Origin of the sequence: Bradyrhizobium hereditatis (assembly GCF_020329435.1) — a bacterium.
GTDB lineage: Bacteria > Pseudomonadota > Alphaproteobacteria > Rhizobiales > Xanthobacteraceae > Bradyrhizobium > Bradyrhizobium hereditatis.
In genome coordinates, this window is the sequence record NZ_JAGKJK010000008.1 from 276,100 (window position 1) to 331,299 (window position 55,200).

The window sequence follows — 55,200 nt, forward strand, 5'->3', positions numbered from 1 at the left end:
AAGGCCGCCGCCCGTGCGGCCGGCGCCGCGGCGCTGGTTATCGAGGCCGACCCCGGCGCGGCCGAATTTTACCGCCGCATGGGGGCAATCGACGATGGGCTTGTTCCATCGGCTCGATCCCGGGCAGGCTCATTCCGAGGCTTAATCTGCCGCTTTGAGGGGCAGGTTGGTTGGTGCTATCCATGACCCAGACGTTCCGCCCCATTAGCCCCTGCCAAAGAAGGTAATCATGAAGCTCACCGCCCAGGCCGCAGGCACCTTTGCGATCGCGCCGACACCGTTCCACGATGACGGTCGTATCGACGAGAAATCGATCGACCGGCTGACCGACTTCTACGCCGAGGTCGGCTGCGACGGCGTCACCGTGCTCGGCATTTTGGGCGAGGCGCCGAAGCTCGATGCTGATGAAGCCGAGCAGGTGGCGATCCGCTTCGTCAAGCGCGCCAGGAACATGCAGATCATCGTCGGCGTCTCGGCGCCGGGTTTTGCCTCGATGCGCTCGCTGGCGAAAGCATCCATGGATGCCGGCGCTGCCGGCGTGATGATTGCGCCGCCTCCGCACCTGCGCACCGACGACCAGATTACCGGCTACTTCAAGCAGGCGCAGGAGGCGATCGGCGACGAGATTCCCTGGGTGCTGCAGGATTATCCGCTGACTCTGAACGTCGTCTTCACGCCCGCCGTGATCCGCAAGATCGTGATGGACTCGCCGTCCTGCGTGATGCTCAAGCACGAGGATTGGCCGGGCCTGGAGAAGATCACGACGCTGCGCAACTTCCAGAAAGACGGCTCGCTGCGGCCGCTGTCCATTCTGGTCGGCAATGGCGGGCTGTTCCTCGATTTCGAAATGGAGCGCGGCGCCGATGGCGCCATGACCGGCTATGCATTCCCGGAATTGTTGATCGACGTCGTCAAACTATCGAAAGCCGGCAAGCGCGATGCGGCGCATGATCTGTTCGACGCGCATCTGCCGCTGATCCGCTACGAGCAGCAGCCCGGCGCGGGGCTTTCCGTGCGCAAATACGTGCTGCAGAAGCGCGGCATCATTTCCTCAAGTGCGCAGCGCAAGCCGGGCGCGACCATTACGGCCACCGCGAGGGCGGAAGTTGACTACCTGCTGTCGCGGGTCGCGCGCGTCGACCGCCGCGCCAATCTGCAACCGCAATCGAGCGCGGCGGGTTAGTCCTATGGCCGAAACCGTCGCCCCGCGTCCCGCGTCCACCATCCTTCTGCTGCGCGACAGCGCTGAGCGAAAGGAGATCGAGGTCTTCATGATGGTTCGCCATTATGAGATCGACTTCAATTCCGGCGCGCTGGTGTTTCCCGGCGGTAGCGTCGACAAGGGCGATAAGGAGATCATCGCTAGCCCCGAGCTCTATTCGGGCGGCGAGGGGCTCGATGACGCCACACTCAGCTTCCGCATCGCCGCGATCCGCGAAACCTTCGAGGAAAGCGGCATCCTCCTGGCGCGACCTAAGGGCTCGAAGACGCTGGTCGATGCCAAGCGCGCCAGCGAGATCGAGGCGGCGCATCGGGCCGACCTCTGCGATGGCAAGATCACCTTCCTGAAGGTGCTGACCGACAACGGCATGGTGCTGGCGCTCGACGAACTCGTGCCCTATGCGCACTGGATCACGCCGGAGGGCATGCCCAAGCGGTTCGACACCTGGTTCTTCCTCGCCGCAGCCCCGCCCGAACAGGTCGGCGCCCATGATGGTAAGGAGTCCACGGACTCGATCTGGGTGTCGCCGCGCGAGGCGCTGGAAGGCGGCGAGAGCGGCCGCTTCAAGCTGCCGTTCCCGACCACGCGCAACCTGATCAAGCTCGGCAAGCAGGCCAGTGTGAACGCAGCGCTCGACGATAGCCGCGGCAAATCCATCGTCACCGTGACGCCGGTCATGACCAAGACCAATAACGGCCGCCAGCTACGTATTCCGATCGAGGCGGGCTACGACGGCGACGTGTTCGAGGTCGGCTCGGTCGGCTGAGCACGAGCCGGCGGTTTATGAAAGGAATGTATCGACCAGCCCCTGATCCTGGTCGTAGACCCAGCATTCCCTAAGTAATCCGTCGCGCACGGCATAGATCAGCAGGCGCTCGAATTCGGCCGTCCTGCCGTCGCGCTCAAAGCGCTCGCGGACCAGCAGCGCGCCGCGTTGGGGCCCGGCCATGACGTCGGTAATGGCAAGCAGCCGGCGATTGGTACGGCGGGTAACCTCGGCCAGGATGAGGAGCGCGGCGGCCTTGCCCTTATGTTGGCCGGCCAGCGGGTTACGGCCGAAATAGTGCAGCGTGAAGTCGTCGTGATAGCAGGCGGCAAGCGCCGGGCGATCGCCCGCGAGCCATGCCGCAGCGTAGCGGCCGACAGCCTGTCGGGTAAGCTCGGTGGCCGCTTGGTTATCGATGTCGGATCGGTTATTTGCCATCGTTGCCCATCTCGCAGGTCGTTGTCATCTGCAATGACTAGACCTGCCGGCGCATCGGGGCTTTCAAGAACTGGCTATGGGCGAGATCGCGCCAGCGAAACTGATCGGATGGGGGGCGCGCGTGCTGTATCTGGGCCCGGCCTTTGGCCTAACTCCGCACCGGAACGCCACCGCAGTCCTTGCTGTCGGGCTCGACGGTTCGCTGGAAGTAGCCGACGATCCGGCTGATACCTCAACCCGCTATCGCTCGGCCCGCAGCGTGCTGATCCTGCCCAACACCCTGCATCACCTGCGCATCGAACGGGGACGGATGGCCTTCCTCTATGTCGACCCGTTCGGACGCGACCTCAAGGCGCTGATCTGCCGGATGACGATCGTACTCCCGCGCGCGGCGTTCGATCTTCGGGAAGAGGCCGCCGCTATCGCGGTCCTGACGGACCTGGCGGAGAACCGCATCGCCGCGCAAGAAGGCCGCGTATCCCTTGGTGAACTCCTAGGCATCGGGAGGCAGGCCAAATCCAACGGGCGGATTGCTCCGGCGCTGCGGCACATGCGGGACGAGCCGCACCGGGCCAACCGGCTGACGACACTCGCGGCGCGTGCGGGCCTATCCCCGTCACGCTTCCTTCATGTGTTCAAGGCGGAGACTGGGGTGCCGTTGCGGCGATACCGCATCTGGAACCGGATGGGCGCCGCGATGCGCGCCTGTGGTGAGGGCGCATCCCTGACGGATGCGGCTCATGCCGCCGGCTTCGCGAGCTCGGCACATTTTTCCAGCGCATTTCGCGACATGTTCGGGATGATGCCTTCCGATCTGGCGAAGGCGCTGAGGGGAGTGCCGATCCAGGCATGAGCGGCCAATCCGGCTCATATACGGCCATTAACCATCGACCGGCATGTTCCCCATGGCCCGAAAGTCATCGTATATTGCGCCCCGACTGGAGCCCGGCCCCGACCACCATGACCGCTGAAACGCCGCCGATTTCGACGCCACCGCGATCGTTCTCGCTTTCGATCGGCCAACTGACATTCGGCAGTTTCATGCTGGTGCTGGCGGTGATCATCATCACCTCGACGGCCAGCGTCATCGCCATCCGCCATATCGATTCGACCTTTGCCGAGCTGCAGCGGCTGCAGAGCGTCGGCGATCTGGCCGAGGATATCGACCGCCGCATGAACGAATTGCGGCTGGCGGCGCGGGATTTCGTCACCGACCGCGGCAATCAATCGGTTCAGGTCGGCGAGGCCGCGACCGCGCTCGGCGAGGTGCTGAAGAAGACCCGGCTGGAGCTCGCTCCCGAGCAGCAGGACATGATCGATGGCGTATCCGAGCGCCTTGCGACCTACCGCACCGGCATCGAGCGGATCTCCGCGCTGATCAACCGCCGCGCCGAAATGATCGTCGCGTTGCCGCCTTTGCGCGAAAAATTCGATACTGCGATCGCTGAAGCGTCCGATCCCCAGATGGCGATGGCCCTATTGCAGACCCAGAGCCGCATTGCCTCGGCGTTGCTGGCGCATAATCCTTCGGCTGCCGAACAGGCTGCGGAAAGCATGCGCTCGATGGCGATTGCGGACCCGAAGTTGCGCGCGATTGTTGACGATTATGCGCTGGCAATCGTGAACATATCGATCCGCGAACGGCAGATATCCGATATCGACAGGGAAGTGCTGGGCGCCGAGGGCCGCCTGATCCAGCGCGTGACGGAATTGCTGCGCGATGTCAGCGAGCGGCGAGGGCGCGTGCTCTCCCGCGATTTTGCCAGAACGCTGGCCGAAGCGAAGTGGCAGAGCATCGTCCTCGGCACCGCCGGTGTCCTGATCGGGTTGTTCGCCTCGCTGCTGGTGGTTCGCCGCACGGTGCGTCCGCTCGCCGCAATCGCAGCCTCGATCCGGACGGTGGCCCGCGGCGAGAAGAGCGCCTCGATCCCGGCGACCGACGTCGACAACGAGATCGGCGACATCGCGCGCGCTGCGGAAGTCTTCCGCCAGACGCTGGTTGATGCCGATAGCGCGCGCGAGGCGGCGGTACGCGCGCTCGCAGAGCAGCGGCTTGCCGAAGAAAGCTACCGTAAGCTGTTCGAGTCCTCGGTCGACGGAATTTATGTCACGACGCCTGGCGGCACGCTGCTGAACGCCAACCCGGCACTGGCGCGGATGATGGGCTATGCCACGCCGCAGGATCTGATCAACGGTATCGGCGACATCGCAGATACCGTCTATGTCCGTCCCGAGGCGAGGGCGGAATATGAGCGGCTGATGCAGCGCGACGGCATGGTGCGCGAATACGAATACCAGGTTCGCACGCGCACCGGGTCGGTGCTGTGGCTCTCCGACAGCGCAAGCGCCGTGCACAACGAGGCCGGCGTCATCATTCGCTATGAGGGAACGGTGCGCGACATCACCGATCAGAAGCGCGCCGAGGATGCGATCGCCGAAGGGCGCCGCTTGCTGCAAATGGTGATCGATACCGTGCCTGCCGTCATCAACGTCAAGGATAAGCATCTGCGCTATGTCCTGATGAACCGCTATATGGCCGGTATTTTCGGGGTCGAACCGGGCGATGCGATCGGCCGCACCACGGCCGAGCTGATGTCGCGCTACGGGGCTGAAAAGACCGATGAGCCCGATAAGCGGGTGCTGGCGGTTGGCAAGGAGCTCGGATTCTACGAGGAGGAATACCGGGATGCGTCCGGCCAGATGCGGCAATGGCTGGTCAACAAGCTGCCGATCCTGGATCCAGCCGGCGAGATCGAGAACATCGTGACGGTTGCGCTCGACATCGGCGAACGAAAGCGCGTCGAATTCGAGATGCGCAAGGCCAAGGACGCAGCGGAAGCAGCGCTGCGAAACCTGCGGGAGACGCAGAATTCGCTGATCGAGGCGGAAAAGCTGGCCGCGCTGGGACGGCTGGTGGCGGGCGTCGCCCACGAGGTCAACAATCCCGTCGGTATCAGCCTGACGGTCGCCTCCGCGCTGGAACGCAAGACGTCGAACTTTGCAGCAGAGGTCGCTCGCGGCGAGCTGCGGCGCTCCAGCCTGAACGATTTTCTCGATACAAGCCGCACCGCATCGTCACAGCTCGTCGCCAACCTCAATCGCGCCGCCGAGCTGATCCAGTCGTTCAAGCAGGTGGCTGCCGACCGCAATTATTCGGACCAGCGCACCTTCGACCTCGGCGATCTCACCGAGCAGGTGGTGATGAGCCTGCGGCCGGGCCTGCGCAAACACAATCTGACGCTCAATGTCGAGTGTCAGCCTAATCTGATGATGAACAGCTATCCCGGTCCCTACGGACAGGTGCTCACCAACCTGTTCCTCAATTCGGTGGCGCACGCGTTCCCGGACGGCAAGCCCGGCACGGTCGATATCCAGGTGCGGGAATCCGGCAAGGACAATGTCGAGATCATTTTCTCAGACAATGGATGCGGCATGAGCCTCGACGTCCGCCGCCGCGCCTTCGATCCGTTCTTCACCACGCGCCGCGATCAGGGCGGCACCGGGCTCGGGCTGCACATCGTCTACAGCATCGTGACGACGCGGCTCGGCGGGCGGCTCGATCTTGATTCCGAGCCGGGTGGCGGCACGCGCATCCAGATGATTCTGCCGCGCGTCGCTCCGCTGGAGCAGGCGGCGGAGTAGGCAGCGCAGAATGGCCGCAGGCGTTCAATGCAAGGGTGTGTCGCGCCGGCCCGTGCTGTTGGGTCGCGCTAGTTGATGTCAGCCAGCTTGCGCAGCGTCGCGCCGAAGATCTGGCTGGCTTTGCCGACGAGCGCGGTTCCATTCATGGTGGCGCGGGTGTCGGTGAAGGTTCCGGATACGCCGATGCCGACCGGGCTTGGGCCGCCGAACAGCGGGTTGTCGTTGTCGCGCGGAGTAGTGTGACGCTGGACCAGGACCTCGCCCTTGAAGGTGTCGCCCTTCACGGTGTAGCTGCCGGTGTAGAATAGGTAGGCATCGCCGCCGAGGATCTGGCCGTCCCGGAACAGAATGACGCCACTGCCCTTGCCGATGCGCCCATCCAGCAGGGTGACGTGGATCGAATACAGTCCGTTCTTCATGACGTCCCAAATGCCGGCCGCCGCGCCCACGGAGGCCGGTCAAATAGTTATGCCAAAGCGTAGCACGCACCGTCAACGCGTCAGGTTGCCTGCCGATTCCCTTGCTCCAAACAAACCCCATACATGCCATCGCGCCGGACGCGGGAATAACTGCGGCGGGCTCAGCCAACTTGGCCCGCGAAATGCATGGCTCAGTTTGGCACCGGCCGGCGGGTGCTGGAGCACGAGAAACAGGTGACCAACTGGATAAGTTCCGGCGGCCACGTGCCGTCCTCACGCGAAGAGAATTGCAACCATCAAACCACCGCCCGCCGTCGCGCGAGTCGCTGGAAAAAGCTGCTGATCGTTGGCGGAGTGGTGCTGATGTCGCCGCTGGCCTTCGCCCCAGGCGAAGCCCGCGATCCCGACGGCCGGTATGCCAATTCACCGCTGAAACAGTGGTTCGACAGCTTGAAGAGCGGGAAGGGACCATGCTGTTCCGACGCTGATGGCAGCGCCGTCAGCGACGTGGATTGGGAATCAAAAAACGGGCACTACCGCGTTCGCATCGACGGCGAGTGGTATGACGTGCCTGATGATGCCGTCATCACTGAGCCTAATCGCGTCGGGCGAACCATGGTCTGGCCGATTCGCGGCTATCAAGGATTGACCATCCGCTGCTTCATGCCGGGCAGCATGACGTAAGCGAGTTTCAGCTCGCGTCCTAAGGAGCCGCGCCAGCGGCGTCTCAAAGGATGTGGGCTTGCCTGCAGCCTCATGGTCGGCGACGCGCGTGCCGCGCGGTGCTCACGCGTATTTATTGTCGCGCTCGAGCAACTCGATTGAAATGCCCTGCGGGCCGCGGATGAAGCAGATGCGGACGCCAGGCCGGATGGTGGTTGGCTCCTTCGTGAACTCGACGCCCTTGGCCTTGATCTCTGCGGCGACCGCGTCGATGTCCTTCACCGTCAGTCCGAAATGATCCAACCCCTGATAGGGCGTCACGGGTGGGTTGTTGACGCCATCGCCCGCGGTGACGGGAGCGATGAATATGTTGGCGCCGCCGAGCTTAACGTCGACGCGCCCCGGGCCACGGATGATCTCGCCTCCCAGAACGTCTTCCAGCCATGCGGCCGTCGCCTCGGGATCGGGACTGCGCAAATGGACATGGTCCCAGGTAACGGTCGGCATATTGGTCTCCTCATTATTGTTGTTGCGGCGTGAAGGCCGGTAGCAGCCAGCCAACCGAGCCGTCGGGCACCCACAATTCCATTCTGCAAGCCTTGCCCTGCCGCCGCAATATTGTCGAGGTGCCATGAAACCATTTACTCGCTGGATGATTGTTGGTGCGCGGCGGGATCCGTACAACGGCGGTCGTACAAAAGCCGTATGGGAAAACGCTCGTATGGCTTTTTTCGTGCGCGGCACGGCGTCGCCGGGGCTGACGGATGAGGGCGCGGCTATGAGAATCGCCGGGTGGTCGTTTGGAAAGCCGGAGGCACGGCTCGCCTTGCTGCCGGCTATCGCTATCGTCGGGTGCACCACATGGCTGATGCTGCCGCAAGCCAGCGATGCCGAGAGCCGCTCCACGGTGACACCACCCGAAGTTGCCCACCTCTCGCAAGATGCATCCCGCGCGGATGATACGGCCGCGACCCAGGCGACGCTGTCAAAGCCGGCACCGTCGGCAGCCCCCACCGATGCCAATCCGGCGACCATCGCCGTTGCGCCTCCCGACGTCGCGCCGCCGGAAACGACGGCACCTCCCAGATCGCCACTCGACGGCCTGAAAATCGTCTCGCAATCGTGGCGCAGGGGAGGGCTCGGCTCGAAAGCACTGGTGACTTTCACGCTTCGCAATACCAACGATTATGCGGTGAAGGACATCGAGATCGCCTGCACTTTCACCCGTAGGGACGGCAGCCGTCTCACCGATCGCAGGCGCGTCATTCCCGATACCGTGAACATGAAGAGCCGGAAGCGATATGCCGGCGTATTGGTCGGGTTCGTCAACGTCAACGCAAATAAGGCGAAATGTTCGCTGGTGACGGCCAGCCGCATTTAACCTTCTGCGCGCAAATCCGTCTCATCACGGAAAATGTGATCCGCGCTTTTGAACCTTGCCGGTTGGCCGGGAACTAATGGCTATATCGCCCGTTGGGCGAATGAAACGCGCGTCGCTCGCGCGGGGAGAGCGAGACCAATGCCCGTAGCCCGTTATTTCCTGTTTGTCGGCGGCGTGTTGCTCGCCTTGTTGTTGGCGATCGATGCGTTCATGCCGCAGCCGGCGCTCGTGGCCAGCCAGGCCGCTCCTTCGGTCGACAAAACCGTGGTGCGTATTCGCTCGGACCAGAAGCTGCCGGAGCGGGTGGTGTACGACACCAGTCTTCCAACCATTGTTCCGCCCGTGGTGGCAGCCCAGGCTGTAGCTCCGCCCGCGCCCCCTGCCGCGGCTGACATGCCGCGGGAGACGTTTGCTCAGTATGTCCCGGAAGCAAAGAAGCCCGAGCCGCAGGTCCAGCGCAAGCGCAAGGTGGCCAAGACCCGTCCGGCGCCGCCGATGCAGTTCGGGCAGCCGCCGCAAATGCGCGTCGCGCAGCAGTCGCCCTACGGCTTCTTCGGCGGTCCCAGCTTCCGGCCTACCTGGACTTGGTAGGGCGCGCCGCGTGATTTAGCGGGGCAGCTTCGGAATCTTGTCCGCAAAACCGTTGAAGCAGGTCAGCCGCTCGTCTTCCTCCTTGACGTAGCGGCACTCACTGACGCTTTTCGCTGCCGCGGTCTTTGCCTTCGGCTGTGGCGCGTAAATGGCATCGTAGCAATTCAGGCGCTCCTTGGTCCCATCGTCGATATCCTGGCAGGCCTGTAACTTCTGGGCGGGCGACAGGGGCTTAGCTTCCTTTTTGGCCGCGGGCTTCGTCGATCCGACTTGAACCAGGGGCTTGCCGCCGACCGTGGGAGGATCAGCGGGGGCAGGCGTCGATGTTTGTGCAAAGGCTGCGGCCGGATACAGCACCGCCAGCGCCAGTATGATCTTTCTCATTTGGAAATGTCCGAATAGCCGTTAGCGACGGGCGCGCCTGGAGACCATAACTCCCGACCTTCGGAATCGAAATCCCGCTCGGCGCCAGCGATCTCTAGCACCATCCCAGAGCGTCTGTCTAACCCCTTGATTTAATGGCCATTCGAATCCTGCCGCGGTGGACGGGGGCGGAAGCTACCGCCCGAGACGCACAAAACCGGCTGCTGGCGCGGCCGCCGCACGCAACCTATCGGAGCGGCCGTGAGTGGCGCGTCAATTCCAGCCGCTTCCCGATCGCGAAGACGACTACGGACGTGATCCTCGATCTCGATTCTTGCCTGAACGCGACGTGTTCATCGCAGCGAAGGTTGGGTCTTGGGAGGGTGCGCCGTGCGCTCTGCATAAGGTCGGCTGATCCCGTGGGGATCAGCCGGGTCAGCGCGGCGCCAGGGCAAATCTAGCGCAGCCGATAGGCATCAAATGCGTGCGCCAGGAATATGCCGATGCTGACGAACACCAGGAGTGCCGTTATGACTTCAGTCATAGCCTTCCTCCCTGCATTGTCATGCCGACAAGGGCACGCTTGAGGAATTCGCGGTAGATGAGGTTGAGGACCGATACCAACATGATCTAACCCCTCTGTTCGATCGGCCCGACCGTACCGGCTCTCTGTTTCCGGAGCGTTTCGCGGCGCGGGAGAATGGTTTCATCGCGCGTGCGCGCGATCACGGAATCGCGAAGGAACCGGAACCATCGATGGTGCGAGCAATCTGGCCATCGCTCGCCCTTTTCTCGCCATCCTAATTCAGGAGACGTGCGAGCTGGGTGCTACGGGCAATGTTCCCAAAGGTCCTACGTGATCGTCCGACATTTGCTGCAACACGAGACTTCTGCGTCCCGCCGCACGTTCCTGCGCGGCATTGCGTCGTCGGCGAGCGTGCTAGCGCTCGGCGGCTGTACCAGCATGGCCGCGACGGGCGCGCGTTACGACGCTTCGTCGCTATCGGCAGAGCCGACATTGCTCGTTGCCACCACGCGCAAGCCGGCGAACGGCGGGCGGGCGAAACCTTGGTTCGGGCCGGAGCGCGCTTCAAGGATGACGGTTGCCCGGGCGAAACTCGTGCCGCCAGGCGAGAGCCGTTTCTCGCTCGCCGCGGCCGGCCTCGGCGATTGGCGCCTCGATGCGGTCGAACCTGTTGGGGGCGAGGTCAGCGATGTTCTGGTTGGCGGCGAAGTCCTGATCTACGTGCACGGTTTTAAGCAGACCTTCGAAACGGCGGCGCTCGATGCCGCACATCTCGCCGACGGCATCAGATTCCGCGGCCAGACGATGGTGTTCTCTTGGCCGTCAAAGGCCGGACTGTTCGACTATGCCTATGATCGCGACAGTGCGATGTGGTCCCGTGACGATTTCGAGCGCGTGCTCAATGCTGTCGTCACGAGCCCGAGCGCAGGACGTGCTCACATCGTCGCTCACAGCATGGGCACGATGCTGACGCTCGAAAGCCTGCGCCAGCTCTATGCACGACATGGCGACACTGTTTCAGACAAGATCGGAGCCGTAGTGTTCGCCTCGCCTGACATCGACATGGACGTATTCTCGTCGTCGATTACCCGCATGGGTCCGCTCGGCCGCAAGATCACCGTCGTCACCGCAACCAACGACCGCGCGCTGGCGCTGTCGGGGCGATTGGCCGGCGGCATGACACGGGTCGGCGCCGCCGAGAAGGCCACCATCGAGCGGCTCGGGGTGCGTGTTATCGATGCGTCGGACGCAGGCTGGGGCGTCATCAACCACGACCTCTTCCTGTCCAATGCAGAGGTGCGAAAAGTGATACGCCGCTCGATTGATACGTCGGCCGCGTAAGTCTGCGCTTGAGTGTCCTCTGTTGTAGCTCGACAAGATCAAGGTTCGGCCGCAACCGAAGCAAAAGGCAACATGATCGTGACAGCCTGTTGCCATCGAGCGGCCGTTACGTTGTCACGGCGTCGTCACCCTTAATCTCGCCAAATTGAAAGAACATTTGTTCGTCGTCGGCACGATGGTGCCCAGTCTCGCCTCGAACCGCTCAACGCTCGAACTACACAATGTCCACAACGCCGACCGGTTGTCGGCGCGCGATGCTGTGCGCGTTCGATCGCGGCGATACGGGCGCCGACCGGCGATCCAAATTATGTTGTTACAGGGGAGTTAGAATAATGCGTCAAACAACATCGAAGGCAGGCTCGAGCGCTCATCGCCGGTCACTCGCGGCAGCTATTGCAGGCGTCGCACTGCTCGCGGGCGTCACCGCCGCCAACGCGCAGAGCACGGGTATTGCCTCCTGCGACGAATTCCTGACCAAGTATGATGCCTGCGTGGGCTCCAAGGTCCCCGAGGCGCAGCGAGCGATGTACAAGACGCAGATTGACCAGACGCGCAAGGCGTGGGTCGATATGGCCAAGAACCCGTCGACCAAGGCGACCATGGAAGCGACCTGCAAGCAGACCATGGATGCGACGAAGGCCTCGCTCACGGCTTACGGCTGCTCGTTCTGATTGGCGCATGCGCCGCTGAAGGGAAGGGTGCCGAGCGGTGCCCTTCCTTGACGGTGAGCGCAACGGGAGGCGCCGCCGACAATGGCAACTTGTGCGCTCCCGAAGCTCCGATCGAAACGGCACGTCCAGCGCTCCCGCGCACGGTCCGTGATGAGGCGCGCGTCCTCAAGACGCCGTCGACGAAACTCCCGGCATTAACCTGTTGTTAACCATAACGCCCCAGCATTGCCTCTCCATAGAGAGTCGCCACGGACGGTAGTCCTAAGGCGCGATTGATCGTTCATCTTGGGGGCGGGCAAAAGCTCGCGGGGCTCCAAGGAGCAACGTCATGTCGTCATCTGGCGTACGACACCACATAAGCCTGCTTTCCGAATTCGTCCCGGCGATTTTCGGCGCGCTTGGTTTGGGTGTTCCGATTGCAATTGCGATTATTTGGATTTGTTCCTGATCGTTAAGTAGCTTGTCCGATCAGACCGGAAAGGGCACACCACGGCGGACTAAGATGGGCACCATCGCTTCGCCGTGGTGCTACGATGATGTGCTCGATTCACGCCACTGCGCGTAATCCTGCGCCGGGATGGGCTGGACCCGGCGTAGATTGGCGCGCTCGGAAGGATTCGAACCTCCGACCCTCGGAATCGAAATCCGATGCTCTATCCAGCTGAGCTACGAGCGCCTGCGCTGGCTCGTATCAGACTTGGCCTGATAGAGCCAGCGGCGTGATCCTAGTAGCAGGGATGCCGGCGGCGGTCCTGGCCGATATAGGCGGCCGCGCCCTGGCGACAGAGCACGGTCGAGGGACCATCGTAATAAGCGAACGTGCCTGGCTGTAGGCCGGGCCCGTAATTGTGCAGGAAGCTGATCGGATAGGGCAAGCCCCAGCTGCGGTGATGCCGATTGTGGCGGGCGTCCGCCAGGCTCGGGGCCAGCACCGCTATGGAGAGGAGGGCTGTGGCGACGAAAAGCTTCGGTTTGGTCATTTCGATTCTCCGGAAGTCTGAAACGGTAGCGATTCGAGCAGAGCGGATGGCCTTCGGTTTGAAAAGCACGTCGAAACAATAAGATAGAAGCCGATTCTCTGGTTCGATCGGAACTTGTATCCCCTGGCATTTGCCTCACGCGGTTTCCCATTCTAGGCGAAACCGGCTGAAAAGCTGCGAAAATCCACCCTAATCCGCCCATTTTTGGCCCCAAGGGATGCTTAACGAATTCCCAACACAGTCCGGCCAAATTTTTGCTGTCCGGTCCCTGATCTGCGGGCCGACCTATCCCGAATCCGACAAGGCTATCCGGTTTCCGATCGACCCATGCGCATCACTTCTCTTGCCTTGCTGTCCCTGTCGGTTCTGGTTGCGAGCCCCGTGCGCGCTGACCTGCACATCACGCGCGATCACGGCGGCTATGTCGAGGAATACAAGGCCAAGTACAAGCGCATCCGCGACCGCAAGGAGCGGGTGATCATCGATGGCATCTGCAATTCAGCCTGCACGTTGGTGTTCGGCATCGTGCCGATGAACAAGATTTGCGTCACGCCGAAAGCGAGCATCGGCTTCCATCAGGCCTATTACGACAAGGCTTTCACCTTCGGCATCAAGGTCACGAGTATCGAGGGGACGTCGGACCTGATGTCCTATTACCCTGATACGGTGAAGGACTGGATCCGCAGGAACGGCGGGCTCACCACCGAGATGAAGAAGATCAGGAACGGCACCGAGCTCTGGAAGATCGTCGATCCCTGCCCGGAAGAGTGGTGAGGCGCAACGCAGGTCTCCGTCCGCAATCAGCAGGACCGACACTTTGGGCTTGCTGAGAACCCCGGCTGCGACGCTACCGAAGTAACTCCCGTTATCCGGTCGACGCCAAGCGCGACGAGGTCGGCTCCGCTCGTCCTGATCTCCTGAAGGATTGGCTTGCCGATCGCCGGCATGGCCGCGTGTGCTTCGGCGGTGCTGCTGGTGACCGCCGCTCAGTTTGAGGTAGAGCATACGGCATTCATGCACGCATAAATTTTACGAGGCGTATCAGTATTTTCCCTGAGTTGTGCCCATTAAGCCGATCGTAAGCAAAACGGGGCAGATTGGTCGCGATTTTGGGGGATTTCTCATTATGACCACGCGATCCATTGGAAAGTTTATGCCGGCGCTCAAGCTGCGCCTCGGCACCAAGGCTGTGATCTCCGCCATCCTCCTGATTGCGGTGAATACCGCTCTGGTGGTGGGGGCGGCCCATTGGTCGCTGACCTCAGAGTTCGGCGACCGCGCGCTGCGCGACATCGAGATCAACCTCCGCACGCTCGGCCTGGCGTTCGCCGAGACCTACAGCGACGCCAAGATCACCATCAAGGACGGGGCCGTCGTTCGCGCCGAAATGCCCAAGATGCCGGAGTTCAAGGACCACGCGATCGTCGACCGTGCGGTGGGCTATGCCGGCGGCAACGCGACGCTGTTCGTCTATGACGACGCGAGCAACCAGTTCATTCGCCGTACCACCAATGTGAAGAAGGAGAACGGCGACCGCGCCGTCGGCACCCAGCTCGCCGCTGACCATCCCGGACAGGCGGTGGTGCGCCGAGGCGAGGCCTATAAGGGGCCTGCGACGCTGTTCGGCAGGACCTTCATGACGGCCTACTATCCGATCGTGAACTCGGCCGGCAAGGTGATCGGACTTCTTTATGTCGGCATTCCGATGGCGCACTACGAGTCCATGCTCTCCCATGCCATCCAGAACATGGCCATCGCCGCCGGTGTCGCCGCGCTGCTGGTGATGTTGCTGACCCTGCTGCTCGTGCGCCGGGTGACTAAGCCGCTGACGTCGGTTACGGCCTCTCTCACCGCCATCGCCAACGGCAATGCCGATGTCGAGATCGACTGCGACGACCGGATGGACGAGATCGGCGAGATTGCGCGCACCCTCGCGGTATTCAAGAATAATTCGATCGAACGCCGGCGTATGCGCGACGAACAGACTGCGGCCGCCGCGGCCTCGGCCGAGCAGCGCAAGGCCGAACTGCGCGGCTTCGTTGACGAATTCCAGACGAGCGTCGGCGGCATCATCGACAAGGTGATGAACTCCTCCAGCGAGTTCGAGCGCGTCGCGCGCCAGCTCACCGATACCGCGCGCACCACGGCAAGCCTGTCGGGCAAATCGGCCGGCGCTTCCGAGACCGCCTCCGAGCATGTCCGTACCGCGGCGGCGGCTTCCGACGAGCTCTCCAGCTCGATCGCGGAGATCACCCGCCGGGTGCAGGAATCGAACGGCATCGCCGCCGACGCCGTCAAGCAGGCCGCCGCCACCGACCAGCGCATCAACGAATTGTCGGAAGCCGGCGCCCGGATCGGCGATGTGGTGAAGCTGATCACCTCGATTGCCGAGCAGACCAATCTCCTGGCGCTCAACGCTACCATTGAAGCGGCGCGGGCAGGGGATGCCGGGCGCGGCTTTGCCGTCGTGGCGCAGGAGGTCAAGAGCCTCGCCGGTCAGACGGCGAAGGCGACTGAGGAGATCTCCAGCCAGATCGGCAGCATGCAGCTTGCGACCGAAGAGTCGGTCAGCGCGATCAAGGCGATCGGCCAGACCATCGAGCGCATCAGCGATATCGCCACCTCGATTTCGGCGGCGGTGGAGCAGCAGCGCGGCGCGACGCAGAACATCGCCCAGAGTGTTCGTGCCGCCGCCAGCGGCACGGCTGACGTTGCCGCCAATATCCGCCACGCCGCGCAGGGCGCCGAGGAGACCGGCCAGACGTCGAGCCGGATGTTTGCCTCCGCGCAGAATCTGTCGAGCGAGAGTCTGCATCTGAAGGCCGAGGTCGAAAAATTCCTCGACCGCGTCCGCGCAGCCTGAGCACGGGCGGCGGCGCATCACGCCGCCGATGAAACCTGAGGTGACGGCGGTCTCGTCGACTGCTCGTGGCGGATTGGGTTGCCAACCGTTGAGCCTGTCATTCCGGGATGGTGCGTTAGCACCGAACTCTGGTGCGCAATTGCGCACCAGAGAATCTCGAGGCCCGGGTCTGGTGCTTGCGCACCATCCCGGGATGATCGCTAGCGGTCACTTCGGTTGGGGCACGATCCGGATGTACGGCTTCGGCGCCTTCCAGCCGTCCGGATAGATCGTCTTCGCCTCCTCATCGCTGACCGAGCCCGCGATGATGACGTCCTCGCCCTGCTTCCAGTCGGCCGGCGTCGCGACGCGATGCTTTGCGGTCAGCTGCAGCGAGTCGATCGCGCGCAGGATCTCCTGGAAGTTGCGGCCGGTGGTCATCGGATAGACGATCGTCAGCTTGATCTTCTTGTCGGGGCCGATCACGATCGCGTTGCGGACGGTCTGGTTGTCCGCAGGCGTGCGGGTGAGGGGATCGCCCGAGGTCGAAGCCGGCAGCATCTCGTAAAGCTTCGAGACGTTGAAATCGGTATCGGCGATCATCGGATAGTTCGGCGCAGCACCCTGCGTCTCCTTGATGTCCTCCGACCATTTGGCATGGCGGTCGACAGGATCGACGCTCAGGCCAATCAGCTTGACGCCGCGCTTGTCGAATTCCGGTTTCAGCTTGGCGAGCAAGCCGAGCTCGGTGGTGCAGACCGGGGTGAAATCCTTGGGGTGCGAGAACAGCATCGCCCAGCTATTTCCGATCCAGTCGTGGAATTTAATTTTGCCCTCGGTGGTTTCGGCTTCGAAATCGGGGGCAACCGCGCCTATCGGGAGTGCCATGGTTTTACCTCATGTTGTTCAAGTTACTGGGAAATTCGTCTCTAAGATTATAGGAGTGTGAAGCGGTTAAGTGAACCGGTTGGCGCAAAAGGTGAGATCCTTCTCCGCGAGCCCGGAACTCCTAGCATCTTCTTTTGGTCCGCGCCTCTGCGACGAAAAGAACCGGCAGCTCCAACGTCGAACAAAAGCGCCAGGATTCGCAGGCTATGGGGCTGTTTGGTCGCGATCTTTTCATCGCCATTCCACCTTTTTGCCGTCGCTGCCCCGATATTGCCTTTTATGGCCCGCATCACGCCCGGCCGCTTTGCACCCGGGAGTGCATTGACCTGAACCGTGACCGACATCACAGCGACCAATTGGCAACCATGTAAAAAACTCGGAATGCGGGTTTCGAATCGTTAACCGTCCGTTCATGCCCCGCATGGAAATGCTGGACTGGAATTGAAATTGAGAAGTGCAACTATGTCTGCCGCAACTGCCGCTGAAATATCTGGCGCCCTTCAACCGACCTGCCGCAAGACCGCCGCTCATGCGCTCACCATCGTGCGCGACGGCGTGATCACCGGCGAGGGCCCCACCACCAAGGGCCGTATCCATTTTTCCCGCGCACTCGATGCCGATGACGCCGCCTGGTGCGCGCGCATCCTGACGGACAGCGCGGTCGAGCATGAGCCGGTGAGCCGCGCCGAAATCGAGGCGCTGTTCGAAATCAGCGATGCCGCTGCCGAGCGCACCGACGACGGCCGGTTCGACGATCTCCTGGCCAAGGCGGTCGCCCATCATGCCGCCTCGGAGTCCGGCCTGCCGGTGCCGCCGCGCACGGTCGCGCTGTCGCCCGATACCGACATCGAGAGCTGGGCGCCGATGAAGGCGGCCAATATCGACACCTCGGTGCTGGAATGGATTGCCAAGCAGATGCGCGGCAAGCGCCACAGCAACCGTCGTCTTGCAGCGCTGGTCGCGACGCTGATCGGCGCCGCCGCTCTGCCGCTCGCGCAGCTGCCGGGCATGCTGGATATGGGAATGCTGTAAGTTCATCCGGTGATCATCGGTTTCAAAGACGGCGGGGTAGGGCCCCGCCGTTTTTGTTTGGCGCTTTGCATATCACGCGAGCGCAGGACGCAGTACGCCGCGGCCTCTCACCGTCATTGCGAGCGCAGCGAAGCAATCCATAGCTCGACGCGGGGATAGATGGATTGCTTCGCTGCGCTCGCAATGACGCCGAGACAGCGACACACACATTGCTGTCATCCCCCGCGCATGCTGGGGATCCAGTACGCCGCGGCTTCTCGGTTCTGTCACTGCTGTCGCTGGAATACTGAGTAACCCGCCTTCGCGGGTGACGACGACTGAGTATGGCTTCGCGATCTCGCGACATGTTTGCCCGAGGTTTGCTTGATAACTTCCCGCCCGCTTATCAGAGGGCGCAGGGAAGACCGGGTGCTGGCTGCACCCGCGGTCTCGTGTGCCGTTGCGCATAGCAAGAAGCGCACACGAGCATACAGGTACAGCGGAAACACTCCGGCCTTCCCTGCGCAATGGCTTTACGGCTTACTTCGTGCTCTCCCTGGTGAACGGCTCTTTTGCCACCATCGCTACGCAGGGACTCCCGCGCAACTTAACGCCAGCACCGCGGCGTCCAGACCACACGACTTCGCCGTACGCCTCCGGCGCGTACGTCTAGCGCGCCATCAGCGTCCATCGCATCTCACCGCGCGTTCGTGACGTCGCGAGCGCCCCTCATCTGCAATGAGACGAGCGGAGTTATGCGACTGATTTGGGTGAGAACGGAAGCGGAATATTTTCGCGCGAACGGCTGGACACAACATCTAGCTGATTTGCCCTTGTGCCAGGTCAAGCTGCGGCCGGTGCCGCTGCCGCGTTTCGGACGGGTACTCGCCGAACAGTTGATGATAGTAGCCGGCAAACCGGCCGAGGTTCTGGAAGCCGAACTGCAAGGCGATATCCGAGATCGTCCGGACATCGTGTGACGCGCGCAGGATGGTGTGGACGGCACACAGCCGGCGGTGAAGGAAAGCGATCGGGCCGGTCCCGAGCGCCTCGTGAAACGCGCGATGCAGCGTGCGTCGCGACACGTGGAGTTGGCTGCAGATCTGGGAGATGTGGACAGGCTCTGTGGGCCGTGCGTCCAGACAATCCTCGACCTGTCTTACGATTTACATCGCTTAGAGATTGCGGAACGGTCGCGATTTGTGAGTTACGCGCGATCCGCTAATTCAGTTTGCTCTTCTGGGCATCGGGCGATGGATGTGTGGCCTTTGCCGAATTCCGCGCCTCCATCCGGTCAGCCAGCATCTGAAGCTCATCCGCAAGAACGGTCTCTTTCGGAACCGGATAATCATGGGAAATGCGATCATTCATATAGACGCGGAAAAGCACTTCTTCCGCAGTCTCAACGATCTGCACTCTGTCAATGCCGGGAAGGGCCATGCTGTCTGCGGCCGGACTTCCAATCGCCTCCTCTAACGAGGTCCTCAACGCACCGATAAGGTCTGCCGTCTCTATTGTGCTTAGAGCGATTTCGTGTTCACCGCGCTCATCGGTGAACCCAATAATCACCCTTCCATCCCGTGAATCCGTATAGGTTAGTTTCATAATCTTGGCTCTCATTAAGGCCCCACAACCTTACTACGATAAATGCTTCTGCCAATAACCCGCGAAGTCAGCGGTCGTGAACGTTGCCGTTCCCGACCGCGTTCTCGCCAACGCTAACCGCGTTATCGATTGATTGCGCTCGCTCATTTTGCAACGCTCGGAGATCTGCCGTTGGCGCCGAGCCGATCGATGCGTAAGCCATAAGCATGTCGACTGTCTCGGGTGGACTGGACGTTAGCCCGCGTTCGTCATAACCGCCGCCTGTTGGCCCAAAGCGGCGGTCCCGAATTGTCCGCTCTCGCGTCGCTGTTGAGGGCTAAGCAGACTTGCACGGTGTGCTCGATTCTGGCGCGTTCACATCGAGATAATTCGGTAGATGAATTGAGCGCGCCTTAGTGGTCGGGCCGCCTCACTGCGGCCAATCCTTGCAGAGCTTGATTACGATCATGGTCAGCGAGCCGATTGCGATCACCACCGGGCAGATAAACGGCAACTCTTCCAGCAGGCCGACAAGGGCCGCCCGGACGCGGAGAGTTTTCTTCATATGCGCGAAGCGCCAGCCTGCCACACCCATCGGACATCTCCGTTTGGCCCCCAGCAGTCTGCGGTCTGATTCTTCAACGCGAAGCGAACCCGGGCTATAGCCAGTTCGGGTGTTCCCTTGATCAAGGTGAAGAAACCCTTGCAGCGTCGTAGGTCATAGGGCGGCCCGCGTTGCCAACTTGAGTGCAGCCCGTTTTGGCGCAAACCGGACATTTGGCCGACCCAAAGTCTCAGAAGGGTAATGAACAGACATAGTCAAGAGAAGCCTCCGGCATTAAGCTCACGGGGCCACGCAAGCACGCATCAGCGGGGCTCGGACAACTGGCGGCGGTGATGCTCATCGGGTCTTTATCGCCGCGCAGAACTGTTCCGTGACCGCCGCCGTTTCCTCGGTGATGTTCCAGCCGTTCGTCTCGGCGTTTTCCTTGGCCAACTTTTGCTCGGTCTGAAGCATCTTTTTGATATGCGCGTACGGCTTCCAGTCGGCCTTGGACAGTTTGGCGGGAGGCGCGCCGCAGACGTTGTGGGCAATCGCTTTCTGCACACTGGTGCTGACGTCGCTCATGTGGCCCTCGACCACGGCGGTGAAGCGCGCCTTGGTGTATTGGCTGTTGGCTGCGATGAAGTCCTTGCAGAAGGCGACCCGTTGACCTCCGTCGCGGGCCTTGATGTAGGCCGTCTGCGTTTCGTAATGGACGCGGTAGGCGAGTTTGTTGGCGTTCGGGTCGGATTTCGCCGCTTCGAGCATGGCACGGTGGTCCCCCAAGGTGGCGTCATTGATCCTTAGGTCACACACTTTGGCGAGGGACACGACCGGAACGTAGGCCCGCACCTTGGCTTCCAAGGCATCGTTGGCGTGCGCAACTGGTGCGAACAGGCTGGCGGCGATTGCGAAAGCAGCGAGACAGCGCATCATTGGTGACATGCTCCAGATCACCGAACAGCGAGCGGTGGCGGGGTTGGGATCGTGGTGGCCGACCGCACACCAGCGCGCCGACCCAGCAGCGAAGCGTCCAGCCCAGAAAGCGGGTGAGCAACTTACCGCACGAATTCCTTGCGCGGAACCCGCCTCAAGCCATGATCTGGCACATGAAACATTGCAAGCCCAGCGCCGTTCTTCGTTGGAAGGAGGCTGTTATGAGCAAGTTCCACGAAAAAGCCGAGGCGCAGACTAAGCAGATCATTGGGCAGATGCTCGGGGATGAACTGCTGGTGCGGGAAGGCAAGGAGCAGCAGCGACAAGCGAGCGAGGCGCCATCACCCGGCGGCAAGGACGGTGATAATGATCAGGGCATCGTTCGCGACGAACGCGGACAGGAGCAACCCCGGGACAAGGAGCGCGCGCAACGCGTGAGCCGGATCGACAAAGGCGGCGATCCGCCGGGAAAAAAGGTTTAGGCGACATCTGCAATCGCCATGCGCAGCCCTGACGATGCGTGTCGATCGTATGGAGATTGCAATTGATACTCGTATGGAGATTGCAATTGAGACAAAGAGAGGCGGCCGTGAAGCCGCCTCTCTTCTTTGCGCAACGGCGCTGTGCGATCACTGACAGATGTGGCGACGGCCGTCCCCGCCTATGAACGTCGTGCCAGGCTGACAGACGAAGCCGCTGTTGTAGCCGCCGTAATAACCCCGGCCGTAGTAGTACCCGTCATTATAGGCGTAGACGTCGTTTCTGAATGGCGCGGTCGCAATCGCGCCGGCTGTGCCGATCGCGCCGCCCACAACGCCGGCGGCTACATCAGCCGGCCAGAATCCACTGTGATAGTGATAGACCCGTTGCTGGGTCTGCGTCTGACGGATGGCGTCGGACCTTCCGTGAGCATCCTGCGCCAGCGCCGGCGCCGCGAGCGCCGTGGAAAGAACTGCGGCTGCGGTCAGGAACTTCCAGTTCATCATTTGCCTCCGTTCTTGTGATTTGGCTGGAGTGACGTGGGGCCAACGAAGAGCGATAACGGCCGTTCCGATATCGTGATCAGCCGATCTCAAACGGATGTGAGATTTCGGTTCCGGTTTCATGCTGTGAAACATGCAGCCGTCGTTAGGTCGCTGAGGCTTTGGGTCATCTGCTGTTCCGCGCGAACCCGATGCCCTGAAGGCCGAGGCGGTGAACAGCGGCGGGTGTCATAGGCGGCTTCGGGCCGAGCCTTAGGAAGGGAGCCTTGGGAACGATGTCATTCACTGCCCATTGAGGTGGGAAAAGGCCGGCACCAGAGACGCAGCCCGCCCGATCGCATACGAGGTTTCCTATGAAAAGCAAACGCGTCGGCGCCGACGAGGAGGCGCAGGTTCATGTCGTGATTTTGGATACAGGCGAGGAAGCATTCGAAGCGCTGACCCGCTTCGCCAATGAAGCGGGGATTTCCGCGGCGTCGCTAACGGCGATCGGCGCTTTCGAACGGGCTACCGTCGGCTGGTTCGACATCGCATCGAAGAGCTACCGCAAGATCGAGGTCAATGAACAGTGCGAGGTTCTCAGCGCGATCGGGGACGTCGCGCTCGGCGATGACGGAAAGCCCAGTCTGCATGTCCACATCGTGCTTGGGCTTGCCGACGGCTCGACCCGCGGCGGCCACCTCCTGGAAGGCATGGTGAGACCGACGCTCGAAGTGGTGCTGACCGAGGTGCCGTCAATGTTGCGACGAAGGAAGCGGCCGGAGTTCGGCATTGCGCTGATCGATCTTGGAAGCGGGTGAGGCGGAGGCATGGCCTTGCGGCGCGCGCCGCTGCTGCTCGCGATCTCGCTCCGATCCCTTCGGATCAAAATAAAAGGAGCCCCGCCAATCCCGTCCATGGGATTTTTCTGCGGGGCTCAGTTTCGACGTTGCGGGGGAGGAAACGCCGATGCGAAGAAAACCCCAAGCGCGTCTGATCGTTCCAAGATGAAGGGAACCGTGCACCTGCGTTTGCAGGAACGATCGCCTTGCACGCGCGTCGTAGCAGGCGCCCTCCGTGGCGAGCGTGGCTCTGCAGCAAAACGACAAGAGAATGCAGCTTCTCGAAACCGTCATCGGCGTCACCGCAGCCATGCTGACGTCGCTGTCGTACATTCCGCAGGTGAGGAAAGTCCGGACCGGTCAGCCGACGGAAGATCTTTCGTCGCGGACGCTGATCGCCCTGACATCCGGATTGGTGCTCTGGATCGTGTATGGTGTTATCAAGCCTGACTGGATTATCGTCGCAGCCAACGTCGTCGGCGCTAGCCTCACCGGCTATGTGCTCTATCACAAGCTGCAGGAGCGGCAGGGGACCGCTAAGAGCTCCATGAAGCGCGGCTGATGACGCAAAAGAGTGTCGCGGCAGAATGCCCGTTGAAGTAGTCAGTTTCCCTTTCGCAACAAATATTTGCGCAACTGGCGCCAGCGTAAGCAAACGTTTAGCGGCCGCCCGTAAAATACCGGCATCAATATTTGCATTAACCTCTGGTTAAGTCATGCGCCTTCTGCCGATGAAAGAGCCGGACAGGTCCTGGCGGTCGATCAAGGGCCAGTGGAAGAAAGACGCTGAAAGCGTCGGCGAAGACTTTTCGACCTTTTCGACGGGAAGTTACTCCGCCTACGACGCCCTGACCAGGGACGGCGACAACCCGAATCTTTATTGCCTTTCAGACGGCGAGCGGATTCATGCAGCCTGTCAGGTCAGCCGCCTAATGATGAGCAAATTTCCGAACCCCATTTTGCGTGCGCGCTTCATCGTGGTGTCGCCGGTCTACGAGCTGGGGATCGCGGATACCAGCCAGTACGCACAGATGATAGTGGCGCTGTTCTCCGGCATCGTATGGCTGTCGAGGGACACGATGTCGGCCGGCCATATCCGTTTCTTCCTGAAGAGCCCGGGAGATGCGCAGTACTTCGCGGCGCTGCGGGCTTCGGCGCCCGGCTCGCTGTTCTCGGAGTTCACGACCGGCGGGGCGCTGATTGAATGCAGCCTCACGGAAGCTGTGGTGGCGGAACCTGCCTGATTCCGTGATCGCCTTAACCTTGCGATAACTCATTTTGCTAACGCCCTCTTGGGTTGTGATCCCTACAACGAGCGCCTGTGGGGGCAGCGAGAATGCTGAACAATTCATCGCAAAAGGTCGTCGCGGAGAACCAGCCGCTGCTCGGAGCCAGCGTGCCGTGGCGGATCCGGCTTGAAGCAATCCAGTGGCTGATCCTGAGCGCCGCGGTGCTCGTGATCGCGATCATGCTGGGCACCGGCTATTACGCGATGCAATACCGCGAGCGTGCGCTGGAAGTCGCCGCGCGCGAGCTCAACAACACCGCGCTCTTGCTGTCGCGGCATTTCGACCAGCAACTCCTGGACCTCCAGCATGTCCAGGAAGAGGTCGTGGCCGGCATGCGGGCGGACGGGGTCAACACCGCCGACGAGTTCGAACGGAAGATGGCGACGCTGAGCGCGCATGAGATGCTGCGCACCAAGCTCTCGGTGCTTCCGCATGTCGGCGCCCTTAATCTCTGGAGCGCCAAGGGGTGGTTGATCAATTCATCCGAGATGTGGCCCGTGGCGGACAAGACCATCACCGATCGTTACTATTTCAAGGAGTTCACTTCTGGCAGGCCGACGCCCGACGTCATCGTCGAGCCGGTCGTGAGCAAGGTGACCAAGGTCTGGACGACCGCCTTTGCGCGCAAGATCACCGGCCGCCAGGGCGAGATCATCGGCTTTGCCGTCCGCGGCGTCGAGCCTTCCCACTTCGAGGCCTTCGTCGCGTCGCTGGCGCTGGACAGCGATACCGCGATTTCGATGATCCACCGCAACGGCACCATCATCGCCCGCTATCCCAAGGACGACGCGCTGATCGGCCACAACGTAGCCAATACAGACGCGTTTCAGCGCGCGCTGGCGCAGGATGGCAATATTTCGGGACGTTTCACCAGCGCGAGGCTGTCGGAAGAGAAGGTCGGCGCGGTCAAATCGCTGAAGCACTTTCCGATCCTGATCGTCGCGACCACGCAGACGGAGACGGCACTCGCCGACTGGCGGGCGCAAACCAGGCTGCAATTCTTTGCCGCAGCGCTGGCGATCGTCGTCGTGATCGGCATGGTCTTCCTGATCGTGCGCCAGCTCCGCCGCCAGCATGCTGCCGCGCAGGAGAAGCTTTCGGAGAAGAGCCAGCATCTCGACGCCGCGATCAACAACATGACGCAAGGACTCTTGCTCTTCGATGCCTCGGGCCGTCTCGTGATCTGCAACCGGCGATACATCGACATGTTCGGGCTGTCACCCGACGTGGTCAAACCCGGCTGCCATCTGCGTGACCTGATCCAGCATCGGCAGGAGCGCGGCTCTTTCGTCGGCGACGTCGACGCTTATTGCGCGCGCTTTCTCGATCCGAACGGCAGCCTGGTTCAGGACACCGTAACCTCGACGCCGGACGGGCGCACGATCCGGCTGATCTTCAAGCGGTCGCCGGACGGCGGTTGGGCGGCGACACTGGAAGACGTCACCGAAGGGCGGCGCGACCAGGCCAGAATCGAGCATCTCGCCCATTACGACGCGCTGACCAATCTGCCGAACCGAACGCTATTCCAGCGCCATGCGGAAGGATTGCTGCTGGAAACCGAGGGGCGCGAGTTCGCGATCCTCTATATCGATATCGACGAGTTCAAGCGTATCAACGATACGCTGGGCCATTTGATCGGCGATGAGTTCCTCAAAGGCGTCGCAGAGCGGTTGCGCCAGTCGGTGGGGCCCGAAGACTTCATCGCCCGGCTCGGAGGCGATGAATTCGCGATCCTTCAAAACGGCATTGCGAGCGCCGAGGACGTTCACGCCCTGGTCGGGCGGATCTATCAGGCGCTGCGCACCCCCTTTGATTGCAACGGCCATCAGCTTTCCAGCGACGCCAGCATCGGGATCGCGATCGCTCCGCGCGACGGTTCGGACCTGCTCGATCTCCTGAAGAATGCTGATCTCGCGATGTATGCGGCGAAGGCCGCGGGACGCCGAACCTATCGCTTTTTCGATCCGGAGATGGAGCTTAAGGCCAATCACCGCCGCGAGCTGGAGGCGGATCTGCGTACCGCGCTGGTGGAGGGTGGATTCGAGCTGCACTATCAGCCGCAGGTCGATCTGCGCAGCGACCGGGTCACCGGTTGCGAGGCGCTACTCCGCTGGCGGCATCCGGTGCGCGGCATGGTATCGCCCGCCGACTTCGTGCCGGTCGCCGAAGAAACCGGCCTGATCGAGGAGATCGGGCAGTGGGTGTTGCGCACCGCTTGCGCAGAAGCGGCAAAGTGGCCGGCCGATATCCGCATCGCGGTCAATGTCTCGCCGGTTCAGTTCCGCTCGGAAACGCTGTCGCTGAAAGTTGCCGCCGCGCTCGCCGAGAGCGGGCTCGAACCGCGCCGGCTGGAGCTAGAGATCACCGAAGCGGTGTTGATCGCGGATGACGATGCGGCGCTGGCGACGCTGAACCAGCTCCGCGCGCTCGGCATTCACATCGCGCTCGACGATTTCGGCACCGGCTATTCCTCGCTGCAATATCTGCAACGCTTTCCGTTCGACAAGATCAAGATCGACCGCTCCTTCGTCAAGGAAGTGGCGCGCAACTCTTCGTCGGCCTCGATCATTCGCGCAGTGGTCAGCATCGCCGCCGACCGCAACATGATCACCACGGCGGAAGGCGTCGAGACGCTGCAACAGCGCGAGACCGTGCAGAATCTCGGATGCACGCAGATGCAGGGCTACCTGTTCAGCGCGGCGCGCCCGGCGCAGGAAATTCGCGCGCTGCTGGGGGAGGCTGCCGTCGAGGCGGCGGCGTGAGGCATTCTGTAAGCCTGAAATCATGTGATCCGTCACCCTGAGGTGGCCGTGCGCAGCGCGGCCCTCGAAGGGCGACGGCCACCCAGCGGGGCCGTTCATCCTTCGAGGCTCGCTTCGCTCGCACCTCAGGATGACGGAGATAGAGTGAGCGCTCGCGCACCTATCATGCCTGCGGCCGCGCCTCAGAAATCGCCTTCCTGAGAATCCGCGACAGCAATTCCACCGAATAGGGCTTTTGGATCAGCTCGAAGCCGCGATGGGCGCTTTCGGCCAGCACGTTGCTATAGCCGCTGGTCAGGACCACGGGCAGGCCGGGATAGCGCTCGCGGATGATGCCGGCGAGTTCGACGCCATTCATGCCGGGCATGATGACGTCGGAAAACACCAGGTCGGCGGCGAACTCGTCCTCGGCCAGGATCGCGAGCGCGGCATCCGCGCTGGCGACGCGGCGGACGGTGTATCCGAGATCTTCCAATAGCTCGGTGGAGAACTGTCCGACGTCGTCATTGTCCTCGACCACGAGCACGCGGTAGCCGCGGCCACGCGTGGCAGGTTCGCCGCCGGTCGCGGCGGCCACGACGGCGTCGGCCGGCGTCGGGGCCTGCGGCAGGTAGATCGTAAACGTCGCGCCCTGGCCGGGCTCGCTGGCGACCGCGATGTCGCCGTCGGATTGCTTGGCAAAGCCAAACGCCTGGCTGAGACCGAGCCCGGTGCCCTTGCCGACTTCCTTGGTGGTGAAGAACGGCTCGAAGATGGTCTCGAGCAGGGCAGACGGGATGCCGATGCCGGTGTCGGTCACGGTGATGGCGACGAAGTCGCCGCTGCGGGCGGGCTGGGCGCGCAACGGCGGAATGGCATTCACCTTGCGAACCTGGATGGTGAGGTGACCCTCGCTGTCCATGGCGTCGCGGCTGTTGACGGCCAGATTCATCAGCGCTGTCTCGAACTGCGCGACGTCGGCGATCGCAAAGCAGTTGAGATCGGCGATGTCGACGTCGATCCTGATCCGGGCGCCGACGAGGGGACGGATCAATTGTGCGACGGATTCAACCTGGGTGCCGACGTTGAACACTTGCGGCTTTAGCGGCTGCCGGCGCGCAAACGCCAGTAATTGCCCGGTCAGCTTGGAGGCGCGCTCCACCGTCTCGCCGATCGCGTCGATATAGCGCCGGCGCCGCTCTTCAGGCAGCTCGCGGCGGCGCAGGAAGTCGGTCGCGGAGCGGATGATGGTCAGGAGATTGTTGAAATCGTGCGCCACCCCGCCGGTCAACTGCCCGACCGCTTCCATCTTCTGCGACTGGCGCAGCGCTTCCTCGCCCTGGCGGCGCTCGGTGATGTCGATGGCCTCCGGCACCGCGCCGATGACGACGCCGTGGCGGTCGTGCAGCGGGCGCATCGCGAAATCGAAATAACGGTCGCCGACCGGCAGATGCAAGAGCATCTCGATCTTGACCTCTTCACCACGCATCACGGTGATGAAGGCATCGTGGACGGCTTCGCGCATGCCTGAGGTCGCCGAGAACCACGGCGTTTCCCAGAACGGCTTGCCGACCACCGCGTTGGCTTCGGCGCGGATGCCGTCCAGTGCTGTCCGGTTGGCATAGAGCACATCGCCGTGCTGGTTGAGCAGCGCCTGATACTGGTGGCTGGTCTCGAAGATCGCCCGCATCTGGGCTTCGCTGGATTCGAGCTGCGCGGTGCGCTCGGTGATGCGCAATTCGAGGATTTCATTCAGCCGCCGCAGATCGTGCTCGGCCTGCTTGGCCGCGGTGATGTCGTGAGCGACGCCGATGAAGCCGATATGGTTGCCGTTCGGATCCCAGCGCGGCTGGGATTCTGAGCGCAGCCAGCGCCATTCGCCATCGGCGCGCTGATAGCGGGCTTCCAGCACGAACGGCTTCAGCGAGGCTTCGCCCGCGACCGATTCCTGCAGGATGCGCGGCAGGTCTTCCGGATGCAGCCGCTTGCGCCAGTCGAACACGATCGCTTCGTCGAACGGCAGCCCGAGAAAATCGAGATAGGCCTGGTTGGCGAAGGAACGCGTGCGGTCGAGCTTGGTGACCCAGATCGGCACCGGCGCACTGTCGGCGATCAGGCGGAAGCGCTCTTCGCTTTCACGCAAAGTAGCCTGCGCGAGCATTTGCGCTGTGACGTCGAGATCGGCGCCGACCAGCCGCAGCGCGCGGCCGTCGCGCTCGCGCTCAATCTTGGCGACGACGCGGATCCATCGGATCGCGCCGTCATTCGGCCGCACGATGCGGTATTCGGCCGAGTAATCTTCGCTGTCGCTCTTCAGCACGCTGAACAGATGCTGGACCGTTCGTTCGCGATCCTCGGGATGGATGCGGCTGACCCATTCTTCATAGGTCTCATTGGCCGCCTCGGGCGGCAGCCCGTGAACCAGAAGATATTCGGGCGAGCGGCGATTCTTGACGCCGTCGCGGAAATCGATTTCGAGGCCTCCGACGCCGGCGATGCGCTGGATGCGCGCGAGCTCCGCTTCGCGCGCCTGCAGCTCGCGATGGGCTCTGTCACGCTCGTTTGCGATTTCCTGCAGGTGTTGCCGCAAGCGTTTGGCGGCGGCAGCTCCAGGCAGGACATTGGTCGTATCGGAAGGGGTCATGCGTGCCGGCAACCTCTGCCCGGCACTTTCACACAGGATGTGACGGAATTTCCAGCTTCATTTGCCCTTTGATGGCGATCGGCAGTTGTACGCGCGGCGGAACCCTTCCGCCTGCGCCTGTTCCTCGGAACAGAACCAGCGATCCTGCTTCAATCCCGGATAGGAGCGGCATGCCTGCAGGTGATAGATACCGACGTTCCCAGTGACGCGCGCACGCACGGCATACTTGCCCTTGATGTTGCAGCCTGCCGGCATCGCGAGATCTTCCGGGAACAAGGTCTCGCGAATCTCGCGCTCGCGGTCGGGCCGGCACGCGGCGCCGAGCAGGGGGCCGTCCTGCTTGCCCGCGCGGAACTCGCGCGGCGCGACGAAGCAACCCTTCCAGAGCCCCTGGCGATCATCCCGAGCGCGGGCTTCGTCCGGCTTGAAGCGTCCGCTCGCGGAGGCTTCGATGTTCAAAGCAAAGCCTTTCTGGACCAGCAATTCGCTCAGGCTGGTGGTCTCGCCCTCGATTTTGCATACGCCGATGCGCCGTTTCTTGTAGGTCGGGTCGACGCCGAGATCATCGCAGCGGACCTGCTTGCGGTCGATCAATTTGCTCAATTGATCGCGTGCCTCGATCCCGCAAGTCCAGACATCGGCGTGCTCGTCGATGCAGAGTTGGTCGATGGTCGGGACATCGACGCCGTCGAGGCGGAATGTGATGTTGCCCAGCTGGAGCGTGCTGCCATCCCGGACCATGGCGGTGGCGGCCGAACTCTGGCTGGCCGGAAGGACGATCGACAGCAATGCCGCAACCAGAAAAATTCGCAACCGCATCTGTTTCATTCAAATCAATTCCGGGAAACCGCCGCTGCCTTCTAGCATAACGCGGTGTGATTGAACCAAGCCGCTGGCGCTAATTGGCGGTGGGCGAGGGGCTGGGGAAAACCATCGGTGCATTATGCCATGACGTCGTGCAGCGCCCATTGACTTCGTGAGAACAAAATAAGAACATACGCGCCGTAGCTCAAACCGGAATACTGCCATGTCGTCCTCTTCACAGCCGAAGTCCGAAGAGAACGATGAGCTGGAAAGTGCCGTAGATCAGGCGATTTCCGCCTGCGGCGGCGATATGCGGGCGACGATCCGGGCGTTGATCGTGGCCAACGAATATCTGGAATCCGAGGTCGCCGAGCTGATGAAGGCGGTATCCCACGCCTACACGCGGGGGCGGTTCAATTCCTATTCTGGGTGAATGGTCGGAATCTGGCACGGCTGAGCCGATACGAGACCGTTGCCTCCATCGATTTTTGCTGTACGACGGGTGGGTTACCCGCGTCCCGCAATTCCCGTTGCGGGGGAGGATCCTGCCTAGAGCTCAAGCAAGAAGAACATGTTCAAGAGAATTCTGATCGCAAATCGCGGCGAGATCGCCTGCCGGGTCATCAAAACTGCGCGGCGGATGGGGATCGAGACGGTCGCGGTATATTCCGAGGCCGACCGCGATGCGCTCCATGTCGAAATGGCCGATGAGGCCGTGCTGATCGGCCCGCCGGCGGCCGCCGAGAGCTATCTTGTGATCGACAGGATCGTCGAGGCCTGCCGCAAGACCGGCGCGCAGGCGGTGCATCCCGGCTATGGCTTTTTGTCCGAACGCGAGGCATTTCCGCGTGCGCTCGAGGCGGCCGGTATCGTCTTTATCGGGCCGAACGCGAGCGCGATCGCCGCGATGGGCGACAAGATCGAATCCAAGAAGGCCGCCGCCAAGGCCAAGGTCTCGACCGTGCCCGGCCATCTCGGCGTCATCGAAGACGCCAAGCACGCGGTCAGAATCGCCGATGAGATCGGCTATCCCGTGATGATCAAGGCCTCCGCCGGCGGCGGCGGCAAAGGCATGCGGATCGCGCATTCGAAAAAAGAAGTCGCCGAAGGCTTCAACCTCGCCAAGGCCGAAGCCAAATCCTCGTTCGGCGACGATCGCGTCTTCATCGAAAAATTCATCGTCGATCCACGCCACATCGAAATCCAGGTGCTCGGCGACAAGCATGGCAATGTGATCCATCTCGGCGAGCGCGAATGCTCGATCCAGCGCCGCAACCAGAAGGTCATCGAGGAGGCGCCATCGCCGCTGCTAGACGAGACCACGCGCCGCAAGATGGGCGAACAGGCGGTCGCGCTCGCCAAGGCCGTGCACTACGATTCCGCTGGCACCGTCGAATTTGTCGCCGGCCAAGACAAGAGCTTCTATTTCCTGGAAATGAATACCCGTCTGCAGGTCGAACATCCCGTCACCGAGCTCGTCACCGGCATCGACCTCGTCGAGCAGATGATCCGCGTTGCCGCCGGAGAAAAACTTTCGATCGCGCAGAAGGACGTCACGCTGACCGGATGGGCAGTGGAATCCCGCGTCTATGCCGAGGACCCGTTCCGCAACTTCCTGCCGTCGATCGGCCGTCTGGTGAAATACCGGCCGCCGGCGGAGGCGAGTCAGGACGGCGTCACCGTTCGCAACGATACCGGCGTGCAGGAAGGCGGCGAAATCTCGATCCATTACGATCCGATGATCGCCAAGCTCGTCACGCACGCGCCGTCGCGCGCCGCTGCGATCGAGGCCCAATCAACGGCACTCGACGCGTTCTACGTCGACGGCATCAGGCACAACATTCCATTCCTGTCGGCGCTGATGAACCACCCGCGCTGGCGCGAGGGCAAGCTTTCCACCGGCTTCATCGCCGAGGAATTCCCGAAGGGCTTTTCCGCGCATGCGCCGGAAGGCGAGGTGGCGCGGCGGCTGGCGGCGGTCGGGGCTGCGATCGATCACGTGCTCGGCGAGCGCAAGCGGCAGATTTCCGGACAGTTGACCGGCCGACTGGTGCAGCGTGAGCGACGCCGCGCGGTATGGCTCGGCCGCGACGAAATCGCGCTAGATGTTGCGCGCGAGGCCGATGGTATCGCGGTGCGCTTCATCGGCGCCGACGGCCTGCCGGGCAATCCGCACAATCTGGTCTCGGCCTGGGTGCCGGGCGAACCGGTGTGGCACGGCACCATCGACGGACATCTCGTCGCGATGCAGGTGCGTGCGATCCCGAACGGCTTCCGGCTTGCGCATCAGGGCTATGAAGTCGCGGTCAACGTCTTCACCGAAAGCGAGGCGGCCGCGGCGCGGCTCATGCCTGTGAATTCAGCCGCCGACACCGGCAAGAAGCTGCTGTGCCCGATGCCGGGGCTCGTGGTCTCGATTGCCGTGAGCGAGGGGCAGGAGGTCAAGTCCGGAGAGACGCTGGCCGTGGTGGAGGCGATGAAGATGCAGAACGTGCTGCGCGCCGAGCGCGACGGCACGGTGAAGAAGATACACGCCGCAGCCGGCGCGACGCTGGCCGTGGATGCGCTGATTCTGGAGTTTGCGTAGACCCAACCCTGTCATTGCGAGCGCAGCGAAGCAATCCATCGTGCGGCAAAGGAGGTATGGATTGCTTCGTCGCTTCAGCGCAAAATTGCTTTGCAATTTTGTCGCGAGCTCCTCGCAATGACGAACGAGGAGTCTTGTGATGTCCTTCGGCAAACGCCGCGAAGCGTTGCGCGCGATCCTCGCCGGCTCCACCTGCATCCGGCCGGGCTCAGTCTATGACCCGACCTCGATCCGGATTGCCGAAGACCTCGGCTTCGAGCTCGGCATGTTCGGCGGCTCGGTGGCCTCGCTGGTCGTGCTCGGCGATCCCGACATTGCGCTGATCACGCTGACGGAGCTCGCCGAGCAGATGCGCCGGATGTCGCGCGCGTCGACCTTGCCGGTGCTGGTCGATGCCGATCACGGCTATGGCAATGCGCTGAACGTCCGCCGTACCGTCCAGGAACTCGAGGCTGCCGGCGCGGCCGGGCTGACGATCGAGGATACCTTAATGCCACAAGACTATGGCGTGTCGGAGCCCCAACTCATCTCGCTTGAGGAAGGCGTCGGCAAAATGAAGGCCGCGCTCGATGGACGCAGCGATCCGGCCCTTGTCATCATGGGACGGACCGGCACACGCGGAGGCGGCGCGGCTGCATCGAGCTTTGAGGAATGCGTCGAGCGCGCGAAGGCCTATGAGGCCGCCGGCGTCGACGCGTTGTTCTTCACCGGCCTGACAACGCGCGAGCAGGTAAAGGCAATCTCGGCCGTGACGGCGCTTCCGATCGTGCTAGGCAACACGCAAGGCGAGTTGGATGACGCCGGATTTCTGTCCAGTCAGCGGGTGAAGATTGCGTTGCAGGGCCACGCCCCATTCGCCGCCGCAACGCAAGCGGTCTACGATACGTTGAAAGCGTTGCGCGATGGCGTGCAGCCGAAGGAATTGAAGGGACTGCCGTCTGCGCAACTGACTGGCCGGCTGACGCGCGAAGCGGATGTGAAGGTGCGTAGCGCCGCCTTTCTGGGGTTGAAGAAGTAAGATGAGCGAGCTAGTCCGCCACGTCACGATCCGCGGCCGGGTGCAGGGCGTCGGCTATCGCGCCTGGGTGGAGGACGAGGCGAGCGCGCGAGGCCTCGAAGGCTGGGTGCGCAACCGCCGGGACGGCAGCGTGGAAGCGGTGTTCGCCGGGCCCGGCGATGTCGTCTCCAACATGATCGCTGCTTGTCGGCAAGGGCCATGGTCGGCGCGGGTCGATGCAGTGCAGGACGAAGCCGCTGGTCCCGACATGCTGAAGCTGCGGCGCGCAGGCGACCGCTTCGCGGTGCTGCCGACGATCTAATCTTCGCGACATGGCCGAGACGGACACGCGAGGTGACGGAATGAAGCCGCAACAGTCCGGACGCGACTAGAACGGACCCGTCCCGATCTTCTGCAAAGTTCAATCAGCAAGGCCTGATGAAACTATGCACGTTGCCGCGCATTGTGCCTTTGATCACGTTTCGATGACCGTTGTGAGTGTAAAACCGCATCTCCGGCGCGGTCACGAGACGTCGCATTCTGCTCACGCGAAAACCATGGCTCATGCGAAGCTGGCACCCCTCTTTTCGGTGCCGCACGACACGACCATCATTTCTTAGTTCGGCGGCGGTCGCTGCAACGTCTTCGCCTCGTCCCCGGCGCAACAAACGGCCGCGGGCCCAAATCGGATTTCCTGCCAGGAACGACAATGTATCGGTCAGAGTTAGGTCGAAGCAACCACTTGTGAGGGAGGAAACCATGGCCCGTGCGACAGCCCATCCGGATCATCAATGCATCTCGAGCGAAGACATTCATGGAACAGAGGTTTATGGGGCAGGCGGAAAGAACATCGGTGAGATTGACCACCTCATTATCGACAAGGTGTCAGGTCGCGTGGCTTATGCCGTCATGAGCTTTGGCGGGTTTGCTGGGTTAGGCCACAGCCATTATCCCATCCCGTGGGGCGCTCTGACCTATGACACGTCGCTTGGTGGCTTTCGAACCAATATCACCGAGCAACAGCTGAAGGATGCGCCTGAGTTCAGCGATGACTCCTGGCAAGACAGAGACTGGGAAGCGCGCACTCATCAGTATTACGGGATACCTACGTACTGGGAGGGGCGAGGTGGCCTATAACAGATAGGCAACGGGCATAGCGACGTTACTACTCTATTAGCAACAGCCCACGCTTCTTTTCGCCGTCGAGCGTATTTACGGCGGCGAAAAGACAGGTCCGACTGCCAGCCATGTCTGGTAGTCGGAATTGCGCGATAGGGAGGCGCTCATTTCCTGCTGACCGTCTGGCATTTAAAAGCGTGCTAGGTCGTTACCGCACGAAAGAGACGCCATTTGTCGGGCACGCCCTTGAGAATGTGACGGCCGCGCTCCTCAAACGTCAATCCCGAGCCTGCTACCAGATCGCGAACCGTCTGTGAGACCAGAACTTCACCCGGGCCCGCAAGCGCCGCCACACGCGCGCCAATATGAACGGCAATGCCAACAATGTCGTGAGCGACGAATTCGCACTCGCCGGTATGCAAGCCGCACCGGACCTTCAGATCGAGTGGGCGCACCGCGTCGCCGATTGCGCTGGCACAGCGCACGGCGCGCGCAGGGCCGTCGAATGTGGCAAGGAAACCGTCGCCGGCGGTATTGACTTCGCGGCCGCGATATTGGCCGAGCACGCCCCGAGCTTTGGCATAAAAAGCATCAAGCAGCACGCGCCAGGCGCCGTCGCCGAGTGCGGCGGCCCGTTCCGTCGATCCCGCAATGTCGACAAACAGCACAGTTGCAAGCACCCTATCAGGCTCCGCTGCTTGCCGATGCCCGGTGACGAACTCTTCGACCTCGTTGATGATTGCATCCTGATCGCCAACCCAGAGCGTATGGTCCTGACCGCTGATCTCAATCAGTTTGGCGGCAGGAATCTGCTGCGCCATGTAGCGCGCATGCTTCACATCAATGACGCGCTCATCGGTGCGGTGCAAGATCAAGGTCGGTACCCGCGTTACGGGTAGAATATCTCTGACATCGATCTCCCGGTTCATGCGCATGATCGCAGATGCTGCGCCGGGGCTTGCTGAGGCCCTGAAGTAGGCGGCGATTTGCTCAAGTGCCTGCTTATTGCCGGCAAGGCTGGGTGCCCACATCAGCAAACTCATTGCATCTGCCGAGCCCCAGTGGCGCTCAATGTCGTCCAGGAATGCGCCCCATTGCGCATCGGTCCATGCGAATGTGTAGTCAGGGGCCCACGAGCGTCGCGCATAAGTGCCGTAGAGCACCAGGGCCGACGTGCGCTCGGGATAGGTCGCTGCATAGAGCAGCGACATCGGACCGCCCTCGGACACGCCAAACAAGGTCGCCCGCTGGGAGCCAACCTGGTCCAGAACCGCCTGCACGTCGTGCATCCGCTGTTCAAGCGTGAAGATCTGAGAACCACGATCAGACATTCCAGTGCCGCGCTTGTCGAACGTGATGACCCGCGCAAAGGTGGCGAGCTTGCGGAAAAAGGAGGCGCGCGCCGGCGATTGCCAGAGCGCTTCGACGTTGGAGACAAAACCCGGGACGAACAGCAGGTCTCGCGGACTGTCGCCAATCACCTGATAGGCAATATGGACGTCGTCACTTTTGACATAGTGAGTGGCCGGGATGTCAGCCATGTTGGCCTACTGCATGACAAACCGCGCGGCGCAAGTGTCGCACCTCAGTTCGCACGAGGCTAGCGAAATTCGATGGAAATTTTGACGAGCCCGACACCGGCCCACCCCTTATTACCGTAACGATAAGGAACTCAGGGCGATGCCAGGCGCCGCCGCGATGTCACTTCAGCCGTATTGCGGATTCTGGCTGGTCACTGACCGATGTTCGGCTCGTCAGCCTTGTGACAGTTGCTCACTTGATGAAGTGCAACATAGCTCGTAATTCGTGCCTTCCTCCGGTCGCGCAACTGATGTACCCTGATCGTGAGCTGCCGAGCGGGACGTGCCGAAGTCCCTTTTATTTAGCCGCAGCGCTCATGCCGTCGGCAGGCGCGCATCAAAATCAAACTGATATCTAGGTGGGTGCGGGTCCCGAGGGGCTCCGCACGGCTACGCACTCCAGCATTTCGGGGAGGCCGCAATGAAAATTCCGCGCCGTCAATTCCTGCATCTGGCACTGGCCGCATCCACGCTCCCAATATCAGCCCGGTTCGCTTTCGCGCAGAGTTACCCGACCCGACCGGTGCACCTGATCGAAGGCTTTGGCGCCGGCGGTGCACCCGACATCGTCGCGCGATTGATCGGTCAATCGCTGTCGGATCGACTTGGGCAGTCGTTTATGATCGAGAACCGCAGCGGCGCTACCGGCAACATCGCAACTGAGGCGGTCGTGCGGGCATCCCCGGACGGCTACACGCTGCTGTTGGTTGCCACGCAAATTGCGATAAATGCGACCCTGTTCAAGCTCGACTTCATTCGTGATATCGCGCCGATCGCAGGTATCGTGCGTGTACCCTTGGTCATGGAGGTGCACCCATCGGTTCCCGCCAGAACAGTCGCGGAGCTCATCGCCTACGCGAAAGCCAATCCCGGCAAGGTCAATATGGCGTCAGCCGGGACTGGATCTACGACCCATTTGGCCGGCGAAATGTTCAAAACGATGGCCGGCGTCGATCTCTTTCACGTGCCTTATCGGGGCGCGCAGGTATTTCCTGCCCTTCTCACCGGCGAAGCGCATGTCTACTTTGGCCCGCTACTCTCATCGATCGGATATATCAGGGCGGGCAATTTCCGCGCTCTGGCGGTAACGACGGGAGCGCGCTCGCCAATATTGCCGGACGTTCCAGCTCTGGCCGAAACCTTGCCCGGTTATGAGGTAAGTGCATGGTTCGGCATCGGCGGTCCAAAGCGCACGCCGGAAGAAGTCATCGAAAAACTGAACAAGGAAGTCAACCTCAGTATCGCCGATCCGAAATTCGAAGCCAAGCTTGCGAGCATGGGCGGCACGGCTCTTGGCGGGTCGCCTGCTGATTTTGCCAAGCTTATCTCCGACGAAGTCAAGAAGTGGAGCGGAGTGATTCTAGCAGCCAATATGAAACGGGAATGAGCGGCGGGAGCAAACTGCGTACCGCTAGGTTTCGGTGGGCCTATGTCCGCTCACGAGTCAGCAGGCGATGCGCTAATGCGTCCGTTCGCGCGGCGTGACTTCGCCGTTGTGCTGGATCGAGGCGCTCTCGACATATTGCAGGTTGAGCGAGGAATACACGATGCTGCGGTTACGGCCGAGACGCTTGGCTTCATAGAGAGCGGCGTCGGCTTCTCCGACCAGCGCGGCCTCATCGCGCGTCGAGCGCGTTTTGGCGGCGACACCCACGCTGATGGTGATGTATCCGCGGCTCGACGCCGTGTTCGGAATGCCCAGCGCCCGAACCGTGAGCCGGATGGCTTCAGCAATCTTCAAGGCGCCGTCCTCAGCCGTATTCGGCAGCACGACAGCGAACTCCTCGCCGCCATAGCGCGCTGACAGGCCAGACGTATTGCCGGTCGCATTGCCAATTGCCTTCGCAACCGCCTGCAGGCAGCGGTCGCCGGCTTGATGTCCGTAGGTGTCATTGTAGCCCTTGAAATTGTCGATATCGAACAGCAGCACTGAAATCGCTTCGCAGGCTTCGTATTCGCGCCGGAGGAAACCGTCGAAGGTGCGGCGGTTGGTCAGCCCGGTCAGTCCGTCGGTCGCGGCGAGCTGGGTGAGGCGGCGGTTGAGCTGCGTCAGTTCGTCTTCCATCCGCTTGCGCTCGGTGACGTCGCGAATGACGCAGAGAAATTCCTTCCCCATGGCGTCGCTGGTCTCCGACGCCAGCTTGAATTTGCTTTCGACCCAGGCCAGCGTTCCGTCGCCGCGATAGTGCCGGAACACGACCGTGCTGACACTGCCTGCATCGTCAAGCCGCGTGGTGGCCTGCAGGACGCTTTCCCGATCCTCGGGGTGGACCAGAGCGAAGCATGACCTTCCGATCAAGTCCTTCGCCTGCAGCCCGAGCACCGGCTCGACGGAACGGGAAACATAACGGAGTAGGCTGCGGGCATCGATCACGATGATGATGTCGGCGATGTTGTCGGCCAAGAGCCGATAGTGCGCCTCGCGTTCGCGCAGCGCGCGCTCGACCTTGTTGCGGAAACGGAACTGCAGGGCAAGCAGCGCCGCCAGCATCAGGATCATGCACAGCAGCACGCCGGCGACGATGGCGTCGGTCCGCAATTCCTTCCACCATTCGGAAAGCAGCCAGTCTTCCGAAATCGCCACGGTGACCACCATGGGGTAGTGCGGCGTTTCTTCGTAGCCGAGGTGCTTCACGATGCCGTCGAACGGCGAGATGATCTTATAGTATCCGACCGAGCTTTGCTTGAGATGTTTCCTGAACAGGTCGGTCTTGGAAAGATCCGTACTCCTGTCCGACTGCGGCCAGCGCATCAGGAGCGTACCGTCATTGCGTATCAGGCTGATGCCGCCGTCCGGGCCTAGCTTGAATGTCCGATAGAAGCCGTTGAAGTAATCCTTGTCGATCGCTGCGGCGACGACCCCGCCAAAGCTGCCGTCGAGCTTGGTGATACGTTTCGAAAGAACAATCATGGAGGATCGCTCGTCCACACGGGATTGCATCGGTTCGCTGATCCGAAGCGTGTTGTCCGGTGTGTCGCGATGGTAAGCGAAATAGCTGCGGTCCGAGATGGTATGGCGCGGTGTCTCCGGCAACGACGAATAGGTCCAGTTGCCCTTGGCATCCGTGACGCCGATGCCGCGCAATTGCGGCAGCGTTTTCGCCGTTTCAGCCAGGTATTTGTTGAACCGGTCCGGATCGGGGTTTCTGTATTTCAGCAAGTCCACCATTCCAGCCATCGCGATATCGGTCGCCTGAATGGTGTGTGAGGCATGCTCGGAAAGCGAATGGGCGAGGTTCTGAATGTCGGCGCGGCCGCTCGCCAGTGCGGCTTTCTTGGAGTCGAGCACCTTCCAGGCCATGACGCCCAGGACGCAGGCAGTCATGACGAGCGCAAAGGTGATGACAACGGCCGTCGATGTTATCCGCCGTAGCGGCCCGCCGGAGTCGGGAGATTTCGATGGGGCATTCCGTGCCTTGATGGCCGCGCCAGACCTCAGTGCCGGCAACGCGCATGAGAATCTAAAACGCGACCGGTACTCAGCGGTTAACGGATCGATCGGGAATAGCGGAAGGATGGGTTCCATCTCGGGAACCCGCTCAGACGGTAGGGGCAAGGCAGCGTGGGGGCGGCTCAGCCGATGCGGGCTTGACATCCGCACAGTCATGTCAGATATTTCTGTCATGACAGAAACAACAGGCAAAAAGAAACTTCCGGCCGTCGTCGAGCGGTTCATTCTGCACTGGGGCGACATGGGGGATGAGTGGGGCGTCAACCGCTCTGTCAGCCAGATCCACGGCCTGCTCTATCTTGCCGAGGCGCCGATGACCGCGGAGGACATCGCCGAGACGCTCGGCATGGCGCGATCCAACGTTTCCAACTCGATCAAGGAATTGCTGGCTTGGGGACTGATCCGGCGGGTGCCCATCCTCGGTGATCGCCGCGATCACTTCGAGGCTGAAACCGACATCTGGGAAGTCGCGGCGCGGATCGCCGCCAGGCGCAAGGAGCGCGAGATCGATCCCGCCATCGATGCATTGCGCGCCTGCGTTTCGGACGCGGCCGATGATCCAACCATTAGCCCGGTCGCAAGCAAGCGGCTGAGGGAGATGCTGGCTTTCACCGAGCTGGTCGACCGCTGGTACACGCAGATGCTCAATGTGCCGCGGCCGCGGCTGGTCGCGCTGATCAAGCTTGGCGAAAAGATCGTCAGCTTCTTACCCGCGGGGAAAAGCAAGTAGGGCAGAGGGGCAGAGCAGGAGCGTGTGATGGCGTCCACAAGAATACCAAGATTTCCCGCAACACCCGCTTCGAACACCATCCTGCTCGACGATCACCGCTTCCACGATCTGTTGCCCGACGAGGAGTGGGGCCGTCTGCCGCTGGCGACCTGGCGGCGCTTCTCCAAGCGTTTTGCCGATGGCGAGACAGTGGTCTATGTCGGCACCATCGAGGAAGCTAGCTTCACGCCGGCCGGCTGGTGGCTGGCGCAGCTTGCGCGCCTCATCGGCGGGCCGCTGCCGCTATGTGGCGAGACCGGCGTGCCTATGGTGGTGACGGTGACCGAGGCGAAGGGCGGCCAGATCTGGACCCGCATCTGCGCGCGCAGCGACGGCTTTCCGCAGGTCATTCACTCGGCGAAACGCTTCGCCGGGCCGACCGGGCTAGAGGAATATGTCGGCTACGGCGTCAGCATGGCGCTGCGGATTTCCGTCGAGCGCGAAGCGCTGGTGTTTCGCAGCGTCGGCTATTCCCTGCAGATCGGATGGTGGCGCCTGCCGCTGCCGCCCTGGATGACACCCGGCGATCTCACCGTGACCCATTCCGACCTCGGCGGCGGCGCGTTCCGCTTCACGCTCGAAGTCGTTCATCCGCGCTTCGGCAAGCTCATTCGTCAGTCCGCCGTGTTCATGGAGGCCGCATCATGACGTCGCTGCTCTGGACCCTGATCGCCATTCAGATCGTGATGGGCGTGTTCGATACGTTCTATCACCACGAGCTGACGGAGCGGCTGGCCTGGCGGCCCTCGCAGCGCTACGAGCTGAAGCTGCACGGCGTGCGCAACATGCTCTACGCGCTGTTGTTCCTGGTGCTGGGTTGGCTGGAAGTCTACGGCGTGTTCGCCATGTTGATCATCGCGGTGCTCGTTGTCGAGATCATCATCACGCTGATGGATTTCGTCGAGGAGGACATCAGCCGGAAGCTGCCGGCCAGCGAACGCATCAATCACACGCTGCTGGCGATCAATTATGGGGCCATTCTGGTGCTGCTGCTGCCGGTTCTGATCGGCTGGGCAGCGCAGCCGACCGGCGTCAAATCGGCTTACACCGGCTGGCTCAGCCTGATCGCGGCAGCGGCAGCCATTGGAGCCGCGCTATGCGGCGTGCGCGATTTCACGGCGGCAAAACGTCTTGCGCGCATGACCAGCGCACCCGCGGCAAGCCTGGTTGAAAAACTTCCCCCGCGGCAGACCGTGCTTGTCACCGGTGCGACCGGCTTCATCGGCAGCCGCCTCGTCGCAGGGCTGAGTGGCGCGGGACATCAGGTCATCGCGCTGCTGCGCAACCCGGCAAAGGCGGAGATGCTGCCGCCGCCGATCACGCTAATCACCAGCCTTGATCAGATCCCGGCGGATGCACGCATCGATGCGATCGTCAATCTCGCAGGCGAGCCGATCGGCAATGAGCTCTGGACCGAAGCCAAGCGCCGCAAGATCCTGGATTCCCGCATCAGCATGACGAAAGACGTGGTCGCTCTGATCGCGCGGCTCGAACGTAAGCCGAAGGCTTTGGTCTCGGGCTCGGCGATCGGCTGGTACGGGCTCTGGCAGGATCAGGTGCTGACGGAATCGGCGAAATCACATGCCTGCTTCAGCCATGAGCTGTGCGAGGCCTGGGAGAGCGCGGCGCGCCCGGCGGAAGAGCAGGGGGTTCGGGTCGTCTATTTGCGGATCGGCCTCGTGATCGGCACCGATGGCGGCTTCATCGCGCGGATGCTGACGCCGTTCGAGTTCGGCGTTGGCGGGCCGCTCGGCTCGGGAAGGCAGTGGATGTCGTGGATCGAGCGCGACGATCTGATCCGCCTGATTGCCCATGTGATCGCGCGTCCCGAGATCGCAGGGCCTGTCAATGCGACGGCGCCGATCCCGGTCACCAACCTGAAATTCACCGAAGAACTCGGCCGAAGGCTGCGGCGTCCGGCATTCTTTCGCATTCCCGACGCGCTGCTGCGCCGCGTCGGTGGCGACTTCGCCAATGAATTGCTGCTCGGCGGCCAGCGCGTATTGCCGAACAAGGCGCTCAGCAACGGTTTTGTATTCCGCCATGAGACGCTGCGCAGCGCGTTCGAGGCGATCTTGTGAATTGGCGGCTAACGCGGCAGCTTCGCGATCGCCCGGCTGAGCTCGTGGATTTCGTAGGGCTTGCGCAGAATGGGAAAATCGCCGCGCACGTTCAGCGCCGCATCGCTGTAGCCGCTGGTTAGGAGGATCCGCAGTCCGGGCTTAACAGCCTTCAGGTGGCGCGCGAGACCGAGGCCGTCCATTTTGCCGGGCATCACGATGTCGGAGAAGACGAGGTCTATTCCGTCGAGCTCGATTTCGCGCAGCGCCGCTTCGGCATTTGCGACACGGCGCACAGTGTAGCCGAGCTGCTCGAGCAGGCCGGTGCTGACGGCGGCGACATCTGGATTGTCCTCCACCAGCAGCACGGTGCCGCTGCCGCCGGATGCAACCGCATTAAATTCCTCAGCCTCTGGCGCGGCGTGCTTCCGCGGCAGCAGCATCGTGATCCGTGTGCCCTTGCCGAGCTCGCTCGCCACCTTGACCGTGCCGCCGGCCTGATGCGCGAAGCCATGGACCTGCGACAGCCCCAGGCCAGTACCCTTGCCGATCGGCTTGGTGGTGAAGAAGGGGTCGAAGATCTTGCCGAGGATATCCGGCGCGATGCCCGTGCCGGTATCCGCCACCGAGATCGCGACATATCCACTTGCGTCGGCTGCGCCGCCGGACGTCTCATTTCGCGCCGAGATCGTGATGACACCGCCGCTCGGCATCGCGTCGCGCGCGTTGATCACGAGATTGACGAGCGCCGTCTCGAATTCGGTGACATCGACCATCACCGGCCAGACGCCCCGGCCTACGTCGAATTTGAGCGTCACTGCGCTGCCGACGGCGGCGTCTAACACTTCGCGTATCCCATCGATGCGTTCGGCCACATCAACCGCTTGCGGGTTGACGCTCTGCCGCCGCGCGAATGACAGCAATTGGCTGGTCAGGGAAGCGCCGCGCTTGGTCGCTCCCTCAATCGCCGACAGCGCCCTCTGGCACTTGGGATCCTCGCCTACCACTTTCTTCAGCGTGTGCAGGCTGCCGCTGATGATCATCAGGAGATTGTTGAAGTCGTGGGCGATGCCGCCGGTCAGCTGGCCGAGTGCATCGAGCTTCTGCGATTCCGCGAGCTGCGCGTGCATCTGCTCCAGCTTGAGCTGTGCTTCGCGACGCTCGGTAATGTCTCGGGTGATCTTGGCAAAGCCGACGAGCCTGCCGTCCTCGTGGATGGGGTCGATGACCACACTGGCCCAGAAGAACGTGCCGTCCTTGCGGACACGCCAGCCTTCTTCCTCGTAGCGGCCCTGTTCCCGCGCGATACGCAGGGCGCGCAACGGCTTGCCGTTGGCGCGGTCAACATCGGTATAGAAGCGGGAAAAGTGCTGCCCGATGATCTCGGCGGGGGCGTAACCCTTGATCCGCTGGCCGCCGATGTTCCAGCTCGTGACGATGCCGGTCGGATCCAGCATGTAAAGCGCGTAGTCAGCAACGCCCTCAACCAGGAGTCGGAAGTTACGTTCGCTTTCGAATAGATCCCTCTGCTGTAGCTGATCTTTTTTCAACATCCGACCCGCCCGTTTAACTGGCGCAAACGCTTGTCGCGCCGATTGGTTCCGCGACGCTGGCTTTTTTAACGAAATGGTTGGTTAGCGCGTTTAACGAAATGGTTGGTTAGCGCGCGGCCGCCAGGCTTTTGAACGTCGCCGCGAGCGTTCGCAGCGCCATGCGCTTGGCGGGATCGCTGACTTTCGAGTGCAGCATCACCTTGGAGGAGGGGAGCCGCGGCAGCCCTTGGGCTGGCCCGATGTCGACCAGGCCGGGTGGCGCGATCCGGCGGGCCAGCGGCGCCACCGCAAGGCCGGCCAATGCCGCTGCGGTCACTGCGGTCACGCCGCCACCAACGAAGCTCTCGCCCCAGGCGATGCCGGCCTTGTCGAGAGCGCGGATCGCGACGGCGCGCACCCCGCAAGGCGGCGCGAGCGTTGCCAGCGGCAGCGTTTCGCCGCGGCGCCAGTCAAGGCGTCTCGTGGCGAACCAGCCAAAGGCGTCTTCCGCCAGCTTCTCGCCGCCGCGGCGGCTGCCTTCCTGTCGCACCACGACAGCGTCGAGCTCACCGGCATCGTAGGCATCCAGCATCCGGCGCGAAAAGCCGATCGTCACGGAGAGCGCCAGTTGCGACGACATCGCATGCAGCCGTTCGAGCAGCGGCACCAGTTCGGGTCCCGCGGCGTGATCGCTGATGCCAAGCGACAGCTTCTGGCGCACCGGCCTGTCGCCCGACAGCGCGCGGTCATGCGCCTCCATCAACGCGCGGGCGTGGGGGAGGAACGCGGCGCCCTCGGCCGTCAACGTGACCGCGCGCGGCGAGCGCTCGACCAGCCGTTTGCCGATCACGCTCTCCAGCCGCTGCAGCTTCATGCTGACGGCGGCCTGGGTGGTGCCGAGTGCCTCGGCGGCGCGGGTAAAGCCTTGCAGTTCGGCGACACGCAGGAACGCCTGCACGGTATCGATATCGAGCGTGGTCATTGCATCATCAATAGTCGTTATCATTGATATGAATGTAGATAAGATACCAAAATGGTAGCTGGAGGTCTAGGTAGGAGGGGGCGCAATGCCAGCGCCGCCCTGAAGGAGAATAACCATGCCGCTGATCACCGTTACCTATTCCACGGTCCGCAAGACGCCATCGTTGAAAGCCGAGATCGCCTCCGCCGTCAGCGATCTCACCGCGCGTATCCTGCGCAAGGATCCCAAGGTCACCGCCGTCATCGTGAAAGCGATCGATGCTGCCGACTGGTTTGCCGGCGGAAAATCCCTCGCCGAACAGAGCCTCGCCAGCTTCTGGCTCGACGTTCACGTCAGCGAGGGCACCAACACCAAGGATGAGAAGGCCGCCTATCTCGCCGCGCTATTCCAGCGCATGGGCGAGCTGCTCGGCCCGCTGCATGAAGAGAGCTACGCCCATGTCGACGAAGTGAAAGGCGATTCTTACGGCTTCGGCGGTCTCACGCAGGAGCGTCGCTACATCGCGGGCAAGCTCGAGGTCGCGCCGCGGCAAGCGGCGGCGTGAACCTCATCGAGAAGTACTTCTTACGCCCTGAGCACGCCCAACACTGCCGCAGTGGCCGCAACAAACGAGAGGGCAATCACGGTGGCGCGCCAAAGCAGTTGTTGGCGCGCCAGGCGGCGATCCTGGAACGCCAGCCAATCCCGGACAAAGCCGGCGGGAATATCCTGCACCACGTTGCGCCGGTTGGGATGTCGCATTTCGTGATCTACGAACATGGCCCGCACGTTGGCCACGCCCAGATGGTCAAGTTCGGAATTCCATTGCAAGGCGTTCGCGTTGTTGGTCCAGCGGTTCTCGAAGGGAAGTCTGTGCGACGTCATCGCGACCTCCTCTAAACACCACGCCTGCCTCTCGATATGTGGCATCGATCGCCGAAGCGGAAGACCTGGCACCAGGGCAGGGTTGTCTCAGGTGGCCGCCTCCGGCAGGCGCATGTTTGTTGCGCCGAACACTTGCTCGAATGCCTGCCGGAGCGCGACGTCGACGTCCTCCATGGTCACGGGCAGGCCGAGGTCCACGAGCGAGGTGACGCCGTAACGCGGATCGGCGACGCCGCAGGGCACGATCGCGGAAAAATGCGACAGGTCAGGCTCGACATTGATGGCAATGCCGTGGAACGACACCCAGCGCCGCAGCCGTACGCCGATCGCGGCGATCTTGTCCTCGTACCCTGCGCCCTTGTCCGGGCGCCGGACCCAAACGCCGACGCGATCCTCACGCCGCTCGCCGCGCACGTTGAAGGCATCGAGCGTGCGGATGATCCATTCTTCCAGGCCCGCCACATAGGCGCGCACGTCCGGCCGCCGCCGCTTCAGGTCGAGCATGACATAGGCCACACGCTGGCCGGGCCCGTGATAGGTGAGCTGGCCGCCGCGGCCGGTGGTGAACAGCGGAAAGCGCGGCTCGAGCAGGTCGGCCTGCTTGCCGCTGGTGCCGGAGGTATAGAGCGGGGGGTGCTCCAGGAGCCAGACCAGTTCGGCCGCCTTGCCCTCGGCGATCGCGGCGGCACGGGCTTCCATCTCGGTCACGGCCTCGGGGTATGGCACGGAACCGGCCGAAATCCGCCATTCGACCTCGCCGCCGGCCGGGGACAGCGCGAATGTCGTCAAATCAAGGCTTTGGCGGTCATTAACCATTGGCTAACCATAACGTGGTCAGGTGGAACCACAGCAATCTAGTCCCCTGTGGCGGTTCAGAAGTGGCGACCCTCGACAAAGTCAGCGTCAATCTCATGGTGGTGCTCGGCACCACTACCATGCCCATCCATCAGGTGATGCGGCTTTCCCGCGGCGCCATCATCGAACTGGACGCCACCGAGGCGGACGAGGTCAAGATACTTGCCAACAACCTTCCGATCGCCTCCGGCGTCGTTCTGGTGGATCGCAACCGCATCGCGGTAGAAGTCAAGCAAATGCTGCCGAAATCCCCTGATGTCAGATAGTTATTCGTTCGCAAAACTGCCTTGTCCCCCCATCCCTGATTTGTTACATCGGCGCCATTGATCCGGGTGGACCTTCATCCATCCAGCCGGTGTCCCAAGCGCTCGTGGCGGAATTGGTAGACGCGCTGCCTTGAGGTGGCAGTGAGTAACATCGTGGGGGTTCGAGTCCCTCCGAGCGCACCATACCCACTTTGCCCTTGAAATCGGGTCCCAGGGCAGCGCCTGGCGAGGAAAATCAAGCATCTGCCAGCATTACGCTTCAGAACGGACCTTTCGGTGCGGTACGACCACTATTTGCAAGCGAATTGCGGCGATGCTTCCGCGCGCCGCAGCCCGGCTCGGAGGCTGGCGTCAAGCGAGGGGAAGCGTGGGCGATGACGGGAGTTGGTCATTGCCAGCGTCGAAAGATGACGCTGGCGTTGACGCCCCCGAAGCCGAATCCGTTCGAAATCGCATGCTCCATCGTCATGCGCCTTGCCTCGCGGGCCACAATGTCGACGCCTTCCGCGGCCGGATCGCGATTTTCGAGATTGAGAGTGGGCGGCGCGACCTGGTCGCGCAGTGCGAGAATCGTGAAGATCGCTTCCGCTCCTCCGGCTGCGCCGAGCAGATGACCGGTCGCCGATTTGGTGGCGCTCACAGCAATTTCTCCCTCGCGGCCGAAGACGGTTTTGATCGCCTCAAGTTCGGAAACATCGCCAACCGGCGTCGAAGTGGAATGGGCGTTGAGATGCTGGACATCGGCGGGCTTGAGCCCGGCCTGCCGCAAGGCGCCTTCCATGGCGCGGCGCGCCCCGTCGCCGTCCTCGGGGCCCGACGTGATGTGGTAGGCATCAGCCGTCGTGCCATAGCCGGCAATTTCGGCGATCGGTTTGGCGCCGCGGCGGATCGCGTGCTCAAGTTCTTCAATCACGAGGATACCAGCACCTTCGCCCATGACGAAGCCGTCGCGATCGCGGTCGAAGGGGCGGGACGCGCGCGCTGGCGTTTCATTAAAGCCGGTCGAAAGTGCCCGGGCGGCGGCGAAGCCGCCAAGGCTCACGAGATCGATGCAGGCTTCCGAACCGCCGCAAACCGCAACATCAGCTTCTCCCAAACGGATGAGGCGTGCGGCATCGCCGATCGCCTGCACGCTCGCGGCGCAGGCGGTGACCGGTGCGCCGACCGGACCCTTGAAACCGTGGCGGATCGAGATGTGACCGGCCGCGAGGTTTGCAAGAAAGGACGGCACCGTGAAGGGCGAGAGACGCCGGATACCGCGCTGATCCACCGTGCGAACCGCCTCGACGATTGCCGGAAAGCCTCCAATGCCCGATGCGATCACGGTCGCCGTGCGCTCCAGCGAATGCGAGTCAGAAGGGGTCCAAGCTGCCTGTGCGATGGCCTCGTCCGCAGCGACGAGCGCGAACAGGATGAAGCGGTCCATTCGTCGCTGATCTTTGGGAGGAACGACCAGATCCGGATCGAAGCCTCCATCCGGATCGTCGGCCCTTGTTGGCACGATTCCAGCGACCCGGGCGGGAAGGGCAGCCGCCCATTCCGGAAGTGCGGCAAGTCCTGAACGGGCCGATAGTAGTCGGAACCACGCCAAGTCACTGCCGCAGCCTAGCGGTGATACCAGTCCCAATCCCGTAACGACGACGCGACGCATGATGAGATTACCTTTGATGTCGGCCTAACCAGTCCGGCTACGCCGGTAGCCCCAGCTGCTTGCGGAGGCTTTTGTCAAACATCCGTTCGGGAACGAAGCGACGCAGGATGCTCACCTGCCGCGCCATCCTACCGCAGGTGTATCGCAGACGGGGCGAGGTGGTCGTCGCGGCTTCTACGACCCTCTCGGCAACAATCTCGGGACTGTCGGCTGTCTTCATGACCTCGCGCACGAGCGTGGCGGACCGCGTTCGCGCCGAGACGTATGCGTCTAGGCTACGATCAGGAAGCACCATGTTTTGTTCGAACGAAGTTCGGGTATACGCCGGCTCAAGCAAGCAAATTCGAATGCCGAAGGTCCGCACCTCGTGATCTAGGGACTCCGAGTAGCCTTCGAGAGCATGCTTCGTGGAGGCGTAGAGGGCCGAGAAGGGGGCAGGTATTAAGCCCATCACCGAACTTATATTGACGATCCGTCCCGCTTTTTGACTTCGCATCACAGGGAGAACCGCGTTGGTCATGCGGATCACTCCGAAAAGGTTTACGTCGAACAACGCTTGGGCTTGTTGCACCGACGATTCTTCAGCTCCGGCAAACAGGCCGGTTCCCGCGTTGTTCACCAGAACGTCGATCCTGCCCGCCGTATCGAGCACCTTATCGACGACCGTCTTGACTGATGCGTCGTCCGTTACATCGCAGGGGATCATCGTAATGCCGTCCGCGATACTTGCGACGGCTCGCCGGCTCGTGCCGAACACGCGGAATCCAGCTTGACGCAACGCCTTTGCCGAAGCATGCCCGATTCCTGTTGCAGCACCGGTTACAATCGCCACCTTGCCGTCTTGTCGCATAGAAAGTCTCCATCGATGCTATTGAGCGTTAGAAGTTGAACCGTCTCTTCCGACAAGAGAGGCCTATTCGGCAGCCATTGCTGTTCGCAATTCCGGCTGGTCGCTCGAGTCCTCATAGATCTCATCTGCAGTCGGCTTGATCCGAAACCACGCGGCATAAAGCGCAGGAAGAAACAGCAGGATCAGCACCGTGCCGACCGCCGTGCCTCCGATCAGCGTATAGGCCATCGATCCCCAGAAGACGGAGTGAGTGAGAGGGATGAAGGCGAGCACGGCGGCAAGTGCCGTCAGGATCACCGGCCTCGTGCGTTGCACCGTGGCCTCGATGACGGCGTGATAGTCATCAAGGCCGGCAGCACGGTTCTCCTTGATTTGTTCGGTCAGGATCAGCGTGTTGCGCATCAGGATGCCGGCCAGTCCTATCAGGCCCAAAATGGCATTGAATCCGAATGGCTGGTTAAAGGCGAGCAACACGGGCACAACGCCGACAAGGCCAAGCGGTGCCGTCAGCATGACCATGGCCATCGTCGAGAAGGATCGCACCTGCAGCATGATGACAATCAGCATGGCGGCGATCATGGCGGGAAAGACCGTCGCCAACGCGTCATTGGCCTTGGTTGCCTCCTCGATCGATCCGCCCAATTCGATGCGATAGCCGGCCGGAAGCGATGCGATCAGCGGCTCAAGGGCCGTCTTGATCTCCTTGGAGACCTCTGGAGGCTGGGTCGCCTCATTGATGTCCGAGCGAATCGTGACGACAGGCGTACGATCACGCCGCTTCATAATCGGCTCTTCCAGACGAATTTCCGAATGGCCGATCTGGTCGAGCGGAATCGGGCGGCCGTCCCTGCTCATCAGGGAGAAATCCGCCAGACGCGTCGGATCCAGCCGCTCTCCGCCGGCGCTGCGTGCCACGATGGGGACATTGCGAATGTCCTCGCGGACCTGCGTAACGGCGATGCCAGTGAGGAGGAACTGGAGTTGCCGGCCCACCTCCGCTGGCGAGAGGCCGATGAGGTTCAGTCGATCCTGGTCCGGGATGAAGCGGAGCACGGGTGTGCGATTACCCCAATCGCGGTTGGCCTGCCGCACGTCGGGAACGCCACGCATGATACCGAGGGCTTTTTCAGAGATAGCGTACAATTGCTCGGGATCAGGCCCCATGACGCGAAACTCGACCGGGAACGGCGTGTAGGGTCCGAACACAAGCTGAGTGACGCGCACACTAGCCTCAGGTGCAAGCCCATCTGACACCGCCTGTCGGAGCCGGTGCTTCAAAGCTTCGCGCGCCTCCGCGTCCGGTGTCAGCACGACGATCTTGGCGAAGGCCGGATCAGGCAGCTCGGGCGCCATCGCGAAGAAGAATCGGGGAGCGCCCTGACCGACATAGCTGGTGACGATCTTAGCCTCCGACTGCTGCTCCAGCCAGTGTTCGAGCTTCTCGACTGTGGCGGTCCTCGTCCCAATGCTGGTGCCCTCCGGCAGGCGAACCTCCACCAGCACTTCGGGGCGGTCGGACGTCGGAAAGAACTGCTGTTTGACCGCGCCCATGCCGACGACGGAAAGCGCGAAAGCGATCGCGACGATGCCGCTCGTTACGAACTTGTGGCGCACGGCGAAGGTGATGAGCCTTCGCAGTCGCTGATAGTTCGGTGTGCCGTAAATCGCGTGGTGACCGCCTTCGATCGGCTTGATCGCGGGCAGCATCTTGACGCCAAGATAGGGCGTGAAGATCACCGCGACGATCCAGGAGACGATGAGGGCAAATCCCACGACCCAAAAGATGTTGCCGGCATATTCGCCGGCCGTCGAGCGCGCGAAGCCCACCGGCAGGAATCCGGCGACCGTTACGAGCGTGCCCGACAACATTGGCGCCGCAGTGTGGCTCCACGCGTAGGCCGCCGCCTTGATGCGGTCCATGCCCTCTTCCATTTTCACCACCATCACCTCGATGGCGATGATGGCGTCGTCCACGAGAAGACCAAGCGCCAGGATGAGGGCGCCGAGCGTGATGCGGTCGAAGAACCGGCCGGTTTCCAGCATGATGAGGAACACGACGGCAAGCGTCAGAGGGACGGCAGCCGCCACGACAATGCCGACGCGCCAGCCGAGGCTGAGCAGGCTCACGAGCAGCACCACGCCGAGAGCCATCGCAAACTTCATCATGAACTCGTCAACCGCCGAGGTGATGTTGACGGCCTGGTCGCTGACTTTGGCCAGAGTCATCCCGAGCGGCAGCGTCCGAGCGATAGCTGCGGATCTCTCCTCCAGCGCCTTGCCGAGCGCGAGGCCATCCCAGCCCTCTTGCATAACCGCCGCGAGCATGACGGAGGGCTCACCCTGATGTCGAATGAGGTAGGTGGGAGGATCCTCGTAGCCGCGGCGGATTTCGGCGATGTCGGCGAGCTTCAGCGTCCGCCCTGCAGCGACGATCGGCGTGTCGGCGATCGCCTGGACGCTGTCATAAGCGCCGTCGACCCGGATGAAGACCTGCGGCCCCTTGGTGTCGATCGAGCCTGCCGGTGTGACGGTGTTCTGCCGCTGCAAGGCGGCAACGATATCCTGTGCCGAGACGCCGAGGGTTGCCAGTTTGGCATAGGAAAACTCGATGAATATCTGTTCGGGACGTTCACCGAGGATGTTGATCTTCTTGACGCCGGGCACGTGCAGGAGGTCCTGCCGAATGGTCTCGGCTTGCCTGGCGAGTTCGCGCATCGGCATGTCCTTCGCCTTGAGGGCATAAAGGGCGAAGCTCACGTCCGAATATTCGTCGTTGACGAAAGGGCCGAGCACACCAGAGGGCAGCTTGCGCGCTTCATCCCCAAGCTTCTTGCGGGCCTGGTAGAACTCCTCCTGCACGCTAGATGGCGGTGTGCTGTCCTTCAGCGTAACCGTCATGTACGCATAACCTGGCCGTGTGGTCGTCTCTACTCGGTCGTACCAGGTCAACTCCTGAAGCCGCTTCTCCAACGGTTCGGCGACCTGATCCTGCATCTCGCGCGCCGTCGCGCCTGGCCATACCGTCGTGACCGTCAGGGTCTTGATGGTGAAGGAGGGGTCTTCCGCCCGCCCGAGCATGAGGAAGGCGTAGGCGCCTGCCGCCGCCAGCAGGACGATGAAGAACAGGGTGACGGCGCGTTCACGAACGGCGATCGCAGAAACATTGAAACTCATCACTTGGCCACTCCTATTCCTCGACGTTCGTCCTGACGCTCGCGCCGTCCTGCAGCAGGTGGGCGCCGAGTGAACCGCGCTTGCCTAAAAAGCGCGCGCCTTCTGACTGCGCTTTTGCGGGCTTTCAATTGGTTCGGCGACAGCTTCTTTGAGGCCGGCTGCCGCTTGAGCCGCAAGCCCGCGGGCCGCCTCCTGTGAATCTTGAAATTCCTCGAGTGCATAAACTCTACCCCACCGCAGGGTGAACACGTGGAGACCACGGTTGACGTACGACGCGTCGCCGTTGAGCAGCGTTGCGGTGGCGTCCCACTGGGCAAACACCGTGGTGTGCCACGGCCAGCCTTTCACCCAGATGTTGTTGACTGTGATATGGAGAGTGGGCTGGACGCGGCCGAGACGCTCAAACCAGCGGCGCAGGGCTTCTTTGTCATGGCGCTCACCAGCGAGCGCGTGGGCGCCGGAAACGCGGTGATGGACATGCGGCGCGACCGCTTTCACCGCGTCATCCCAGCGATGGTTGTTGACGTGGTCGAAGGTCTTTCGGATTTCTTTCTTGACAATGTAGCTGTATAGCATTTGCCGTCCTCCGACGGTGATGGCGGAAGCTCGTTAGTTTCCCTTGTTTTCAGATGCAGTCCTGACGCGAGCGCCCTCCTGCAGGAGATGAGCGCCGAGGGAAACAATCGGATCACCAGAGCTCAATCCAGAGATCACGGCAGTTTCGCTGCTCACCCGGACAAGCTTGACTGGCCGAAAGCGTACGGTTGAGGTGGCGCTATCCAAGACCCACACACCGGTCTTCCGGCCGTCATCGAGCACGGCTCCCAGCGGCACCTGGACTTCCGGCTGACTCCCCTGACTTGCAAGCCGAATGGTTACCGTCGCGCCAAGCGGTGCCGTCGCGGCCTCACCCTCGAGCACATAGCGGGCCTCATAGGTGCGGGTCTGAGCGTCGGCAGCGTCCGACAACTGCCGCAGATGCGCCGTATAGCGTCGCCCATCGGCCGCCCCATACACGCTGGCCTCGGCCACGGAGCCGATCGCTGGCCGGATTGTTTCGGGAAGCGCGACCACCGCTTCGCGCGGGCCGGCCTTGGCAATACGAACGACTGTCTGGCCGGCCGAGACGACCTGCCCGGGCTCGCCAAGCGTTTCGACCACCGTTCCATCCGCATCCGCTACCAGGACCGAGTAGGTCGCCTCATTCTCGGCGACTCGCGCATCAGCTTCGGCGGTGGCGAGTTGCGCCTGGGCCGTATCCAACGCGGCCCTCGCTTGCTCGTAGCGCTGTCGGGAAGCCCATCCGTTGCTCAGCAACTTGGCGTATCGCTGTTCATCCGCTTCGGTCTGAACGAAAGATGCACGCGCTGCGGCAACTGCATTGCGCTTCGCGGTGACCGCAAGGCGAAGGTCGGTTTCGTCGATCCGCATCAGCGGCTGACCGGCCTTGACCTGCTCACCGGCATTCACAAGCCGTTCCACGATCTTGCCGGCGACGCGAAACCCGAGGTTGCTCTGCACCCTCGCCCCTATGATGCCCGTGAAGCCGCGCTCGGACCCGGTCACCCGAGCCGCCGTCGCCACTCTGACGATCGGAAGTTCCTGCCTCGGGTCGCTCACGGCGGAGGCTGCCTGCGTGCGGAGGGAAAGCGTGGCGACGGCGGCCACCCCAAACACGGCGATTAGGATGCTTCCCAGCACGATAACGGGTCTCTTTTTCATTGCTGCAGCCTCACTAATTAGATTGCGTTCGAACGCTATATCTGATATAGATTACGAATGCAATCTAAAAAAGGAGGTCGACAATGCGAGTGAGTCGCATTCAGGCCGCGGAAAACCGCGAAACTGTAATCAATGTGGCAAGTCGCCTTTTTCGGGAGCGCGGGTTTGATGGCATCGGGCTCAAGGACCTGATGAAGGGTGCCGGGCTAACCCAAGGCGCCTTCTACAAGCAGTTCGAGTCGAAAGAGGATTTGGCGGTAGAGGCGTCCAGGCGGGCATTGGCGAGCGCCTCCCGCCGATGGTCGGACGCGGCCGCGGAGAATCCTGATGATCCGCTTGGCGCGGTGATCGCGTTCTACCTCAGTGCCGACCATCGCGAAGAAAAGATGGACGGCTGCCCGATCGTGGCGCTCGGCTCAGATGCCGCCAGACAGGGGGCCGACGTAAAAGCGGCATTCGAAGCGGGGATCAAGGCGCATCTCGAAGTCCTCGGCCGCTTCATTGCTGAGACTGACGGCGAGGAGTCGAGTCGCAAGGCCATGGCCATTCTCACGACGATGGTCGGTGCGGTGACGCTATCGCGCGTCGTCAACGACCCTGATCTGGCTCAGGCCTTTCTGGATGCGGCGGTCGAACAGGTTCGCGAAGGCG

At 62.2% G+C, this 55,200-nt stretch carries 54 protein-coding genes and 2 tRNA genes (2 of these 56 cut by a window edge); 31 read left to right on the forward strand and 25 right to left on the reverse strand.

The window, feature by feature from the left end; all coding sequences use genetic code 11:
* The 3 genes in view from J6524_RS20625 to J6524_RS20635 are tightly spaced (at most 43 nt apart) and all read left to right on the forward strand, a layout consistent with a single transcriptional unit that may run on beyond the window.
* Nucleotides 1–186, forward strand: partial view of a GNAT family N-acetyltransferase gene (locus J6524_RS20625; protein ID WP_225673804.1) — the 3' end only. 294 nt of this gene lie to the left of the window's left edge; 186 of the gene's 480 nt are visible here — the last part of the coding sequence; the start codon falls outside the window, past its left edge; it ends in the stop codon at nt 184–186.
* A gap of 43 nt (nt 187–229) precedes the next feature.
* The gene (locus J6524_RS20630) at nt 230–1,183 is read left to right on the forward strand and encodes a dihydrodipicolinate synthase family protein (protein ID WP_225673806.1); all 954 of its coding nucleotides are present in this window, start codon (nt 230–232) and stop codon (nt 1,181–1,183) included.
* A 4-nt stretch (nt 1,184–1,187) separates the two neighbouring features.
* Nucleotides 1,188–1,988, forward strand: coding sequence for an NUDIX hydrolase (locus J6524_RS20635; protein WP_225673809.1), 801 nt, complete (start codon nt 1,188–1,190; stop codon nt 1,986–1,988).
* Nucleotides 1,989–2,003: 15 nt separating this feature from the next.
* On the opposite strand, the gene J6524_RS20640 is transcribed toward J6524_RS20635, so the two are convergent.
* A complete protein-coding gene (locus J6524_RS20640) occupies nt 2,004–2,426 on the reverse strand; it encodes a nuclear transport factor 2 family protein (protein WP_225673811.1) in 423 nt (140 codons plus the stop codon).
* Between the two features lie 76 nt (nt 2,427–2,502).
* On the opposite strand from J6524_RS20640, the gene J6524_RS20645 reads away from it, so the two are divergent.
* Nucleotides 2,503–3,279 carry a helix-turn-helix domain-containing protein gene (locus tag J6524_RS20645; protein WP_225673813.1) on the forward strand — a complete coding sequence of 259 codons (777 nt, stop codon included), beginning with the start codon at nt 2,503–2,505 and terminating at the stop codon, nt 3,277–3,279.
* A 107-nt stretch (nt 3,280–3,386) separates the two neighbouring features.
* Entirely contained in the window at nt 3,387–6,068 is a 2,682-nt protein-coding gene (locus tag J6524_RS20650; protein WP_225673816.1) for a PAS domain S-box protein, read from the forward strand.
* Between the two features lie 68 nt (nt 6,069–6,136).
* Here the strand turns inward: J6524_RS20650 and J6524_RS20655 are convergent, their stop codons facing one another.
* Nucleotides 6,137–6,487 (reverse strand): GrlR family regulatory protein, encoded by a 351-nt coding sequence (locus J6524_RS20655; RefSeq protein WP_225673818.1) that lies wholly within the window; start codon nt 6,485–6,487, stop codon nt 6,137–6,139.
* A 234-nt stretch (nt 6,488–6,721) separates the two neighbouring features.
* Here J6524_RS20655 and J6524_RS20660 point away from each other — a divergent pair, with 234 nt between their 5' ends.
* A complete protein-coding gene (locus J6524_RS20660; protein ID WP_376712058.1) occupies nt 6,722–7,171 on the forward strand; it encodes a hypothetical protein in 450 nt (149 codons plus the stop codon).
* A 102-nt stretch (nt 7,172–7,273) separates the two neighbouring features.
* On the opposite strand, the gene J6524_RS20665 is transcribed toward J6524_RS20660, so the two are convergent.
* A complete protein-coding gene (locus J6524_RS20665; protein WP_225673820.1) occupies nt 7,274–7,657 on the reverse strand; it encodes a VOC family protein in 384 nt (127 codons plus the stop codon).
* A 214-nt stretch (nt 7,658–7,871) separates the two neighbouring features.
* Here J6524_RS20665 and J6524_RS20670 point away from each other — a divergent pair, with 214 nt between their 5' ends.
* Nucleotides 7,872–8,531 (forward strand): hypothetical protein, encoded by a 660-nt coding sequence (locus J6524_RS20670; RefSeq protein ID WP_225673822.1) that lies wholly within the window; start codon nt 7,872–7,874, stop codon nt 8,529–8,531.
* 138 nt (nt 8,532–8,669) lie between these two features.
* The gene (locus tag J6524_RS20675; RefSeq protein WP_225673824.1) at nt 8,670–9,122 is read left to right on the forward strand and encodes a hypothetical protein; all 453 of its coding nucleotides are present in this window, start codon (nt 8,670–8,672) and stop codon (nt 9,120–9,122) included.
* Nucleotides 9,123–9,137: 15 nt separating this feature from the next.
* Here the strand turns inward: J6524_RS20675 and J6524_RS20680 are convergent, their stop codons facing one another.
* Nucleotides 9,138–9,506: a hypothetical protein gene (locus J6524_RS20680; RefSeq protein WP_225673826.1), complete on the reverse strand. Its 369-nt coding sequence runs from the start codon at nt 9,504–9,506 to the stop codon at nt 9,138–9,140.
* A gap of 835 nt (nt 9,507–10,341) precedes the next feature.
* Between J6524_RS20680 and J6524_RS20685 the strand changes: the two genes are divergently transcribed.
* Together J6524_RS20685 and J6524_RS20690 are read left to right on the forward strand one after the other, a co-directional pair.
* On the forward strand, nt 10,342–11,352 hold the full coding sequence (locus J6524_RS20685; protein WP_225673828.1) for an alpha/beta hydrolase: 1,011 nt from the start codon (nt 10,342–10,344) through the stop codon (nt 11,350–11,352).
* A 332-nt stretch (nt 11,353–11,684) separates the two neighbouring features.
* Nucleotides 11,685–12,023 carry a hypothetical protein gene (locus J6524_RS20690; protein WP_225673830.1) on the forward strand — a complete coding sequence of 113 codons (339 nt, stop codon included), beginning with the start codon at nt 11,685–11,687 and terminating at the stop codon, nt 12,021–12,023.
* A 599-nt stretch (nt 12,024–12,622) separates the two neighbouring features.
* On the opposite strand, the gene J6524_RS20695 is transcribed toward J6524_RS20690, so the two are convergent.
* Nucleotides 12,623–12,699, reverse strand: a tRNA-Arg gene (locus J6524_RS20695).
* Nucleotides 12,700–12,748: 49 nt separating this feature from the next.
* On the reverse strand, nt 12,749–13,003 hold the full coding sequence (locus J6524_RS20700) for a hypothetical protein (protein ID WP_225673833.1): 255 nt from the start codon (nt 13,001–13,003) through the stop codon (nt 12,749–12,751).
* 327 nt (nt 13,004–13,330) lie between these two features.
* Between J6524_RS20700 and J6524_RS20705 the strand changes: the two genes are divergently transcribed.
* Complete coding sequence (locus J6524_RS20705) at nt 13,331–13,777, forward strand: hypothetical protein (protein WP_225673835.1); 447 nt, start codon at nt 13,331–13,333, stop codon at nt 13,775–13,777.
* A 352-nt stretch (nt 13,778–14,129) separates the two neighbouring features.
* On the forward strand, nt 14,130–15,866 hold the full coding sequence (locus J6524_RS20710) for a methyl-accepting chemotaxis protein (RefSeq protein WP_225673837.1): 1,737 nt from the start codon (nt 14,130–14,132) through the stop codon (nt 15,864–15,866).
* A gap of 207 nt (nt 15,867–16,073) precedes the next feature.
* Here the strand turns inward: J6524_RS20710 and J6524_RS20715 are convergent, their stop codons facing one another.
* Nucleotides 16,074–16,733, reverse strand: coding sequence for a peroxiredoxin (locus J6524_RS20715; protein ID WP_225673839.1), 660 nt, complete (start codon nt 16,731–16,733; stop codon nt 16,074–16,076).
* A 462-nt stretch (nt 16,734–17,195) separates the two neighbouring features.
* Here J6524_RS20715 and J6524_RS20720 point away from each other — a divergent pair, with 462 nt between their 5' ends.
* A complete protein-coding gene (locus J6524_RS20720) occupies nt 17,196–17,765 on the forward strand; it encodes a hypothetical protein (RefSeq protein ID WP_225673841.1) in 570 nt (189 codons plus the stop codon).
* Nucleotides 17,766–18,562: 797 nt separating this feature from the next.
* Here the strand turns inward: J6524_RS20720 and J6524_RS20725 are convergent.
* From J6524_RS20725 to J6524_RS20740, 4 genes are all read right to left on the reverse strand, one after another.
* Nucleotides 18,563–18,910, reverse strand: coding sequence for a helix-turn-helix domain-containing protein (locus tag J6524_RS20725; protein WP_312002430.1), 348 nt, complete (start codon nt 18,908–18,910; stop codon nt 18,563–18,565).
* A 55-nt stretch (nt 18,911–18,965) separates the two neighbouring features.
* Nucleotides 18,966–19,349 carry a hypothetical protein gene (locus J6524_RS20730; RefSeq protein WP_225673843.1) on the reverse strand — a complete coding sequence of 128 codons (384 nt, stop codon included), beginning with the start codon at nt 19,347–19,349 and terminating at the stop codon, nt 18,966–18,968.
* 409 nt (nt 19,350–19,758) lie between these two features.
* Complete coding sequence (locus tag J6524_RS20735) at nt 19,759–19,923, reverse strand: hypothetical protein (protein WP_225673845.1); 165 nt, start codon at nt 19,921–19,923, stop codon at nt 19,759–19,761.
* Between the two features lie 306 nt (nt 19,924–20,229).
* A complete protein-coding gene (locus J6524_RS20740; protein ID WP_225673847.1) occupies nt 20,230–20,808 on the reverse strand; it encodes a hypothetical protein in 579 nt (192 codons plus the stop codon).
* Between the two features lie 221 nt (nt 20,809–21,029).
* Between J6524_RS20740 and J6524_RS20745 the strand changes: the two genes are divergently transcribed.
* Nucleotides 21,030–21,290, forward strand: a complete 261-nt coding sequence (locus J6524_RS20745; protein WP_225673849.1) for a hypothetical protein — start codon at nt 21,030–21,032, stop codon at nt 21,288–21,290.
* A 147-nt stretch (nt 21,291–21,437) separates the two neighbouring features.
* Here J6524_RS20745 and J6524_RS20750 read toward each other — a convergent pair whose 3' ends face one another.
* Nucleotides 21,438–21,791, reverse strand: a complete 354-nt coding sequence (locus tag J6524_RS20750) for a hypothetical protein (protein WP_225673851.1) — start codon at nt 21,789–21,791, stop codon at nt 21,438–21,440.
* Nucleotides 21,792–22,144: 353 nt separating this feature from the next.
* On the opposite strand from J6524_RS20750, the gene J6524_RS20755 reads away from it, so the two are divergent.
* From J6524_RS20755 to J6524_RS20770, 4 genes are all read left to right on the forward strand, one after another.
* Complete coding sequence (locus J6524_RS20755; RefSeq protein WP_225673853.1) at nt 22,145–22,591, forward strand: PPC domain-containing DNA-binding protein; 447 nt, start codon at nt 22,145–22,147, stop codon at nt 22,589–22,591.
* Nucleotides 22,592–22,883: 292 nt separating this feature from the next.
* Nucleotides 22,884–23,174 (forward strand): SWEET family sugar transporter, encoded by a 291-nt coding sequence (locus J6524_RS20760; protein ID WP_225673855.1) that lies wholly within the window; start codon nt 22,884–22,886, stop codon nt 23,172–23,174.
* Nucleotides 23,175–23,328: 154 nt separating this feature from the next.
* On the forward strand, nt 23,329–23,856 hold the full coding sequence (locus tag J6524_RS20765) for a hypothetical protein (RefSeq protein ID WP_225673857.1): 528 nt from the start codon (nt 23,329–23,331) through the stop codon (nt 23,854–23,856).
* Between the two features lie 92 nt (nt 23,857–23,948).
* Nucleotides 23,949–26,663, forward strand: coding sequence for a bifunctional diguanylate cyclase/phosphodiesterase (locus tag J6524_RS20770; RefSeq protein ID WP_225673859.1), 2,715 nt, complete (start codon nt 23,949–23,951; stop codon nt 26,661–26,663).
* A gap of 163 nt (nt 26,664–26,826) precedes the next feature.
* On the opposite strand, the gene J6524_RS20775 is transcribed toward J6524_RS20770, so the two are convergent.
* Nucleotides 26,827–29,286 carry a hybrid sensor histidine kinase/response regulator gene (locus J6524_RS20775; RefSeq protein ID WP_225673861.1) on the reverse strand — a complete coding sequence of 820 codons (2,460 nt, stop codon included), beginning with the start codon at nt 29,284–29,286 and terminating at the stop codon, nt 26,827–26,829.
* A gap of 57 nt (nt 29,287–29,343) precedes the next feature.
* A complete protein-coding gene (locus J6524_RS20780) occupies nt 29,344–30,105 on the reverse strand; it encodes a thermonuclease family protein (RefSeq protein ID WP_225674043.1) in 762 nt (253 codons plus the stop codon).
* 208 nt (nt 30,106–30,313) lie between these two features.
* On the opposite strand from J6524_RS20780, the gene J6524_RS20785 reads away from it, so the two are divergent.
* The 5 genes from J6524_RS20785 (at nt 30,314) to J6524_RS20805 (ending at nt 34,811) form a co-directional block, all read left to right on the forward strand.
* Nucleotides 30,314–30,523 (forward strand): hypothetical protein, encoded by a 210-nt coding sequence (locus J6524_RS20785; protein ID WP_225673863.1) that lies wholly within the window; start codon nt 30,314–30,316, stop codon nt 30,521–30,523.
* A gap of 138 nt (nt 30,524–30,661) precedes the next feature.
* Nucleotides 30,662–32,677 carry an acetyl-CoA carboxylase biotin carboxylase subunit gene (locus J6524_RS20790; protein WP_225673866.1) on the forward strand — a complete coding sequence of 672 codons (2,016 nt, stop codon included), beginning with the start codon at nt 30,662–30,664 and terminating at the stop codon, nt 32,675–32,677.
* A gap of 139 nt (nt 32,678–32,816) precedes the next feature.
* Nucleotides 32,817–33,695, forward strand: coding sequence for an isocitrate lyase/PEP mutase family protein (locus J6524_RS20795; RefSeq protein WP_225673868.1), 879 nt, complete (start codon nt 32,817–32,819; stop codon nt 33,693–33,695).
* Nucleotide 33,696: 1 nt separating this feature from the next.
* A complete protein-coding gene (locus J6524_RS20800) occupies nt 33,697–33,996 on the forward strand; it encodes an acylphosphatase (RefSeq protein ID WP_225673870.1) in 300 nt (99 codons plus the stop codon).
* A gap of 437 nt (nt 33,997–34,433) precedes the next feature.
* Nucleotides 34,434–34,811 (forward strand): PRC-barrel domain-containing protein, encoded by a 378-nt coding sequence (locus tag J6524_RS20805; protein ID WP_225673872.1) that lies wholly within the window; start codon nt 34,434–34,436, stop codon nt 34,809–34,811.
* A gap of 182 nt (nt 34,812–34,993) precedes the next feature.
* On the opposite strand, the gene J6524_RS20810 is transcribed toward J6524_RS20805, so the two are convergent.
* On the reverse strand, nt 34,994–36,334 hold the full coding sequence (locus tag J6524_RS20810) for an adenylate/guanylate cyclase domain-containing protein (protein ID WP_225673874.1): 1,341 nt from the start codon (nt 36,332–36,334) through the stop codon (nt 34,994–34,996).
* Nucleotides 36,335–36,794: 460 nt separating this feature from the next.
* Between J6524_RS20810 and J6524_RS20815 the strand changes: the two genes are divergently transcribed.
* Entirely contained in the window at nt 36,795–37,760 is a 966-nt protein-coding gene (locus J6524_RS20815) for a Bug family tripartite tricarboxylate transporter substrate binding protein (protein WP_225673876.1), read from the forward strand.
* Nucleotides 37,761–37,832: 72 nt separating this feature from the next.
* Here the strand turns inward: J6524_RS20815 and J6524_RS20820 are convergent, their stop codons facing one another.
* Nucleotides 37,833–39,698, reverse strand: a complete 1,866-nt coding sequence (locus J6524_RS20820) for a diguanylate cyclase (protein ID WP_225673878.1) — start codon at nt 39,696–39,698, stop codon at nt 37,833–37,835.
* 298 nt (nt 39,699–39,996) lie between these two features.
* Here J6524_RS20820 and J6524_RS20825 point away from each other — a divergent pair, with 298 nt between their 5' ends.
* The 3 genes from J6524_RS20825 to J6524_RS20835 are packed head-to-tail and all read left to right on the forward strand — an operon-like array spanning nt 39,997 to nt 42,674.
* Nucleotides 39,997–40,554, forward strand: coding sequence for a GbsR/MarR family transcriptional regulator (locus J6524_RS20825; RefSeq protein ID WP_225673880.1), 558 nt, complete (start codon nt 39,997–39,999; stop codon nt 40,552–40,554).
* A 27-nt stretch (nt 40,555–40,581) separates the two neighbouring features.
* Nucleotides 40,582–41,241 (forward strand): DUF4166 domain-containing protein, encoded by a 660-nt coding sequence (locus J6524_RS20830; RefSeq protein ID WP_225673882.1) that lies wholly within the window; start codon nt 40,582–40,584, stop codon nt 41,239–41,241.
* Nucleotides 41,238–42,674 (forward strand): TIGR01777 family oxidoreductase, encoded by a 1,437-nt coding sequence (locus tag J6524_RS20835; RefSeq protein ID WP_225673884.1) that lies wholly within the window; start codon nt 41,238–41,240, stop codon nt 42,672–42,674. The genes J6524_RS20830 and J6524_RS20835 overlap by 4 nt, the downstream gene beginning before the upstream one ends.
* An 8-nt stretch (nt 42,675–42,682) precedes the next feature.
* Here the strand turns inward: J6524_RS20835 and J6524_RS20840 are convergent, their stop codons facing one another.
* Nucleotides 42,683–44,206 carry a PAS domain-containing hybrid sensor histidine kinase/response regulator family protein gene (locus tag J6524_RS20840; protein ID WP_225673886.1) on the reverse strand — a complete coding sequence of 508 codons (1,524 nt, stop codon included), beginning with the start codon at nt 44,204–44,206 and terminating at the stop codon, nt 42,683–42,685.
* A gap of 106 nt (nt 44,207–44,312) precedes the next feature.
* The gene (locus tag J6524_RS20845; protein WP_225673888.1) at nt 44,313–45,167 is read right to left on the reverse strand and encodes a LysR family transcriptional regulator; all 855 of its coding nucleotides are present in this window, start codon (nt 45,165–45,167) and stop codon (nt 44,313–44,315) included.
* A gap of 115 nt (nt 45,168–45,282) precedes the next feature.
* Between J6524_RS20845 and J6524_RS20850 the strand changes: the two genes are divergently transcribed.
* Nucleotides 45,283–45,711, forward strand: a complete 429-nt coding sequence (locus tag J6524_RS20850; protein ID WP_225673890.1) for a tautomerase family protein — start codon at nt 45,283–45,285, stop codon at nt 45,709–45,711.
* Nucleotides 45,712–45,731: 20 nt separating this feature from the next.
* Here the strand turns inward: J6524_RS20850 and J6524_RS20855 are convergent, their stop codons facing one another.
* On the reverse strand, nt 45,732–46,031 hold the full coding sequence (locus J6524_RS20855) for a hypothetical protein (protein WP_225673892.1): 300 nt from the start codon (nt 46,029–46,031) through the stop codon (nt 45,732–45,734).
* Between the two features lie 87 nt (nt 46,032–46,118).
* Nucleotides 46,119–46,847 (reverse strand): lipoyl(octanoyl) transferase LipB, encoded by a 729-nt coding sequence (lipB, locus tag J6524_RS20860; RefSeq protein ID WP_225673893.1) that lies wholly within the window; start codon nt 46,845–46,847, stop codon nt 46,119–46,121.
* 62 nt (nt 46,848–46,909) lie between these two features.
* Here lipB and J6524_RS20865 point away from each other — a divergent pair, with 62 nt between their 5' ends.
* A complete protein-coding gene (locus J6524_RS20865) occupies nt 46,910–47,152 on the forward strand; it encodes a FliM/FliN family flagellar motor switch protein (protein ID WP_225673895.1) in 243 nt (80 codons plus the stop codon).
* A gap of 98 nt (nt 47,153–47,250) precedes the next feature.
* Nucleotides 47,251–47,335, forward strand: a tRNA-Leu gene (locus J6524_RS20870).
* Between the two features lie 205 nt (nt 47,336–47,540).
* Here J6524_RS20870 and fabF read toward each other — a convergent pair.
* The 5 genes from fabF to J6524_RS20895 all read right to left on the reverse strand — a co-directional run bounded on the left by fabF (nt 47,541) and on the right by J6524_RS20895 (nt 54,549).
* Entirely contained in the window at nt 47,541–48,803 is a 1,263-nt protein-coding gene (gene fabF, locus J6524_RS20875; protein ID WP_225673897.1) for a beta-ketoacyl-ACP synthase II, read from the reverse strand.
* Between the two features lie 37 nt (nt 48,804–48,840).
* Complete coding sequence (locus tag J6524_RS20880; RefSeq protein ID WP_225673900.1) at nt 48,841–49,653, reverse strand: oxidoreductase; 813 nt, start codon at nt 49,651–49,653, stop codon at nt 48,841–48,843.
* A 63-nt stretch (nt 49,654–49,716) separates the two neighbouring features.
* On the reverse strand, nt 49,717–52,827 hold the full coding sequence (locus J6524_RS20885; RefSeq protein WP_225673902.1) for an efflux RND transporter permease subunit: 3,111 nt from the start codon (nt 52,825–52,827) through the stop codon (nt 49,717–49,719).
* A gap of 84 nt (nt 52,828–52,911) precedes the next feature.
* The gene (locus J6524_RS20890) at nt 52,912–53,403 is read right to left on the reverse strand and encodes a nuclear transport factor 2 family protein (RefSeq protein ID WP_225673904.1); all 492 of its coding nucleotides are present in this window, start codon (nt 53,401–53,403) and stop codon (nt 52,912–52,914) included.
* A gap of 33 nt (nt 53,404–53,436) precedes the next feature.
* Entirely contained in the window at nt 53,437–54,549 is a 1,113-nt protein-coding gene (locus J6524_RS20895; RefSeq protein WP_225673906.1) for an efflux RND transporter periplasmic adaptor subunit, read from the reverse strand.
* Between the two features lie 83 nt (nt 54,550–54,632).
* Between J6524_RS20895 and J6524_RS20900 the strand changes: the two genes are divergently transcribed.
* Nucleotides 54,633–55,200 carry the 5' portion of a TetR/AcrR family transcriptional regulator gene (locus J6524_RS20900; protein ID WP_225673908.1) on the forward strand. The gene runs 86 nt beyond the window's last position, so only the first 568 of its 654 coding nucleotides appear in the window; the start codon lies at nt 54,633–54,635; its stop codon lies beyond the right edge, outside the window.

What these genes read in the sequence shown, in the direction of transcription:
- J6524_RS20630 (WP_225673806.1), top strand. Translation starts at nt 230, where the DNA reads ATGAAGCTCACCGCCCAGGCCGCAGGCACCTTTGCGATCGCGCCGACA.
- J6524_RS20635 (WP_225673809.1), top strand. Translation starts at nt 1,188, where the DNA reads ATGGCCGAAACCGTCGCCCCGCGTCCCGCGTCCACCATCCTTCTGCTG.
- J6524_RS20640 (WP_225673811.1), bottom strand. Translation starts at nt 2,426, where the DNA reads ATGGCAAATAACCGATCCGACATCGATAACCAAGCGGCCACCGAGCTT.
- J6524_RS20645 (WP_225673813.1), top strand. Translation starts at nt 2,503, where the DNA reads ATGGGCGAGATCGCGCCAGCGAAACTGATCGGATGGGGGGCGCGCGTG.
- J6524_RS20650 (WP_225673816.1), top strand. Translation starts at nt 3,387, where the DNA reads ATGACCGCTGAAACGCCGCCGATTTCGACGCCACCGCGATCGTTCTCG.
- J6524_RS20655 (WP_225673818.1), bottom strand. Translation starts at nt 6,487, where the DNA reads ATGAAGAACGGACTGTATTCGATCCACGTCACCCTGCTGGATGGGCGC.
- J6524_RS20665 (WP_225673820.1), bottom strand. Translation starts at nt 7,657, where the DNA reads ATGCCGACCGTTACCTGGGACCATGTCCATTTGCGCAGTCCCGATCCC.
- J6524_RS20670 (WP_225673822.1), top strand. Translation starts at nt 7,872, where the DNA reads ATGGCTTTTTTCGTGCGCGGCACGGCGTCGCCGGGGCTGACGGATGAG.
- J6524_RS20675 (WP_225673824.1), top strand. Translation starts at nt 8,670, where the DNA reads ATGCCCGTAGCCCGTTATTTCCTGTTTGTCGGCGGCGTGTTGCTCGCC.
- J6524_RS20680 (WP_225673826.1), bottom strand. Translation starts at nt 9,506, where the DNA reads ATGAGAAAGATCATACTGGCGCTGGCGGTGCTGTATCCGGCCGCAGCC.
- J6524_RS20690 (WP_225673830.1), top strand. Translation starts at nt 11,685, where the DNA reads ATGCGTCAAACAACATCGAAGGCAGGCTCGAGCGCTCATCGCCGGTCA.
- J6524_RS20700 (WP_225673833.1), bottom strand. Translation starts at nt 13,003, where the DNA reads ATGACCAAACCGAAGCTTTTCGTCGCCACAGCCCTCCTCTCCATAGCG.
- J6524_RS20705 (WP_225673835.1), top strand. Translation starts at nt 13,331, where the DNA reads ATGCGCATCACTTCTCTTGCCTTGCTGTCCCTGTCGGTTCTGGTTGCG.
- J6524_RS20710 (WP_225673837.1), top strand. Translation starts at nt 14,130, where the DNA reads ATGACCACGCGATCCATTGGAAAGTTTATGCCGGCGCTCAAGCTGCGC.
- J6524_RS20715 (WP_225673839.1), bottom strand. Translation starts at nt 16,733, where the DNA reads ATGGCACTCCCGATAGGCGCGGTTGCCCCCGATTTCGAAGCCGAAACC.
- J6524_RS20720 (WP_225673841.1), top strand. Translation starts at nt 17,196, where the DNA reads ATGTCTGCCGCAACTGCCGCTGAAATATCTGGCGCCCTTCAACCGACC.
- J6524_RS20730 (WP_225673843.1), bottom strand. Translation starts at nt 19,349, where the DNA reads ATGAAACTAACCTATACGGATTCACGGGATGGAAGGGTGATTATTGGG.
- J6524_RS20735 (WP_225673845.1), bottom strand. Translation starts at nt 19,923, where the DNA reads ATGGGTGTGGCAGGCTGGCGCTTCGCGCATATGAAGAAAACTCTCCGC.
- J6524_RS20740 (WP_225673847.1), bottom strand. Translation starts at nt 20,808, where the DNA reads ATGATGCGCTGTCTCGCTGCTTTCGCAATCGCCGCCAGCCTGTTCGCA.
- J6524_RS20745 (WP_225673849.1), top strand. Translation starts at nt 21,030, where the DNA reads ATGAGCAAGTTCCACGAAAAAGCCGAGGCGCAGACTAAGCAGATCATT.
- J6524_RS20750 (WP_225673851.1), bottom strand. Translation starts at nt 21,791, where the DNA reads ATGAACTGGAAGTTCCTGACCGCAGCCGCAGTTCTTTCCACGGCGCTC.
- J6524_RS20755 (WP_225673853.1), top strand. Translation starts at nt 22,145, where the DNA reads ATGAAAAGCAAACGCGTCGGCGCCGACGAGGAGGCGCAGGTTCATGTC.
- J6524_RS20760 (WP_225673855.1), top strand. Translation starts at nt 22,884, where the DNA reads ATGCAGCTTCTCGAAACCGTCATCGGCGTCACCGCAGCCATGCTGACG.
- J6524_RS20765 (WP_225673857.1), top strand. Translation starts at nt 23,329, where the DNA reads ATGCGCCTTCTGCCGATGAAAGAGCCGGACAGGTCCTGGCGGTCGATC.
- J6524_RS20770 (WP_225673859.1), top strand. Translation starts at nt 23,949, where the DNA reads ATGCTGAACAATTCATCGCAAAAGGTCGTCGCGGAGAACCAGCCGCTG.
- J6524_RS20775 (WP_225673861.1), bottom strand. Translation starts at nt 29,286, where the DNA reads ATGACCCCTTCCGATACGACCAATGTCCTGCCTGGAGCTGCCGCCGCC.
- J6524_RS20780 (WP_225674043.1), bottom strand. Translation starts at nt 30,105, where the DNA reads ATGCGGTTGCGAATTTTTCTGGTTGCGGCATTGCTGTCGATCGTCCTT.
- J6524_RS20785 (WP_225673863.1), top strand. Translation starts at nt 30,314, where the DNA reads ATGTCGTCCTCTTCACAGCCGAAGTCCGAAGAGAACGATGAGCTGGAA.
- J6524_RS20790 (WP_225673866.1), top strand. Translation starts at nt 30,662, where the DNA reads ATGTTCAAGAGAATTCTGATCGCAAATCGCGGCGAGATCGCCTGCCGG.
- J6524_RS20795 (WP_225673868.1), top strand. Translation starts at nt 32,817, where the DNA reads ATGTCCTTCGGCAAACGCCGCGAAGCGTTGCGCGCGATCCTCGCCGGC.
- J6524_RS20800 (WP_225673870.1), top strand. Translation starts at nt 33,697, where the DNA reads ATGAGCGAGCTAGTCCGCCACGTCACGATCCGCGGCCGGGTGCAGGGC.
- J6524_RS20805 (WP_225673872.1), top strand. Translation starts at nt 34,434, where the DNA reads ATGGCCCGTGCGACAGCCCATCCGGATCATCAATGCATCTCGAGCGAA.
- J6524_RS20810 (WP_225673874.1), bottom strand. Translation starts at nt 36,334, where the DNA reads ATGGCTGACATCCCGGCCACTCACTATGTCAAAAGTGACGACGTCCAT.
- J6524_RS20815 (WP_225673876.1), top strand. Translation starts at nt 36,795, where the DNA reads ATGAAAATTCCGCGCCGTCAATTCCTGCATCTGGCACTGGCCGCATCC.
- J6524_RS20820 (WP_225673878.1), bottom strand. Translation starts at nt 39,698, where the DNA reads ATGACTGCCTGCGTCCTGGGCGTCATGGCCTGGAAGGTGCTCGACTCC.
- J6524_RS20825 (WP_225673880.1), top strand. Translation starts at nt 39,997, where the DNA reads ATGACAGAAACAACAGGCAAAAAGAAACTTCCGGCCGTCGTCGAGCGG.
- J6524_RS20830 (WP_225673882.1), top strand. Translation starts at nt 40,582, where the DNA reads ATGGCGTCCACAAGAATACCAAGATTTCCCGCAACACCCGCTTCGAAC.
- J6524_RS20835 (WP_225673884.1), top strand. Translation starts at nt 41,238, where the DNA reads ATGACGTCGCTGCTCTGGACCCTGATCGCCATTCAGATCGTGATGGGC.
- J6524_RS20840 (WP_225673886.1), bottom strand. Translation starts at nt 44,206, where the DNA reads ATGTTGAAAAAAGATCAGCTACAGCAGAGGGATCTATTCGAAAGCGAA.
- J6524_RS20845 (WP_225673888.1), bottom strand. Translation starts at nt 45,167, where the DNA reads ATGACCACGCTCGATATCGATACCGTGCAGGCGTTCCTGCGTGTCGCC.
- J6524_RS20850 (WP_225673890.1), top strand. Translation starts at nt 45,283, where the DNA reads ATGCCGCTGATCACCGTTACCTATTCCACGGTCCGCAAGACGCCATCG.
- J6524_RS20855 (WP_225673892.1), bottom strand. Translation starts at nt 46,031, where the DNA reads ATGACGTCGCACAGACTTCCCTTCGAGAACCGCTGGACCAACAACGCG.
- lipB (WP_225673893.1), bottom strand. Translation starts at nt 46,847, where the DNA reads ATGGTTAATGACCGCCAAAGCCTTGATTTGACGACATTCGCGCTGTCC.
- fabF (WP_225673897.1), bottom strand. Translation starts at nt 48,803, where the DNA reads ATGCGTCGCGTCGTCGTTACGGGATTGGGACTGGTATCACCGCTAGGC.
- J6524_RS20880 (WP_225673900.1), bottom strand. Translation starts at nt 49,653, where the DNA reads ATGCGACAAGACGGCAAGGTGGCGATTGTAACCGGTGCTGCAACAGGA.
- J6524_RS20885 (WP_225673902.1), bottom strand. Translation starts at nt 52,827, where the DNA reads ATGAGTTTCAATGTTTCTGCGATCGCCGTTCGTGAACGCGCCGTCACC.
- J6524_RS20890 (WP_225673904.1), bottom strand. Translation starts at nt 53,403, where the DNA reads ATGCTATACAGCTACATTGTCAAGAAAGAAATCCGAAAGACCTTCGAC.
- J6524_RS20895 (WP_225673906.1), bottom strand. Translation starts at nt 54,549, where the DNA reads ATGAAAAAGAGACCCGTTATCGTGCTGGGAAGCATCCTAATCGCCGTG.